The organism is Streptomyces sp. NPDC006655 (assembly GCF_040703965.1).
In the GTDB taxonomy this organism is placed as follows: Bacteria; Actinomycetota; Actinomycetes; order Streptomycetales; family Streptomycetaceae; genus Streptomyces.
The window spans coordinates 1-51,899 of sequence record NZ_JBEYJU010000064.1 but is presented as its reverse complement, the minus strand read 5'-3'; the positions used below and the strand labels follow the sequence as shown (position 1 = coordinate 51,899).

Below are 51,899 nucleotides of genomic sequence, written 5' to 3'. Positions count from 1 at the left end.
ACCGGCACCTGCACCACCTGCCACCGCCCCCTGCCCAGAACATCCACCACCAGCCCAAACCTGAGAGCCAGAGCAACCTAACGGAGTCCTACTAGGGCGAGGTGCGGATCAGTGGCTGCGGGGGGGGGCATACATGATCACGGCCATGCCGACGAGGCAGACCAGGGCGCCGATGACGTCCCACGGGTCGGGGCGGTAACGGTCGGCGACCATGCCCAGGCGATCGACCCGGCCACGAAGATCCCGCCGTAGGCGGCGAGGATGCGGCCGAAGCTGTCGTCGGACTGGAAGGTGGCCACCACCCCGTACAGGCCCAGCGCGATGACGCCGGTGCCGATCCAGATCCAGCCCTTGTGCTCGCGGATACCCTGCCAGACCAGCCAGGCGCCGCCGATCTCGAAGAGAGCGGCCACGACGAACAGGGCAACGGAACGAGCGACAGTCATCGCGTCGGACCCTAGCGGCGGCCCGCGCCCGTGATCTTCAGCGGGTTTCCGGACCCTTGGCAGCCGCACTCGTCTTCGCCAGGGGCCTTCGGCGCGCAGGAGCAGGCGCGGCGGCGCTGTCCGAGCCACCAGGTTCCGGCGGCGAGCACCGCCAGGATGACGGCGATGGCAGGCAGCCAGCTCACCACTACTCCGGCACCGGTGCCGACGACGCCCGCCGTGATGAGGACGGGCAGGGCGCAGCACGCCACACACGCCAGGGCAGCCAGGCCCCCGAGGGCCTTCGGGGTGCGGTGAGGGCGGGGGTCAACAGCAGGGGCCGGCATGGCGTTTCTCCTCGGCGAGGTCGGTGAAGGGGATGGGGCAGCACGCACTTCCGGCGCAGACGGTCAGGTCGTCGCACCCGGCTTCGACGGCCGCGGCCAGTGCGGTGCGGATGGTGGTCAGGTCGGCGATCTTCGCTTCGACCTCGGCGAGCTTGGCCGCGGCCCGCTCCTGGAGCCCTGCGACGGGACGGCCGTGCCGGTGGCGGCCGGCCTCCAGCAGCTCGGCAACCTCCTCCAGCGTGAACCCGAGCCGCTGGGCGGCCTTGATCACCCTCAGCGCGGTCACCGCGTCCTCGCCGTACAGGCGGTGGCCGCCGTTGCTGCGCTCCGGCTCGGCCAGCAGGCCCCGCCGCTCGTAGTAGCGCAGCGTCTGGACATTCACCCCGGCCGCCTCGGCGACCTGCCCGCTGCGCAGGCCCGCGCTCACCCCTGCACCCTGACGGTGCGTGCGGCGATGGCGTCCAGGACCGTCTCGTGCGCCGCCTCCACCGCGATGTCCAGGCCGATCAGGTCCTCGCCGGGGGTGGTGGTGAAGGTGAAGAACGAGCAGCAGGCCTGTTCACGGGCCTCACCCCGGCCCGGGCGGACGGCACCACCGGCGGCCCCGTCCTGGTCGACGCCAACGGCTGGAACGAGCCGGGGCTGGTCTTCGTGACCGCGCACTCCGACAGCCCGATCACCCACATCACGGCCCACTTCTATCCGCTGGACGCACCAGAGGGAGCCCAAGAGGCCGGATCGACCGAGAACTTCACCCAGTACTCCGGACAGGACGCCACATCCGGCACCTGGAGGGCGCCGGTCCACCTGGCGGACCTCGGCGACTACCGGGTCACCGTCGCCCTCCAGGACGCCTCCGGCGCAACCGTCACCGGCGCCCTCTCCCGCGACCCCCTGCAGTACCGGACCATCGTCATGGTCTCCGGTCTGACCGCCACCCCGAGTGTGCCCGACTACCTCCACCAACAGGTCTCCATCAGCGGCACCGCCCTCGCCCGGGATCCCCGCACCCCCGACGCCCCGGTTCCCGCCGCCGGCACCCCCGTCGACGTCGTCGCCGACACCGGACTCGGCCGGACGATCACGACCGCGACCGCCGGCCCCGACGGCCGGCCCCGACGGCCGCTTCACCGCCGCCTACGTCCCCACCGAGCAGTCCTTCCGGCTGTCCGCCGCACCTCAGGCCTCCAGCAGCTACCCGGGAGCGATCGACCTGTCGACATACCCCACCCAGTGGCTGCACACCACCCAGGCACCGGTCCGCTTCACGGCAAGCACCCACTCCCTGAACCTGAAACAGGGCGCCACCGGCACCGTCACCGGGCACGCGGAGATCCAGACCACCGCCGGCTGGCAACCGCTGCCGAACACCGCGATCACCCTTATGGACTCCTCGGTGGTGGCCGGGCAGACGACCACCGACAGCCGGGGCGACTACACCCTGCGTGTCTCCTCGGAGAGCCCCGCCCCGAACGCCGAACTCTTCGCCGGCACCGACTACATGCCCTTCCAGCAGGTCGCCACCCAACCCTTCAGCCTCCACGTCGCCTACACCACCCACATCGACGCGGGCGTGTCCCTGTACGACGACTCGGCCCTCCATGTGGACGACGGCTACGTCTACTACGAAGACGCACGCGCCCACTGGCCCGCCAAGCCCACTGTCACTCTGCAGTACTCGAAGGACGGCAAGAGCGGCTGGAAGAACGCCACCAGCATCCCCATCAAGATCCGCTACAACAAGCCCCTGTTCGAGGAGACGTTCGCCCACACCTTCACCGCACCGGACACCGACGCCTACTGGCGGGCCCGCTTCGACGGCAACCCCGACCTGGGCACCAGCACCACCAAGCCCGTCCACCTCTACCGCTACGCCACCCGCATCACCGGCTTCCACGCCTCTTCCGACCCGGTCCGCAAGGGACAGGCGTTCAGCTTCGGCGGCACCCTCCAGTACAAGAAGGGCAACACCTGGAAACCGCTCACCGACGACGCCTGGCCCACCCTCTACTTCAAACCCCGCGGCTCCAGCACCTACCACTACGTCTGCGAGCTGGACACCGACAAGAAGGGCCACCTCATCGGCATGGTGGCCGCCAAGCAGGACGGCACCTGGGCTCTCGCGGTCAACCGCCAGACCGGAGACCACTACCTCAGAAGCACCCGGGTCACCGACTACGTCGACGTCCGCTAGCCGTCGCCCGTGGCGACGACACCTGGACCCACCTCGTCGCCATCTTCCGGGCACCCGCCCCGGGAGGCTCCACCACCGGCAACAAGGCCCCTAGCAGGATGGCACCCTCATTCGGACCGCCACCAACCTCAGCCCCCAGTACGACTCCTCCATGCCCCTGACCATCGGCGGCTGCATCAACAGCGCCTCCGCCACCACCCCCTACCCGGCCTTCCCCGGCTCCGTCGCCGACGTCCACGTCTACCCCCGCACACTTTCGGCGACCGAAGTCAGCGCACTGCACTGACCCACCGCCGAAACAAGGCCCGCGCCGACTCCGACACGAGCGGCGCGGGCCCGCCCACGTCCGCGGCGGCGGCCGGCCACACCCAGCCGGCGAACGGACCGACACCGTCGAAGGTCCACCGAAGACCAGCTTGCGGGCCCACCCAAGAGATCACGCCCGCCAGCGCAACCTCCGAGCAAAGGCGCATTGCCGAAATCGAAGCGGCACACCACAGGCGCGTCCACCGGAAAGCCGCCGAGGAAGTGGCCCGCATCCAGTACGTCGGCTCAGCGCTCGCCCCATCCACCATCGCGCGAGCCATGCCGCCCAGCCAGACCGACGTAGACGTGGCCGTTGGTGGCGGTGTTGAGGGCATCGCCGGGGTGGAGTTTGCCAGCCGCGACCCAGGTGTGTGTCGTGTCGTCCCAGATTGGGTGGTTGGCGGTGGTGTGGAGGGTGGCGGTGTGGCCGTTCTTGGTGCGGATGGTGAGGTCGAGCAGGTCGCGGTCATGGTTGATCCATCGTCACGCTTGAGCCGTTCCCGATCGCCAACCTGCCCCACGTGGACCTGCCCGCAGCCGACGTTCCCTCCACGGTCGTCGGCGCCCAGGAGATCGAACGCCTGGTGACCTTGACCGACACCACGCCCAGCTCGCTGCTCCTCGAACGGGGGGGCCGGCCCCCTGCGCTCCACATGGGCGCTCGACGAGTGCCTCAAACGGGCACGAGGGCGACCGCAACGCGGTCCTCGACCAGGGATCGGCGGCCTACCCATGGGCGACGGCCCGGCTTCCTGCCGCCTCGGACGCGTTGCAGCCCTACGGCGCGAGTACACGTACTGAGTAGCGGACCGCGGGAACCGTCGTCTGCGAGGCGCACGGCACCCTGCCGTTACTCCGGTTCAACGACGCCCTCCGCGGGCAACGTCACCTGCGGCCCGGCCCCAACCATTCCTGCCCGCCGGATCGAGGGGCATTGAGGCGACGGCACACACGGAGCGCGCGGCGTCCAGCAGCTCCTGAATGCCGGCCACCATGCAGGCGAAGCCGATGCCCCGCCAACCGGCACACCCCGTCATTCCGAAGGAATACGGAACTCGAATTCGGGACGGTCCCACTGCACCGTCGGCGGGTTCGCGAACGCGGTCCCGATCCGCACCGCACCCACGCGGTGGTAGAAGTCCTCGGCAGGAGGATGCGACACGACCTTGACACGGTCGAGCCCGGCGGCACGGGCCTCGGACTGCATGTGCGCGACGAGCAGCCGTCCAATGCCCCGTCCTTGCGCTTCGTCGGCGACGAACAGCAGGTCGAGCTCCGGTGGAGCGAGGACGAGCGAATAGAACCCGAAGACCCGGCCTCCGTGCTCGTCGGCGCCGACGGCTACAAAGGCACGGTGGGTCTCGAGGTAATCGGGACCGACCCGGTAGCCCGCGACTGCGGCTGCGTACCTCCCCTCGTAGGCACCTGAACCACGCACGAGCCGCGTGAGCCGTTTGGCATCGCGCGCGACGGCCCTCCGTATCGTGATCGGCTGACTGATCGGGGAAGTGCGTGAACTCATCGGGAGAGTATTTCGCGCCCCGGCATCGAGGTCGCGCGCGGGGGTTGGCAGCCACCCCCGGCAGGTCGGGGTGGCACCGCACTCCACATGAGGAGTCATCGAAGACACGTCGTCGGAGGCGGAACGCATAAGTGAGTGAGCGGGGCCCGCCGCGTTGTCGTGGTCATCCGGGGAGGCAGCGGCGAATGCCAGCGCGGTCGGGGCCAGTGTGGACAGGGACGAGGTCCGCGCGTTGGTGGACGAGTAACAGACGATCCGGTCGCTCTCGGCCCGGATCCGCAGCCGCCCGAGCCAGTGCCGTGGACGACGCTGTTGATGGTCGGCTCCGCCACCGCGCTCAGGAGTCGAGGCCGAGTTCGGCCCAGACCGTCTTGCCGGGGTGACACGGGGTGACGCCCCAGCGTCGGGCGAGTCGTTCGAGGAGTTGCATGCCAAAACCGCCGGGCTCGGTGTTCGCGGTGGCGCGTTTACGGGGCCGGCGGTCGCTCGAATCGCTGACGGCTATGCGCAGCCACCGCCCGTTCCAGGTGAGCTGGATCAGGGGCGGCCCGGAGCCGTGGCGGATGGCATTGGTCATCAGTTCCGAGACGAGCAGTTCGGCGGTCTCGATCATCCGGTGCCGGCGCAGCGGGCCGCCGAAACCTTCCACGCAGTCGCGGGCCCAGTGCCGGGCGGCCGTGATGCTCGCCGTGACAGCCGGAAAGCGCGTCTCACACGATGGGATGGTCGATTCACCGTTCACGAGGTTCCTCCAGCGCAGGTGGCCCTGGTCCGCCGCCGGCCGGTGCTTGCGCAGCCGGTGGGAGCCCTCTGTCGGGTTACCCCTGCCTGCCCGGTGAACCATCTGTGTCTGCCGGGTGACCGGCAGATCTCGGGTCATCCGCCGGGAATCTGACAGTGTCGGCGCGTGCTGGGTGAGTGCGCTGCCGCCCCCTCGACGCCTTCGGCACCAGGATGGACGACAACACCGACGTCCTGGCCGCTCCCGCACTCCCCCATGAGGAAGCACAGCTGTGAGCGAGACGCCCGCCGACACGAGGCGCACTCCTTCTGGGCATCACCGTGCTCGTGACCGTCTGGCACCACATCGAGGCCGTCGGTTGTGCGATGCCCATGGCCCTGCTGTCTGTCCAGGGTCGGCGGGGTCTGATCCGCCGGCGCAGCCGGCCGGCAGGACGGCAGGACGGCAGGACGGCAGGCTGCGCCGTGTAAACGGATTGCCTGCTCGTGTCAGATCCGCGATTCCGTGAGCACGGTGGCTGAGGCGGCGTACGACGTCGGTGCAGCCCGGTGCGTTGACGCCTTCTGCGACCGCGGTGCCCTGTTCGCCGAGAGCCAGGTCCGAACCGGCACACACGCAGTGAAGGCCCGGTGCACACCGGGCCTTCACGTTCGAGTAGCGGGGACAGGATTTGAACCTGCGACCTCTGGGTTATGAGCCCAGCGAGCTACCGAGCTGCTCCACCCCGCGTCGGTACGGTGAACTGTACGGCACCGATCGGAATCGGCCCAATCGACTTTCGCCCGCGCTCGGAGCGGGCCCGATTGCCCCGACCCATGATCGACCGACATGGCCACTGCCCAGCCGGCCTGAATCCGGATTCTGAGCTCGGGTGCCGTTGGAGTACAGACCCACCTGGAGAAGTCTCCACGAGCTGGTCGGCGGTGCTGGTCCAGGCCGGGCAGGCGTGACGTCCATGCGCCCCGTGAAAAGCCCCCGTGGTCAACGGCCAGCAGGCTCACCGTGCCGGTCGAGGCGGCCGTTGGACGGAGCGCGCGCCGGCAGGTCATCAAGGGGATCCTCGTCCACATGCGGACCGGCATCCCTTGGGTACCCTCCGAGGAGGCGTAAGGGTCGCGACAGGCTCCGCACCAGGTGATACCCGGATTTGTGAAGGTCCGGGTGGACTCCTGCGTCTGTCGGACACGGTCGCGGTGACTCCCGGCCGGTTCGTAGTGGACTGGCATCCCCGGTCACGAAAGCCGCTTGTCCCTACGGACGGCTGTCGCCGCCATCGGTCGGCGGGCGTGGCGGGCGTGCACTGCGTAGATTGGACGGTGCCTGGGACGTGTTCATGAGGACCGGCGGGTGGGACGTGTGAGCGCCACAGAGATCGATTTTGCGGCGGTGTTCGCCGCCAGCCCGAGTCCCTACTTGCTACTGGACACGGACCTGGTGATCCGCTGCGTCAATGGAGCGTTCCTGCGGGTCACCGGATGGCCGGAAGGCGACCTGGTCGGGCGATATCTGTTCGACGCCTTTCCACCCAAACCCGAGGATTCCAACGACGACGGGATGCGCAGCGTAGAGGCATCGCTGCGGAAAGTGCTGGCGTCGGGGCAGCCGGACATGCTGGTGCTGCAGCGGTACGACATCCCCGCCCACGGACGCCCTGGGGAGTTCGAGGAGCGGTGGTGGTCCCCCGTCCACACCCCCGTCCTGGGGCCGGACGGCCAGGTCAAGTGGATCCTTCAGCGGGCCGAGGACGTCACAGCCTTCGCCGGCTCCGCCGTCCGCCGGCGCGGCACGCATCTGGGCGGGCCAGAGGAGACCGTAGCGGCAGAGGTGTATGCGCGGGCGCAAGAGCTGACGCGCTGGAACGACGAACTACGCCAGTCGCACAGCCTCGAACGGGAAGTCGCCGTCACTCTGCAAGAAGCCATGCTGCGCGCTCCTGATCTGGAGCGGCACAAGGACATCGCCGTGCGCTACCTCCCGGCCATCACGTCACTCAACGTGTGCGGCGACTGGTACGACGTGGTCGACCTGTCGAATGGCCGCTTCGCCGTCGCTGTCGGGGATGTCGTCGGCCACGGACTACAGGCCGCCGCCGTGATGGGCATGCTCCGCAGCGCCCTGAGTGCCGCCATCCGCGCTGTTCCCAACCCCGCTCAGGCCCTCGAGGTCCTCGGCCTGTACGCCCGGTCGTTCGAAGACGCCCTGGCCGCCACCGCGGTCCAGCTACTCGTCGATCCCCGCAGCCGCGCCATCGTCTACAGCAACGCCGGTCACCCACCACCGGTCCTGCTCCATCCCGACGGCAGCTCCGAGCTTTTGGACCAGGCCACCGACCCGCCGTTGGGCGCCCGCCCAGAACACCTCCCCCGCCCCCAGGCCATCCTCCCCTACACACGCGGCGACACCCTCGTGCTCTACACCGACGGGCTTATCGAACGCCGCAGCGAGGACATCGACGCCGGCCTGTCCCGCCTGACCGATGCCCTCGCCCAGCACGCCGCTCTCCTGCCCGACGGCCTGGCCGACGCGCTGCTGACCCGCCTCGGCGTCAGCACCGGCGGTCGCGACGACATCGCGCTGGTCGTCATCCGCCTGTGAACAAGCCGACTCGTCGGACGAGCGAGCACCCCCGGAAGCTCCCCGTCGAGACCGCACACCCACGGTCATGCACATGGCTGGCTCTCCCTGCAGTGCCGGAGGTGGACGCCATGCCCACTGCGGCGTCCGTGCGTCGGTTCCGCCCAGGGGGACTCGGTGGTGTCCGGGAGGAAGGCCGCCGCATCGCCGGCGAGATTTCAAGCAGGGGGGACGCCCAGGGGACGGCCCGCCCGTCGTGGATCCGCCCGCGGCAACGTGTGGGACGAGCGGCGCGAGCCCGAACCCGGCGCGGTCAGTAGGTGGCGAGGGAGATAGCGGCGTAGTGCGCGGTGAACGCCGCCACGGTCAGGGCATGGAAGACCTCGTGATAGCCGAACCAGCGGGGTGAGGGGTCGGGCCGCCGCAGGGCGTAGACGACCGCGCCCGCGCTGTACAGGAGACCGCCGACAACGATCAGGATGACTACTGCTGCTCCGCCGGTGTGCAGGAAGTCGGGAAGGTAGGTCACCGGCGCCCAGCCCAGGGCCAGGTAGCACGGGGTGTACAGCCAGCGCGGAGCTCCGACCCACAGGACCCGGAACGCGATGCCGGCCAACGCTCCCGTCCAGACGATCCACAGCAGCACGGACCGCTGGTGCGGCCGGAGGAGGAGCACGGCCAGGGGGGTGCAGGTGCCGGCGATGATCAGGAAGATGTTGGCGTGGTCCAGGCGTCGCAGAAGAGCCTCGCCGAGCGGTCCCCAGGTGCCACGGTGGTAGATGGCGCTCGTCGCGAACAGCAGCCAGGCGGTGATCGCGTACACGGCGCAGGCCAGGACCGCCTGCTGAGTACCGGCCAGGCAGATGAGTACGACGCCCGCGATCAGTGCGGCGGGGACCATTCCGGCATGGAGCCAGCCACGCAATTTCGGCTTGATCGGTTCGGCCAGGTCGGCCACCCGCTCCACCAGAGCAGTAACCGAGTGAGCCCCCTTCCCCGCCTGGTCGCCTGGTGATTCGTCGGGCAGCCCGTCTGCACGGCGCTCTCCACGCGCTGACACGACGTGATTACCTTCGACTTCAGCGGCGTCGCGGGACACACTTTCTCGGCCTCCCCCGGGCTCCTGGGCGTCACTGGCAACCATGCGGGTCATGCTAGGAAATCTCACCCGGTCACATGGCGGGAGGTCGGTCCAGAACCCCAGAGCCACGTCGCCGGGCCTGAGCCGGTTCGCCACCGTGGGAACTCCGACCCCGTTGGCCTACCGCCAATTGGGCCTGCCGAGCCGAGTAGAACGGCTGGTCCTGGGAACGATCAGTGCTTACGAAGGGGCATCTCCGCTCGCCTACGCGCGAGGATCGCCGATGCTCCTGAAGTCCGCCCCTACGTATCCACCGCGCTCGCAGACCAGTTGGAACACCCACTGGACCTGGCTCCGCATCTCGAGGCCGGCCGGCTCGATGTGGAGGGCGTCGCCGGCGTCGCAGTGGTCGCAGCCGCCCACTCCGATGGATATGCGGCCACCGGCCATCTCCTCGGGCTGCTGGCCGCGCTGCCTGCCCCCACCGCAGCAGGAGAGCACTTCTGGTCGGACCTGTGGAGGTCTTCGGGCACCGCGTACCTGCTGCCCGTCAACATCGAGGATTCGGTGCGGCGTTCGCTGGCAGGAGAGGGAGCCGCCCTGGCCCGGCAGATCCTCTCGGCCGTCGATGAGATGACCCCGCCCCAGCGCGTCGCGGCCGGGGAGGTGATCGGTCAGGCGCTCGTCGAGTCCGACCATCTGCCCGACCTCAAGACACAGGTCATCGGAGAACTGTGGCTCCGAGATCTCGAGCTGGCAGCGGCCCCGGGCCCACGGACCAGGGGGCCGCGCAGCCATTGCTGCGCGGCCCCCTGATCCTGCACCGGCCCGGCGCGACAGCAGGCAGGGCCTGCACGGGCGGCGGCCACCTGACGCGGCGTGCGCACCTCTCGGGCAGGTCTGCGAGGTCGAGGTCAGACCAGGTTGATGTTCTCGGCCTGCGGGCCCTTCTGGCCCTGGGTGACGTCGAACGTCACGGCCTGGCCCTCCTGGAGCTCACGAAAGCCGGTGGAGTTGATCGCGGAGTAGTGCGCGAAGACATCCGGGCCGCCGCCGTCCTGGGCGATGAAGCCGAAGCCCTTCTCCGCGTTGAACCACTTCACAGTTCCCGTTGCCATGTCTCATGCCTTCCAGTCGATGAACGCCTCCCACTCCATGTGGCAGACGGAGGTGATCGTCCTGGTTCCTGCGGCACAGCACAGCAAAACGCCCACACCAAAGGCGCGGGCAGGGAATTCCGAACCACGACAGCTGACGCAGACGCTACACGCCCACACACCGGGTCACCACAGGAATGATCACGCCACACACGAGATCGTGCGTGCGGTGCCCGCCGACGCTGACGGGCACACTCATCTCATGCTGCTGCCGTCGGGTTCGCTGATTCGGCGGCACGGCGATATTCGGTGTTGGTGCGCTGGGCTTCCTCGAGCTGGTCTTCGAGGATGACGATCCGGCAGGCGGCCTCGATGGGGGTGCCCCGATCGACGAGTTCCCGGGCACGGGCGGCGATGCGCAGTTGGTAGCGGGAGTAGCGGCGGTGGCCGCCTTCGGAGCGCAGGGGGGCGATCAGGCGGTGTTCGCCGAGGGCGCGGAGGAAGGCAGGGGTAGTGCCGAGCAACTCGGCGGCTCGGCCCTTGGTGTAGGCAGGGTAGTCGTCGTCATCGAGACGGCCGAACGTGTCGTCTGCTGTCATTGCACCTCTCTGTGGAACACGCGGAGGGGCCCTGGCGCCGTACTGGCACCAGGGCCCCGAAGGAACTACTACACCATCTGCCGGCCCTGATACTGCACCGGCCTTCTGTTTCCGCAGACCCGACCGAGACGCTGTCGGGGGCGCGGGGATCGCGGTTGCTTGACCGGAGACCACCTCACTATCGATGTCCTGCGGTACCCGGGCCAAGATTTCCGCCCGGGCGATCCTGATGGCGCTCGGCCCCTCCGTTCTTCCCTCTTGATCAACTACTCACTGACGGAAACTGCGAATTGCCGGTACCGCAAACTGCTGGTGGCCTCGAACAGCGCCACTCTTCGGCAGCCGGCCCCGTCGCCCGTCCTGCGTCTGCTCTGGGCTAGAACCCCACTGCCGAATCACCCGGTGCGCGCGCCCGCAGCCGGCGCCTTCACCGAGGTACTGCTCACTGACTTCACTGCTGGGTGCTGCGAACTTGCATTTACGGGTACTGCCTCTGCGGTACTGCTCATGGCGGCCCCTGATCACTGCGGGCCACCCGGTCCGGTCGTCAGTCCCGTCGCCGTCCTGCAACCGCTCTGGCTTCGGAACTCCACCACCGCACCGTCCTGCGAACTGCAACTGCTGCACTACTGACCGGCAGTTCATGTCTGCCGGGCCTCGCTCGATCTCGGCTACGAGAGAAACCTTAACCACACCGCAGCCCAATGTCTACTCTGACCGAGATAGATTTTCGCGCACTCTAAGACGAGGTAATCCGCCTCGACCGGTCCATGGCTGGTCCAAGCAGCTCCGAGGCTCAGTCCGGCGCTCCCAGTGACCCACCGCCGCGCAGCACGTCGGGCTGAGCGTGACGTCGCCGACTGCGCCGCAGCTACCGTCGGCGGGCGCCGGTCGGCACTGCGTCTGCGGAGAACGCCACCGATCGCGAGGGACGCTTCCAGCCGGGCGCCCCGCACATCGGCCGTTGACGAGCGCGGCACGAGGTCTGCGCCGCCCTCGGCGATCCCGGGATGATCGAGCAGCTCGCGGCAGTGTGCACTCGGATGCCGCGATCCGCGGGTCGACGCTCCTGCTGCCGCCTCAGCGCCGTGACCACACCCGACCCGATGCTCCGGGCGCCGACCCGCGCGGCGCGTCGACCGCGATTCTCAGCCCCACTCCGGCGAGCACGGTGGCTCGGGTGGGTTGGCCGGCGGGGCGCAGGGTCGGGTAGGCAAGGGCATGAACGATCCGCAGGCGAGGGCAACCCTGATGAACCCAATGTCCGTCAACGCCACAGCTGCCCGGTTCCACGCGGCCGTTGCCGACGCACGCGATACCGCACAAGCGCTCATCGAAGACCTGCGGCAGCCGAACGACAGCAAACCGAAGCACGCCCCTGGCTCGCAGCCGCCGCACATGCGCACCTCCGGCCTGTCGTGCGGCACCAGGGGAGCCGTATGCGCCCGTCTCGCCCGGTTGCGCCATCGTCCAAGCCGCCCGGGCGGGCCGGTTGCATAGAATCCGATCCCATGACGAAGCCTGACGAGCTGCTCGTTGCGATAGCCGCCCTTGTGGAGTCCGGGCAGAGTAATCAGATGTCCCTGACCGTGGTCACCAGTGGTGCTGTCATCACCGGTCGGCTGGCTCCGGAAGCCATGTGGCGGCAGAGGGTGTCCGAGGTGCTGACGGACTCCGCCGACCTGGGCGAGTTCTCCGCCGTCTTCGACAACCCCGCGAGGAAGGACGGACCGCCCACGCATCTGCATTTCCACGTCGCCCGGATCCTGCAGGGTACGGTGGGGATCCCGGAAACAGGCGGGATGTACCGCGTCGCGATCGATGACATCAGTGCCTGGACCGTGGGCGACTTCAGCTACTCGGACCACTGACTCACTGTCTGCCTGCTCCGTTGAAATCTCAGCTCGCGGGCACAGATATTGACCCGGTCGAAGCGCAACGTTTCGGGAAGCATTGGGGGCGCGCCCAGCGTAGGGGCTGCTCCCCCAAGGGATGGTGCGGGCGGGCGTGGAGATCAGAGTGGCTCCGGCAAGCGTCACGGCTCGTCTCCGGCGCACGCACGGGAGCGGCCATATCGAAGACCATCAAGGACCAGACCGTCGATCAGCTCGGTGGAAGCAGCAGCATCCTGGTGCGGCAACGCCGTGAGCACGAGGAAACGGCGGCTGACGGATCAGTACCTGACCCTCGACGACCTTCACCAGCGGGGACGCGTGCTGAAGCAGGTGGTGCAGCTGGTCTTCAGCCGTGCCTTCGTGGAAGAGACGGTGCTGTGGCCCGCCGTACGAGCCTCAGGCCCGGACGGCGAGGAACTGACGACAGCCGCAGTCGTTTTTCACGGCGGTACAGGGGCACGCAAGGCGCGCGGCACCGGCCGCGTACCCTCCGACAAGGCAGTGCTCTCATCCCGGAATTCCGGTTCGGCGGCGCCACCGACCCGAGCCAACCGCATCTGGGCCGTTCCCCCAGGCGAGTCCGCCGGCTACGCCCGCCGACGCGCGCACGGGCATGCGCACGTCGCGGGCCACTGGACGGGACGCTCGAGTGGACAGCGCGAGTGCCGGTGAAGCGGTTGGCTCGAGGGAGTCAGCGACTCAGCCGCCGCTCTTGCGCCTGAACGACCGCTGGCTCGCAGCCGGGCCGTGCGCCGAACGTACCTTCGATGCATCGGACTGGGCGGCAGTATCAGCGGCGTCCGCCTGCGCACCGCGCTTGCGCGCCAGGGCTTCGCGGAACTTGCGCTTGAGGTCGTAGTTGCCGTCGCTGTCCGGCTCCAGAGGGGACGTCTCCGGGGCAGCCGGCTCCGAACCTTCCGTAGATACGGGCTCTGCGGTCATGGTGACCTCCTGGGTTCGGGGATGGGCAAGCACAGCTTGTCATGCCGGGCGCAGTGCGAGGCGCCGACAACATCATTCTGCTCCGTTTCGACGGGTGTCCCTCTCGCGGCCGAAGGCGTTGACTCCGTAGGTGAGGCGCACATGGCTTCGGGCCGGGCCGAGGGTTGCCGATCCCGCGGCCAGGAGATTCGCCGCCAGGGCAACGGCTCTCAGCCGTTGCGACGCACGAGGGCGGCCTTGCGGGCCTCGCCGACCTTTCGGGACTTGCCGCCGGCGCCGCAGGAGGTGCCCTTGCCGGCGCCAAGACTCCCTCCGGGCCCGCTGTCGAGCGGGATCCCGGAGGGAGTCTTGGCGCCGGTAATCCGGCTCAGCTTCGCCTCGCCCGAGCGCACCTTGGTGACGGTCGGCTCGATGCCGGCCCGGCCATCATGCGGCTCGTCTCGCGGCGCTGGCCCGCCGGCACGAGCGTGACCACGCTGCCGGACTCACCGGCGCGGGCGGTGCGGCCCGCCCGGTGCACATGGTCCTGTCGCAGTTTCCGCGACCGTGAACAGCCTGCGGACGAGAAGCCCGTGCGCCCCTCGGCGGGGGCAGGCATCGCCTCAGACGCCTCCCGGACGCGCTCGACTTTGCAGGAGCGAAGTCTATGACTGTTGGTCGCCAAGGGCCCCGGCCGGATTTGCCGAGTACCCGACGCGAGGGCGCAGGGAGGAGAACCCGGGGGTAGCGGTGCCGACGCCGGAGCCGCAGCACACCCGCCCGGAAGCCCCCGCCGGCCGCGCCTGTAGGAGCTTGCCGTCAAAGAGAGATCTCACTCATGACTTTCCTTCGCGACGAGGTCCCGATGGCAGCGGTGTTCGGGTTGCCAGTTCGAGCAGGTGGTCGACCGACCACTGGTCGTAGGCGTGTTCGCCGTACGTGGCGGCCAGGATGCGGCCGTCGGGCGCGATCAGGAAGTCGGCGGGAAGGCCGAGCCGCCCGCCGGGCTGCCTGCGGGCCGGCGGACGCTCCTGCCCGCGGAGGATCCGCCACGCACTGCGCAGGACGGCCCGGGCGGTCGGTGCCCAGGCGCGTGGGCTCAGTAGCGCTCGTGGTGCCGACTCGACGCCGAACTCGGCGTACAGGCGCTTGGTGGGATCGGCTATGACGGCGAAGGGGAAGTCGGCCACGTAATGCCGCAGTTCCTCGGCGGGTGAGTGGAAGACCACGACCTCGCGGATTCCGACTTGAGCGATCTCCGCGTGCCGTCGCACCACCGACTGAAGGTGCAGGTTGCAGATCGGGCAGCCGGCGAACCGCCGGAACTGAAGATGTGTCAGCCGGTCACGGTCGGGCACGGCGACCTGGGCACCCGAGACGGCCGTGAGATCACGGGCGTCGACAACGGCACCGGGTCCTAAGGTCCCTGGCCGCATGGGCCTTCGAGGCGTGCGCATACTGCTCCCCCTTCTTTTAGGCGTGCGGCATACGCCTACCAGGGTAGGCGTATGCCGTACGCTGTCAACTGCCATGCCTCGCCCCCGTTCACTCACGCCGGATCAGCTCGCCTCGGCCGCCCTCACCGTCCTGGATCGCGACGGTCTCGCCGGTCTGTCGATGCGCACGGTCGCCGAGGAACTGCGCATGAGCACGATGGGGCTCTACCGCTACGTGGCCGACCGCGAGGAACTCGAACGGCTGGTGGTCGAGTTCGTGCTGGGAACCGTCGACACCGAGCCGCCGCCCCCAGACATGTCATGGCAGGAGCGGATCGAGACCCTGGTGCGGCGCCTGCGCGACGCCGTCAACGCCCATCCCGCCGTCGTGCCGCTGACGGTCACCCATCGGCATCGGTCCCACGGGGTGCTGTGCTGGTCGGAAGCGGTGCTCGCTGTTCTGGTCGAAGCCGGCTTCGACGGCACACCACGCGTCATCGCACTGCGGGCCCTGCTGGGCTACGTCATCGGAGCCATCCAGCTGGAGCATCTGGGGCCCTTGGCGGGCGAGGGCACGGTCGCCATCTCCGCACTGCCGCCGACCGAGTTCCCGCGCCTGGCCGAGACCGCGCACCACGCGCGGGACGTGACCGCCGACCAAGAGTTCTTCGGCGGCCTCGCCGCGCTGATGCGCGGCCTAAGCAGGTGACCGACACGACCTCGGTCGGCGATCACCGCGGTCTGCCGTCCGAGGACGCGTCCACGCAGTCCGCGATCTGCGCAGCCTCGCTGGAACAGGCAGTGCCGCAGACGCCTCCAAAGACGCTGAACTTTGCAGAAGCAAGGAGTGCGACCCGGTTGGCCGCAGAGAGTCCCCGCGTGAAGCGGATACGACCCAGCGATGCATGCCCAAGCCAGAGCCAGTGTTCGGTGCCGCGATGGGCGATGTGCGACCTGATCTGGAACAGGCGGACCCTGTCGCGGTAGACGTTGTGGTCGCAGCCGCGGTCGGCGTAGATGCCCCGGGGACGGTGTAACGGCCGGCCGCACTTGCCCCGGATCGGTGGGGTGGGTGCCACTGCACAGAGCGACACCGGGAACAGCACCACGACGGGTGAACGGGCACACGGGACGTCTCGTCACGTTGTCCCTTGTGCCGGACACAGGCCATCGCCAAGGAGAAAAGGACATTCGTAATTACGAACCTACGCTGAACACAGCGGGTGAGCCCGGGGCTTCGTCGCGCTGCCAGCTGTCACCGGCGGGTCACAAACCCCGTGGACACTCTCAGCACAGGATCCCGAAACTGGACATACATGCCCGCACAGGACCGGATGGACGCCCCTGGACGCCTTCTACGACATGTGCCAGGTGGTACCCAGGGAGGGACCCAGGATCAGGACGGGAGCCTCTTCTGGCCCGTCAAAGCGGTATTGCAGGGTGTTCGACGGTGTCTCACTCACGCCTCGACCCTCGCACGTATCACGACTGCCCCTATGACGGAGGTTGCGACTGCACAGGTCTGACCAGGTGGAAGACCTTTCGGGCCGCGTAGCGCCGGGTCTTGCCCTCCTCGCTGCGGCGCTCGTGGTAGTCCTGGGCGCAACCGGGTCTGCACGACCCGGTGCAGGCCGCGTTCGCCCGAGGAGCGCTCGACGGAGCTTGCCTCGCACAACGCCGCAAAGGACGCCTCACTGCCCAGGCGTGCCGGGTTGTCCCCGATCGTGATCAGCAAAGTCGGGCCGACCCTTCATGTGGTTCCTGGCCGGCGTGTCACCCTGAAACTGACCAACAAACTCGACACGGCGACCAATTTGCACTTCCACGGGATGCACCTGTCCCCGAAGGGAAGCGCGGACAACATCATGCTGTCCGCTCAGCCTGGTCAAACTCTGACCTACCATCTCGACATTCCCGCAACCCAGGCACCCGGCACGTACTGGTACCACGACCATGAAATGTGCTCCAGGGACGGCGAGCCGATGCCGGGGATGGAGATGACCTCTGCCCCGGCGGGTACTCGCTGCAATGGAACCGAGAGCCAGATAGGGGCGGGGCTGTCGGGAACGATCATTGTCGGGGACACTCGCGAATCGTTGCCGCCGGCCTACCGCGGGATCACCGCTCATACCTTGGCGCTCAAGGACGCCCAGATCAGCGGATCCAGCTCGATCGTCTACCCGGACGGGGTCCTCGAGCCCGCATCGCCGACGGTCCGCCTGGTCAACGGTCAGTTCCAGCCCACGCTGAACGTGAAAGCCGGCGAAACCCAGTTGTGGCGAATGGCCAATGAAGGCGCCATCTTCTACGATCTACAGCTCGACGGCGGCAGCCTCACCGTCATCAACCAGGACGGGATTCCCTCCGCGGCGCCCACCCGGGCGAACCCACCTTCTGGTTCCGCCCGGCAGACGCTTCGACGTCCTGGTGACCGCCGGAGCCCCCGGATCAACCTGGCCCAGAACCCTCGCCCACGTGACCGGGACGGAGGGCGACGGCGACTCCTACCCCGACACCACCCTCATGAAGGTCGATGTCCAACGGGGCAGCGGGAGCGCGGGGCCGGCTGCCACCGGGGGACCGTCGGGCATGGCCACCTCGCCCCAGATCGCCGGACCGCTTTCCGGATCCGAACCGATCTGTCCGGAGAACCCATCGCCCAATCGCGAAGCGTGGCCCTGAGTGACGACGGCGGCAAAAATTTCTGGATCAACGGCAAGCTGTTCGACATGAGGAAGCCGACTTTCAAGAAACCGGCCACACTCGGAACCGTCGAAGAATGGACGCTCACCAACACGAGTGGCCACGATCATCCGTTCCATCTCCACATCGCACCGTTCCAGGTCCTCAGTGTGAACGGCGTCGCCCAGCCTCCCGCCGACCACATGGACACCGTGAGCGTTCCCCACGCAGTTCCTGGAACGGCTGGCAAAGCGGTGATCCGGATCCGCTTTACGGACTTCACCGGACAATGGATGTTTCACTGCCACATCACTGGCCACGAGGACAACGGAATGATGGGCTACGTGAACGTCATTGCTGCCGGCAGCTCGGGATGAGCAGCACGTCTGCGTCGGTTGTTGCGGCGCGGTAGGCATGACATTCACCGAGGACGCCTCCGGTCAGCCGGGCAGGTAGCAGCGAATGGTGGTGCCGTCAGGGCCGGTGTGGACACGGACGAGGTCCGCGAGTTGGTGGACGAGGAGGAGTCCCCGGCCGCCGGGCTGGGTGGGATGGGGCGGGCGGCGGCCCGCCAAGGGATCGTTCAGCTGTCCGCCGTCGTGGACCTCGCAGACGATCCGGTCGCTCTCGGCCCAGATCCGCAGCGTGCCCGAGCCGGCGCCGTGGACGACGCTGTTGGTGGTCAGCTCCGCCACCGCGAGTTCCAGATCTGTCAAGTTCACGCCGGACACGCTCAGGGACCGCGCCTGGGACACGGCGAAGTCGCGGGCGTCGGGCAGTGTACGGGCGGCGAAAGGGCACGCCGCGGCGGAGAGCGGAGCGAGCAGGGGCTCGTTGTAGCGGGCGATGATCTGCTCGGGGCTGTAGGCGGTGGATGCCGTCTCGCCATCAGCGTCCCGGATGAGCGGATGGGTCGCCAGGGCGTCGCTGAGTGCCTGCTCCTCCAACTGCCCGGCGTCGTACGGGCACAGGATGGTTACCGCGCGCCCGGTGAAAGCAGCGTTGATCAGCGCTTCGTGCTGGACGCACGCCGGGTACTCGACGGCGGAACGACCCTGCCAGATCGGCTCACCGATGATGCGGACCCGGCGGGCGCTCGGCTGGGCGTCCGCGAACTTGCGCAACACGCTCGGGATGATACGGCCGGGGTTGCGGCCGGCCTGGGTCATGTCGATGAAGCGTACCTCCGCCGCTCGCTCTCCCAGTCCCTGGCGGATCAGCTCCAGGCGATCCGGCGGAGCAGCGACGGCTGCGGGCTCACCGGCGTCCAGCCCTTCCCTGAGGAAGGGAACCGTCCCCGCGATGTACTGGTCCGCGCCTCGGTAGAAGAGCGCCGGGTGAACGAACGGTTCGTCAGAGGTTGCCGTGCTCATGACGCGGCCACCTCGATCGCGGTGATCCCGGGCCAGAAAAGCTCAAGGATGCGCGGCAGCTGTGCCGGAGGACGGTACAGCACGATCCGCTGCCCCTCGGCGAGATGGTGTGCAGTCACCGCCAGGTCCGTCACACCCGCCACATCCACGAACTTCACGCGGGACAGATCCACATGCAGCACATCGGTGTGACGGTCGGCCAGGTGCTTCAGTGCCTGCTGCCAAACGGTTCGTGTGTTCATGCTGATCTCCCCGATCGCCTCCAGCCCGGAACGGTCAGGCAGCGGAATGATCTGAAGCACCGCGCCAAAGGGTGGCACGACGGGGGACCCGCCCACGCCAGGTGGGACATCCACGCCCTTCCCTCCCAGTTCCCCGGGCTCGGCCGCACGGCGGCTCATTTCGATCACCCTGCACGATACCCGGTTGAAGTCTTCCCATGATGGCGACGCTGGTGACCCACGCCTGGAAGGCGGGACGAGCTCAGGAATCGAGGCCGAGTCCGGTCCAGACCGTTAAGGATGTCGACCTGAGCGATCTTCGGAAAACCCGAGGTCAGATCCCCTTTCCTGGCACATCCGACAGTCCGCCCTTGCAGCCCGGTCGCTCCGGCCTTCGCCAACGCCCTGCTCGACGCGACCGTCGTCCTCCTCGGCCGGCTCCCGCTCAGTCGCGACCGGGTGCGGCTGGTCGCGCGAGACGTGAGCCTGACGGATCGGCAGGTGGGCGACTCGTGGTGGAACGCTCCCTGTCAGCCGACCTGCTGCACCTGGATCGCGTCGCTCACGCGAACCGTCCCGGCTGCAAGGGCGTCCAGGTAAACACCGAGCACGATGCCGGGATCCGCCGGGAGTCCGTGGACGGTCGAAGTACGCGTCAACTGGCCCGAAGACCGACCGCCAGCGTCAGTTCAAGGACCCGGTGCGGCGATGCGAGATCCGGAAACAGCTCCCGCAGCTGCGACATCCGGTACCGGACTGTCTGGGGATGGACGAACAACGCCGCCGCCACCTCCTCCCGCCTGCCCTGGTGCAGCAGCCACGCCCGCAACGTCTCCTCCAGCCGCCGTGCGGTCGCGACAGGCAAGGTGCGCAACGGTGCGAGGGCTCGGGCACACAGGTCTGCCAACGCGTCCACGTCGGCGCTCAGCACCAGCTCGGGCAGGTGGTCCTCGGTGTCGCGGATATCAGCGGAGAGAGAGCGCGCGCGTACGGCTCGTGCGTACGAGGCGGACGCCCGAGTCCATGGCCGGGCCGGGCCGACCACTGCGGTGCGGTCGGTCAACTGCCGCAGGAGATGTGATCGGTCGGCGTCGGGGACGAGCAGCACACCGGTGGCATCCGGCAGATCGTCGAGCACGAGGGCGCCCGGGTCGAGCGCGCGGTAGGCAGGCCGGGCCTGGGCGGCGGGCAGCAGCACCGCCGTCAGCGTGACCGGAGGCTGCCATCCGGCCCGTTGAGCAGAGGCCAGCAGCATGTCCGGGCTCGCGCCGGCGAGGAGGTCGCGGGCCAGGTGTTCCAGGTGGCGCTCGTGGACCCTGCCCCGGGCGGCCAGTTCGTCGGCGTGGCCCGCGGCGCTCGCGGCGGAGAGCTCGTCGATGTAGGCGAAGGTCAGCTCGGCGAACTTGGCGACCTCGGCGGCGGGCAGACCTGCGGACACGGCGCCCGCTGCCAGGCATCGCCAGGCCACGCGGGCGCCGACGCGGTAGGCGCTGAGCAGGGCGTCCATCGAACGGCCGTCGCGCACCTCGCCGCGGCCCAGCTCGTAGGCCGCGTCACCGCCGTCGCCGCCCGTGGCGTTCCCGCTCGCGAGGTCCAGGTAGTGCCCGAGGGCGGTGCGAACGGCCCGGCGGATCGTGGCGCCCATGTGGCCCGACAGGGCGTTGGCGTAGGGAGGGACCTCGTCGATGACCGCCTGGACGACCTCGTCGGCGGTGGTCTTCAGCGCGGCCCTCACTGCGGTGACCGTCGTCTCATCCAGGGCCAGTTCGCTGGCCCTCTGGGTTACACGACTCACGTTTTTATTCCCTGCGAACAATTCCACCCACCAGATTCACGTCCTACGGTCAGGACTCTACGCCCTGAGGCGCAGCAAGCTGGAGTCATGACGAGTGCAACCCTCCGCAGCAGGGCGTGGAAACTGCTGGAGATGGTCACGACGCCGCTGCTGCCGTCGGACTACCTCGACCTGGTCAGCCCCCTGCGTGCGGGCGCTGACCTGCGTGGGCGCATCGAGGCCGTGCACCCCGAGACGGGTGACGCCGCGACTGTCGTGATCAGGCCGGGACGAGGCTGGCGCGGCCACACAGCCGGTCAGTACGTGCGGATCGGGGTCGACGTCGACGGGGTGCGCCTGTGGCGTGCCTACTCCCTCACCTCGCCGACAGACCGCCAGGACGGCCGCGTCACGATCACCGTGAAGGCGATCCCGGACGGCAAGGTCAGCAACCACCTCGTCCGCAGGGCGAGACCGGGCACGTTGATCCAGCTCGACCAGGCGACCGGTGACTTCGTGCTGCCGCAGGCCAAGCCCGCCAAGGTGCTCTACCTGACGGCCGGCAGCGGCATCACGCCCGTGATGGGCATGCTGCGCGACATCGAGTTGGACGACGTCGTCATGGTCCACTGCGCGCCACGGCCGCAGGACGTGATCTTCCGCAACGAACTGCACGACCTGGTCGCGGACAAGAAGCTGCGGCTCATCGAGGTGCACACCGCCACAGACGGCATGCTCGACATCGCCCGTCTCGACGAACTCGTGCCCGACTGGGCCGAGCGCGAGACGTGGGCCTGCGGGCCCGCGGGCCTGCTCGACGCCGCCGAAGAGCACTGGAGCGGCCACGGCGTCCAAGAGCGCCTGCACACCGAACGCTTCCGCCCTGGCATCGTCGTCGCCGGCGACGGATGCGGCGGCGGCGCGGTCACGTTCAGCGCCAGCGGCAAGACCGTCGACGCGGACGGCGGCACGCCGTTGCTGGACATCGGCGAGGAGGCCGGCGTGCTCATGCCCTCCGGGTGCCGCATGGGCATCTGCTTCGGCTGCGTCACGCCGCTCAAGGCGGGCGCCGTCCGCGACCTGCGCACCGGCGAGATCACCGAGGCCGAGCCGGGCGTCCTCATCCAGACCTGTGTGTCCGCCGCGGCGGGCCCCTGCGACATCGAACGGTAGGAGCACCTTGACCGCCATCGACCCCACCGCCCACCTGACGGCGGAGCAGATCGAGGAGCTCGGCCACGAGCTGGACGCGATCCGCGACGAAGTGATCGCCGGACGCGGCGAGAAAGACGCCGCCTACATCCGCAAGGTCATCTCGGCGCAGCGCAAGCTCGAGCTGGTCAGCAGGGGCGTCCTGCTGTTCTCGATCTTCCCGCCCGCGTGGCTGCTCGGCACCGCCGGTCTGTCCGTGGCGAAGATCATGGACAACATGGAGATCGGCCACAACATCCTGCACGGCCAGTGGGACTGGATGCGGGACCCGAAGATCCACTCCACCACCTGGGAATGGGATCACGTCTCGCCGGCCGACCAGTGGAAGCACTCGCACAACGAGCTGCACCACACGTACACCAACGTGATCGGCAAGGACAACGACCTCGGCTACGGCATCATGCGCGTCGACGAGGACCAGAAGTGGCACCCGATCCACCTCGGCCAGCCGCTGTGGAACTTCATCAACGCCTGCTTCTTCGAGTACGGCATCGCAGCGTACGACCTGGAGCTCGGCAAGAACCTGAACAAGCGCCGCCGCAAGAACCCGGAGTTCCGCGCGCAGGCCAAGGCCGTGGGCCGCAAGATCCGCAAGCAGGTGCTCAAGGACTACGTGATCCACCCGCTGCTGTCGGGGCCGTCCTTCCTCCCCACGCTCGCCGCCACGTTCACCGCGAACCTGGTCCGCAACATCTGGTCCCACTCCGTGATCATGTGCGGGCACTTCCCCGAGGGCGTGCAGGTCTTCGAGCGCCGGTCGATCAAGGGCGAGACGCGCGGCCAGTGGTACCTGCGCCAGATGATGGGCTCGGCGAACATCAGCGGCAGCAGGGCCATGCACTTCATGACCGGCAACCTGTCACACCAGATCGAGCACCACCTGTTCCCGGACCTGCCGAGCAACCGGTACGCCGAGGTCGCGGTGAAGGTGCGCGCGCTGTTCGAGAAGTACGAGCTGGAGTACGTCACCGGACCGCTGCCCAAACAGGTGTTCTCCGCGTGGCGCAAGGTCTTCCGGCTCTCGCTGCCGAACAAGAAGCACGAGGTCAAGACGCCGGACCGTGAGCAGGAGCTCGTCGCCGCCTGATTGTCACAAGCGCCTGGCGCCCGAACCCGAGGTCGGGCGCCCTTGTCGCAGGCTCCAGAATCGCCACGCACTTCACGTGAGGGGTCACCGGAAACACGCGGGCGGCAGGTCAGCTGCTGGATGCCCGGCCCAGCGCTCGCCACCGGGCCGCCCAGCCGACCCGGTGGGCCGGTGGGCCGGTGGGCCGGTGGGCCGGTGGGCCGGTGGGCCGGTGATGAGGCTGGGCATCAGGACCGACTCGTCGCCGGGTTTCACCTCGTGCACATCGGCGTCCGCCCCCGCCCGCCTGCCCGGGTGTGGCTCAGGCGTCGATGATGACGGGGATGATGAGGGGCTTGCGGCGGTGGGTGCGGAACGCCCAGTTCGCCACGGCACGGGCGAGCAGTTGTTCGAGTTGGCGGGCGTCCCCGACACCTTCCTCGGCGGCGGTGGCCAGGGTCTTCTCGATGACGGGGATGACCGGCTCGAAGGTGGCGTCGTCGTGGACGAAGCCGCGGGCCAGGAAGTCGGGTGCTTCGGCGAGGGCGCCTGTGTCCGCGTCGACGATCGCCACCACCGTGACCACACCTTCGGAGGCGAGGGTGAGGCGGTCCTTGAGGGACGCTTCGGTGGCGCCGCCGACTTCCATGCCGTCGACGTAGACGTTGCCGGCGGGGACCTTGCCGGTGATGGACGCGCGTCCGTCGACCAGGTCGACGACGACGCCGTCCTCGGCGATGACGACCCGGTCGGGGTCGACACCGGTGCGGATGGCGAGGTCGGCGTTGGCCCGCAGGTGGCGCCATTCGCCGTGCACGGGCATGACGTTGCGGGGCTTGACGATGTTGTAGCAGTAGACGAGTTCGCCGGCGCTGGCGTGCCCGGAGACGTGCACCTTGGCGTTGCCCTTGTGGACCACGTGGGCGCCCCAGCGGGTGAGGCCGTTGATCACCCGGTAGATGGCGTTCTCGTTGCCGGGGATGAGGGAGCTGGCGAGCAGGACGGTGTCGCCCTCGCCGATGCGGATCACATGGTCGCGGTTGGCCATCCGTGACAGCGCGGCCATCGGTTCGCCCTGGGAGCCGGTGCACACCAGAGTGATCTTGTGGTCCGGGAGCTTCTCCAGCTCCTTCGTGCTCACGACCAGACCGGAGGGGACCTTCAGATAGCCCAGGTCACGGGCGATGCCCATGTTGCGTACCATCGACCGGCCGACGAAGGCGACCTTGCGGCCGTGCTGGTGGGCGGCGTCCAGCACCTGCTGGATGCGGTGCACGTGGCTGGCGAAGCTGGAGACGATGACCCGGCGCGGCGCGGTGCGCATCACCTGCTCGATCGCCGGGTTCAGCTCTCGCTCCGAGGTGGTGAAGCCGGGTACTTCGGCGTTGGTGGAGTCGGTGAGGAACAGGTCCACGCCTTCCTCACCGAGGCGGGCGAAGGCGCGCAGATCGGTGATGCGGTCATCGAGAGGGAACTGGTCCATCTTGAAGTCGCCGGTGTGCAGCACCATCCCGGCCCGGGTGCGGATCGCGACCGCGAGGCTGTCGGGGATGGAGTGGTTGACCGCCACGAACTCGCAGTCGAAGGGCCCGAAGCCACGCCGGTCGCCCTCCCGCACCCGCACCGTGCGCGGCCGGATGCCGTGTTCCTTGAGCTTGGCCTCCAGGAATGCCAGCGTCAGCTTGGAGCCGACGACGGGGATGTCGCGCCGTTCGCGCAGGAGGTACGGCACGCCGCCGATGTGGTCCTCGTGGCCATGGGTGAGGACGATGCCCACGACGTCGTCCAGCCGGTCACGGATCGAGGTGAAGTCCGGCAGGATCACGTCCACGCCGGGCTGGGTCTCCTCGGGGAACAGCACGCCGCAGTCGACGACGAGCAGCTTGCCGGCGTGCTCGAAGACGGTCATGTTGCGGCCGATCTCACCCAGGCCGCCGAGGGCGACGACCCGCAGCCCCCCTTCGGCGAGGGGCGGTGCGGCCTTCAGGTCGGGGTGCGGATGACTCATACCCTGACGGTACCCGGAGAGCGGACAGAGTGATCCATTGCCTCCTCCCGACAGGGTCGGGGCACCACGACGGGGGTCCGGCAGATTCGAAGTAGACCGTTTCCGCGGAGGAGTCCGAGTGGATCTCGCCGGCGCGGATCGTCTGGATGACCGCGGCTCGGATGACGCGCCGTCCAGTGCTCGCCCAGAGACTCGATGGCGACGAAGACGGCGTCCTGCTCCTTGGCCTGCCGGTACGCCGCTTCGAAGGCCGCCATGCCCGTCGCGTCGGGCATGAGGTCGGCGGGGTGGGGAGCCGGCAGCGGCTGGATGAGAACCATGCTGCCAGGCGCGCGGGACGGCACGGACGTCGACACGGCAGTCTTCGTGCCGGCGTCCGGTCAGGCTGAGGTCTTGGACTGCGGTTCGGGACTTTGTGTGCGTATTTGCTCGTTGATGCGCTGTGCTTCTTCGAGTTGGTCTTCGAGGACGATGATGCGGCAGGCAGCTTCGATGGGGGTGCCCTGGTCGACGAGTTCGCGGGCACGGGCGGCGATGCGCAGTTGGTAGCGGGAGTAGCGGCGGTGGCCGCCTTCGGAGCGCAAAGGTGTGATCAGGCGGTGTTCGCCGAGGGCGCGCAGGAAGGCGGGGGTGGTGCCGAGCATGTCGGCGGCCCGGCCCATGGTGTAGGCGGGGTAGTCGTCGTCATCGAGAGGGGTGACGGCGCGGGAACTGCCAGGGGGCATAGACCTCTTCTTCCGGGGGCGCGTCGGGGGGCCCGGGCGCCGTACTGGCACCCGGGCCCCGAGCTTTCAACACCATCTACCGGCGAACTGCGCCGGCCTTGTATGTCCGCAGGGTCCGCCTGGGAGGGCGGGACTGCGGGGATCGCGGATGCGTGACCGGGGACCACCTTCCAATCCGGGGCCTGCGGTACCCGGGCGGACTGCTTCCTCGCCCGGGCGATCCTGATGGCGTCTCGCTCCTTACCTTCGGTTACTGGTGATACTGCTGGATATCGCGGGTACTGCTCACGACCCCCTTGGGCCGTGTCCTGCTTGACCTGCCGGCACGGCAGTTCGTGTCTGCCGTGCCCACTTCGACTTCCTGAGTACGACAAAGACTGTATCCCTGCGACGGGCCAATGTCTACTGTCGTCACGACAGTTTTTCTCCACGGCCAGTGTCTGGAGCTCTTCCGTGGTTGCTCTCGGAAGAGTGCTGTCCCGGGTTGCGCATGACCGCCATGAAGACCGGCAGCCGTTGGCGCTGAGATCGATCGCGGCCCTGCGTGAGGGCTCCGCCGCCCCCGGGCCGTCGAGGTACGCGGCGAACGGGCCAGGAGATGATCTTGTCCCGTGAGTGATCGGCAGGGTTCCGGTGTGCGCGGAGGCCGGCTGACCCGCTTCCATGAACGACGGCGGGAGGCTCGCCGCAGCAGGGCGCCGCGGCGGCGGTCGTCGCAGGAGGCTGGTCCAGCGGGCAGGGCCGGACGCGCCAACGAACTCAACAGCCGCCCACGCAGAACGCTCGACTGGGAGACCCCAGCCGAGCGTCTGTCCGAACTGCTCGCCGCTTGATCAACTCACCGCAGTGTTGCCACGCCCCCTGGAATTTCGCCCACGCCGATGGGGCCTCGCTGCTCGGTTCGGCTCACACCAGTCCGTACGTCAGGTGGACAGGGAGCGCCGAGCGTTGCGGGCGCCGGCCCGTCCGGGCCGGCCAGAGGCGCGGGTGCGGCGGCGGGGCGGGTGCGGCAGGTGAAGCCGAGTTGGGTCATGGCCCTGAGGACTTCGCCGGTGCTGAAATCACGGCGGTCCTGGCGGGTGACGACCTGGCCGACCTGCTTGGCGGGGTAGTGGCGTCGTCCGATGACGACGAACTCAGCGGTGACCGGCTCGGGCCTCACGCCCTTCATCGATTCCACCACGCCGCTCTTGGTCAGGTCGAACGGGAAGCGAGCGATGACACAGCGCACGATGCCTCCAGGGAGAAGAGATGACGGGCCCGGACAGGGATGACGGCGGTTCAGCGACAGAGGACGCGGACGCCCAGGGCGTTACCGTGTTCGTCGGCCACGGGCGGGGCCCCGAGCCGGCGGCAGCCCATCGCACGCTCGGCTCCGGCCCTCGCGGTCGGCGGCGACGCGAATGGCCCGATGACGTCGGCGATGTCCCGCAGCCGGATCCGGTCCGTGTATCCGGAGCCGTCACGAACGGCCGTGAGCCGGTCCCGGGTGACCAGGCCGGTGCGCAGACCGTCCTCGTCGCAGACGACCAGATGACCTGTGCGGGCCGCGGTCATCACGCACAGTGCCACCTCCACGGTCATGTCCTCCCACACCTGCGGTCCGGCCGCGTCCGCGGGATCGGCGGCCGTCTGCACGGCGTTGGTACGTGTTGAGCGGAACTGCGTCTGGTCCAGCGTCAAAGGGTGCCTCCTGCGAAGTCGGGCGGGCTTCCTGACACGAAGGTTCTATGCCGCCGCACCGGTGGTGGACTGCCGTACGGCCGCGCTGCGGGCCGCCGAGACGGGGCGGCGCCGGCCGCGTGAGGTGGCGCCGCGCTTCTTGGGGCGTTCGACCACCGGTGCGGTGATGACGACCGGGGTGCCGGAGGGGGCCTGGGCGCCGGTGATGCGGTGCAGGGCCTCTTCGCCGACGCGGATCTGGGTGGTCTGCGGGACGATGCCGGCCGCTGCCATGAGGCGGGTCATGCCGCGGCGCTGGTTGGGGGTGACCAGGGTGACGACGCTGCCGGACTCTCCTGCACGGGCGGTACGGCCGCCGCGGTGGAGGTAGTCCTTGTGGTCGGTCGGCGGGTCGACATTGACGACGAGGTCGAGGTTGTCGACGTGGATGCCGCGCGCCGCGACGTTGGTCGCCACCAGCACGTTGACGTGTCCGTTCTTGAACTGTGCCAGCGTGCGGGTGCGCTGCGGCTGTGACTTCCCGCCGTGCAGGGCGGCGGCCCGTACCCCGCTGTTCAGGAGGTGTTCGGTGAGGCCGTCGACGGCGTGCTTGGTGTCGAGGAACATGATCACGCGGCCGTCGCGTGCGGCGATCTGGGTGGTGGCCGTGTGCTTGTCGGCAGCGTGAACGTGGAGCACGTGGTGCTCCATCGTCGTGACCGCTCCGGCCGAGGGGTCGACGGAGTGCACGACGGGGTCGCTGAGGTAGCGGCGCACGAGCAGATCGACGTTGCGGTCGAGAGTGGCGGAGAACAGCATGCGCTGGCCTTCGGGGCGGACCTGGTCGAGGAGGGCGGTGACCTGCGGCATGAAGCCCATGTCGGCCATCTGGTCGGCCTCGTCGAGGACGGTGATGGAAACCTGGTTCAGCCGGCAGTCGCCACGGTCGATGAGGTCTTTGAGGCGTCCTGGCGTGGCGACGACGATCTCGGCGCCGGCGCGCAGCGCGCTCGCCTGTCGGCCGATCGGCATTCCGCCCACCACCGTGGCCAGCCGCAGCCTCACGGAGCGGGCGTAAAGGGCGAGCGCGTCGGTGACCTGCTGTGCCAGTTCGCGCGTGGGTACGAGGATCAGCCCGAGCGGCTCCCTGGCTTCGGCGCGCTGCCCGGCGGTACGGGCCAGTAGCGCCAACCCGAAGGCGAGGGTCTTGCCGGAGCCGGTGCGGCCACGGCCCAGTACGTCCCGGCCGGCGAGGGAATTCGGCAGGGTCGCGGCCTGGATCGGGAAGGGTACGGTCACGCCTTCCGAACTGAGCGCGCCCAGCAGCGCCCCGGGCATGTCGAGATCGGCGAAGCACTCCACGGCGGGGAGCGCGGGAGTGATCGTCCTGGGCAGCGCGAACTCCCCCTGGACCGCCGCGGGCCGGCGGCCGTAACCACCGGAGCGGCTCGGGGCGCCGGAGCGGCTCCTGGCCGACGAGCCGAATCGGCTGCCGCCCTTTTGGGAGTCGGTACTGCCGTTACGGATGCGGCTGAAGCGGTCGTTCGTGCGTGTGCGGTTCATGCGGAACCTTCCTCGATGCGGCACATATCAAGGAATTCCCGCAGCGATCAGCAGCACAGAGAATTGCAAGAATGGACCGGTGGAATGCGACAGCGAATCTGACGGGCGCCCGCCGCGATGAAGCCATGAGGGGCGTGTACACCCCTGAAGGATGCTCCGTATGCGCTGAACCTACGGATTTCCTGGTTGTCGTCCGCAGGTGAAACCACTGCGGAAAACGCGAGTAGCTGGGGCCCGCACCCCGAAGGACGCGGGCCCCAGCTACAAGTACGCGACAGTCAGCGTCAGGCGAGAACGATGTTCTCGGCCGTCGGGCCCTTCTGGCCCTGCGCGATGTCGAAGGTCACCTTCTGGCCCTCGATCAGCTCACGGAAGCCCTGGGCGGCAATGTTCGAGTAGTGGGCGAACACGTCAGCGCCGCCACCGTCCTGCTCGATGAAGCCGAAGCCCTTTTCCGCGTTGAACCACTTGACAGTACCAGAAGCCATGTCATTTCTCCTTTGGGGCAGTGCATCGGGATCCGCACTGCACGGACCCCGTGTCGCCGCGATGATCACCCCGTCGGGAAAAAGACCGGATAACAAAAGTGCTCCGGTAGCACGGGCGCCACCGGAAGGACACTTGAAGTTTTGGGACCACAACTGCAACTGAGATCGACAGTAGCACGCCGAAGCGGCCCGTGTACGGTGAAGAATCCCACCCTGCTTAATGCGATAGAGAATCTGTCTGCCTGCCCCGTTGAAACCTCGGCTCGCGGGCACAGATTTTGCCCCAGCCGAAGCGCAACGTTTCGGGAAGTTTTGGGGGCGCGCCCAGCGTAAGGGCTGCTCCCCCAAGGGATGGTGCGGGTCACCCGCCCAGTCAAGCGCAAGCTCAAGATGTTGCAGTAGAGGCCGCAGGTGATTGACGGCTGCTTCGCAGAAACGGGACTGGGGTGCGGCGAAGCACCGCACCCCGTGCCGGACTCCCGCTAGTCACGGCTGCCGCCGGGGCCCCGACGAGTCCTTGACCTCACCATCACCGCCCTGTGGCCGGCCCGGCGGTGCTTGCGGGCGGTCGCGCGGTGAGGCACAACCCGCAGGACGTCGAGGAGCTTCCTCAATCGGCTTGCTTGCCGCGACACAGCACCGTCGGGGAGGCAATGAGCCTGATCCTGGCACGCCGATTCGCAGGGGCGGCGGGTCGGAGTGACGGGGAGGTAGGACCCCGGAGGGCACGGCAGCGAGCGGCGGGGGTCAGCCGGTGGCCGGGGCGGCGGCGTACTCCTCGTCGGTGACGGGGGTCAGCCAGTGCACGACGTCGTGGTCGGCGTCGCCCTCGTTGATGGCCAGGTGGACCATCAGCCGGTTCGGCGCCGCGCCGTGCCAGTGCTCCTCGTCGGCCTCGAACAGGACGCGGTCACCGGGCCGGATGACCTCGACCGGTCCGCCCCGGCGCTGGCACAGACCCACGCCCTCGGTGACGAACACGGTCTGGCCCAGGGGGTGACGGTGCCAGTGGGTGCGGGCGCCGGGCATGAAGTGGACCAGGTTCGCGGTGACCCGGGACGGGGCCGGGGCGGCGGCGACGGCGTCGATGTGGACATCGCCGGTGAACCAGTCGGCCGGGCCCCTCACGGTGTCGATCGAACTGCGGGTGATCTGCACGGTTACTCCTTCAGGCGCGGGACGGTGGGTCGGTCAGGGCTTGAGGAGCGCCTTGACGGCGCGGCGCTCGTCCATGGCCCGGTAGCCCTCGGCGACCTGCTCCAGGGGCAGGGTGAGGTCGAAGACCCGGCCGGGATCGATCGCTCCGGTCAGGACGCGGTCGATGAGGTCGGGCAGGTAGCGGCGCACCGGAGCGGGCCCGCCGCGCAGGCCGACGTGGGAGAAGAACAGTTCCTGCCCGTCGACGGCGACCTCGTGGGGAACCCCGACGAAGCCGACGTTGCCGCCGGGGCGCGCGGAGCGCAGGGCCTGTTCCATGGCCTGGGCGGTCCCGACGCACTCCAGCACGCTGTCGGCGCCGATTCCGCCGGTCATCTCCTTGATCCGTGCCACGCCCTCGTCGCCGCGCTCGGTGACGACGTCGGTGGCGCCGAACTCCCGGGCGAGCTTCTGCCGCGTCTCGTGCCGGCTCATGACGATGATGCGCTCCGCGCCCCTCTCCTTCGCCGCGATCACCCCGCACAGGCCGACCGCGCCGTCGCCGACGACCACGGCTGTGGAGCCTGGCTCGACCTCGGCGGCGTCGGCGGCCCACCAGCCGGTTCCCATCACGTCGGAGACGGCCAGCAGACCCGGCCAGAACCGCTCGTCGGGGATCTCGTCGGTGGCGACCAGGGTGCCCTGGGCGTTGGGGATGCGCACGTAGTCGGCCTGGCACGTGGACATGAACTCGCGGTGCAGGCAGTTCGACTGGAAGCCGTTCTTGCAGTTCGCGCAGGTGTTGTCCGAGGTGGCGAAGGAGCCGACGACGAACTGGCCCGGCCTGACCGAGGTGACATCCGAGCCGACCTCCTCGACGAAGCCGACGTACTCATGGCCCATGGGATGCGGGTCGCCGATCGGCTCCGCGCCCCGGTAGGGCCACAGGTCGGAGCCGCATACGCAGGTCACGGCCGTACGGATGACCGCATCGGCCGGTTGGAGGATCTTCGGGTCGTCCAGGGTCTCGAAACGGACGTCGCCGGGAGCATGGATCACTGCGCCGTGCATGAGAGGGATTCCTTTGCGTGCCGTGGTGTGCGGCCGCCGGAGTCCGGGGCCGCACCGAGTACAGGGGCCGGGTGCGCACTTCCCGCCCCGTCGGCCGAGGCGCTGTGACGGGGCGGGCGGAAAGCACCACACCATCCAGGTAACCCGCTCCCGGCGCGCGCAGCGAGGCACCGTCGAGAGGTGTACTGGCAGTACATCCCTATGGCAGCGGACGCGACGTACGGTCGAGAGCGTGGACAACCGAGCAGAGATCCGCGAGTTCCTCACCTCGCGGCGCGCGAAGATCACCCCCGAGCGGGCGGGCCTGCCCTCCGGCGCCCGCCGCCGGGTTCCCGGCCTGCGCCGCAGCGAGGTCGCCGCCCTGGCCGACGTGAGCGTGGAGTACTACGCCAAGCTGGAACGCGGCAACCTCGCCGGCGTCTCCCCGGCCGTCCTCGAAGCCGTCGCCCGCGCCCTCCGGCTCGACGACGCCGAGCGCTCCCACCTGCTGAACCTGGCCCAAGCCGCGGACGGCACCGACGCCCTGACCCGGCCACGCCGCCGCACCACGCGGGCCTGGTCACCGCACCGCAGCCTGCAGTGGGTGCTGGACGCCGTCACCGCCGGACCCGCGTTCGTACGCAACGGCCGCATGGACATCGTCGCCGTCAACCAGCTCACCCGCGCCTTCTACGACGACCTCTACGCCACACCTGGCAACCAGGCCAACCTGGCCCGCTTCCAGTTCCTCGACCCCGCCTCGCGCCGCTTCTACCCGGACTGGGAGCAGGCCGCCGACATGGCCGTCGCCATCCTGCGCACCGAAGCCGGCCGCAACCCCCACGACAAGGACCTCCACGACCTCGTCGGCGAGCTGTCCACCCGAAGCGACGACTTCCGCACCCGCTGGGGCGCCCACAACGTCCGTCACCACGGCACCGGCACCAAACGCTTCCACCACCACGCCGTCGGCGATCTCACCCTCGCCTTCGAGGGCCTGGAGATGACCGCCGAACCCGGCCTGAGCCTGACCGTCTACACCGCCGAACCCGGCTCACCCTCCGAAGAGGGACTGCGTCTGCTCGCCTCCTGGGCCGCCACTCAGGACGCCGGCTCTCCCACAGAGCAAGGAGCCGACTGACGTCGCCGGGTGAGGCCGGGGAGGGCGGGATCAGAGGGATCAGGACGGCGAGGCCCCCTGGCCGGCAAGGTCAGGCCGGGGGCGGGGGGGCGAAGAGGATGCGGGCGGTGATTCGTTTACCGGTCGGCTCCGGCACTACGGCAAGGTCGGCCGCAATGGCCTTCACGATCTCCAGGCCGTGCTGGCCCACCCTGTACGGGTCCGCCTGCCGCGCCGTCGGTATCTCGGGATGGCTGTCCCGGACCTCCACCTCCACCGCCTCGTCCGCCAGACGCAGCCGCAGCAGAACAGGGCCGGGCGCGTGCTTGCAGGCGTTGGTGACCAGCTCGCTGACCACGAGCTGCGTCACGGCCACGATGCGCCTCGACACCTTCGTACGACCGCCTGGACCGCGGGCTGCCGCCTTCCCGGTGAGGAACGCGGCAGCCAGGTCACGGGCCTCGGCGATGCAGGAGCCGTCTCCCGACAGCGTCAGGGTCTCCTCGACCGCGACTGGAATGGGTCCATGGCAACTCTGACGTTCCGGGTCCGCACCCATCCGACCTGTCACTCCCGCCCTGCTCGCGTACGTCGTCCGCCCGGACGGGTACCGCATCGGCGCGAGGTGTACCTGTGGCAGGGCCTTCCGAGAGCAATACCAGTACCATGGCCGAGCAGATCGTCGCCGAGGAAGTGCTGGGGTACGGCGTCACCGACACTTGCTGAGGGACCGTGACGGACAAGGACACACCGACAGCGGGCTCACGGCTGTCGATCCACCTGAGCCATCACCGCGGCGTCAGGGTGGTCACGGCGTGCGGCGAGATCGACTTCGACGGCGCTCCACAGCTGCTGGACGCCCTGACCGCTCATGACGCTGCCGCTCACGCGACGGTGCTGGATCTCAGCGACGTCACCTTCATGGACTCCAGCGGCGTCAACGCCCTCATCGCCGCTCATCACGCCGCGCAGCACCATGGCGGCCAGCTGCGGCTCGCGGCCCCCGGCCCCCACGTGTCGGAGATCTTCGGGATCGTCGGCCTCGCCGAGGTCATACCCTGCCACTCCACGCTGCGCGACGCCCTTGACGTCTGATCCGCATCAGAACGGCACCTCGGAATGGGTCAGCCGGTCGTGAGCATGCCCTCGCGCAGTCGGACCAGGCACCGGGACAGCAGACGGGAGACCTGCATCTGCGAGACTCCGAGGTGTTCGCCGATCTGAGCCTGGGTGAGTTCTTCGACGAAGCGCATGTGGATGAGCTTCCGGTCACGCTCGTCGAGTTCGGCGATCAACGGGGCGAGGGCGTGGAAGTCCTCCACGAGCTCCAGCGCCGCGTCCTCGGTACCGATGAAGTCCTGCAGGGCGCTTTCGCCGTCCTCGCTGCCGTTGATCGCGGCATCCAGGGACGAGGAGTTGTAGCCGTTCGAGGCGAGGCGGGCCTCGCGGACCTCGTCCTCGGGCAGGCTCATCAGCTCCGACAGCTCCTTGACCGTCGGATCACGGTCGAGACGGCTGCGCAGTTCCTCGGTCGCCTTGGCGAGCTGGACGCGGGCCTCCTGGAGACGCCGGGGCACGTGCACGGCCCAGGTGGTGTCCCGGAAGAACCGCTTGATCTCGCCCACGATGTACGGCACCGCGAAGGAGGTGAACTCCACCTCACGGGAGATCTCGAACCGGTCGATCGCCTTGATCAGGCCGATCATGCCGACCTGGACGATGTCCTCCATCTCCTCCGGGCCCCGGCTGCGGAACCGGCCGGCCGCATAGCGGACCAGGGACATGTTCATCTCGATCAGCGTGTTCCGGGCGTACTGGTAGTCGGCCGTGCCCTCCTCCATCACCGCCAACCGGTCGAAGAACAGCTTCGACAACTCGCGCGCGTCCTTGGGCGCCACCTGGGAGGGATCCGCGACCTCCGGCAAGTCGATCGTCCGAGTCCGCATCGCCGACGCGCTGCCTGCCATGCTGCTTCCCCTCCCACGGTTGGTCCCACCACTGCCGCCCACTGAAACGGCCGACGACGCTCCGCTTACCCCGTCATCCCGGGCTCACGCTCGTACTCTGGGTGAATCCAGGGGCGGGCTCGCCTGCTCCGGCTGCGCCGGTCAATTCCGTCGTCGCTCGTCGTCGTCAGGGCTGAGTCCGTGCACCGTGACCAGATCGGCGAGGCCTGAGAAGACGACGACGGGCTCCAGCAAGGACGTGACGACGAGTTCCAGCCGGTCGGCGTGGGCGAAGAGCACGCTCAGCCCGGCGCTGTCGAGGTATTCCACCGCGGTCAGGTCCAGGACGAGGGGTCCAGGCCTACCGGCCAGGGCGTCGGAGAGGGTGCCGGCGTTGCTCATGTCGATCTCGCCGCCGACCGTGAGGCTGGGCGTTCCGTCCGGTCGCCGGCCTGAGGTGAGCGTGAGCGGGGTGGTCATCGGGCGATCCTCATCTGCATGTCGACGGTGGTGCCGGTGGGGCCGGCGGTGACGGTCACGTGCTGCATCATGGCCCGCATCAGGATCATGCCCCTCCCGCGGTGGGTGTTGAGCTCGGGCTGGGGGACCTTCCACCGGCCGCTGTCGGCGACCGTGAGGCGCAGGTCGTCCACGAGAGCCTCGGCGCGCAGCCGGACGGCCTGCCCGGGGGCGTGCCGGTGGCCGTGCTCGATGGCGTTGGCGCACGCTTCCCCCGCGGCCACCAGGACGTTCTGCACGGTGTTCGGGGGCAGCTCGCACTGCGCGAGCCAGTTGCGCAACGCCTTGCGGACCGGCGCCAGCTGAGCGGACTCCGCGGGGAAGGACATCTCCAGCGGCGCCGGATGACGGTAGAGCAGCAGCGCCACGTCGTCGTCGTAACCGCCGGCCGGCGCGAGCCGCGCCATCACCTCCGTGGCGAGGTCGTCGACGGGCATGGCACGGCCGTGCTGCACGGCTTCGCCGGCCTGGTCGATCCCGGCGCTGAGCGGTCGGCGTCGTCGTTCCACGAGCCCGTCGGTGTACAGCAGCAGCGTGGACCGCGCGGGCAGGGTGCAGGCGGCCTCCGGGCGCTGCCCGCCCGGCCGCACCGCCAGGGGCAGGGAACGCCCCTCGTCCAGAAGCCGGTTGGTGCCGTCGGGGTACGCGAGGATACCCGGCGGATGTCCGGCGCTGGAGTACGTCAGCTCGCCCGTGCCCGGATCGAGGACACCGCAGAAGACGGTGGTGCACAAGGCTCCGGGGACGCTCGCGGCGAACTGGTCGAGGGCCATCAGCGTCCGGGACGGGCTGGAGTCCTGCAGCATCAGCGCGCGGCAGGCGCTGCGCAGCTGCCCCATGACGCTGGCCGCCTCCAGGCCCCGCCCGACGCAGTCGCCGACCACGATGCCGATCCGCCCGTCCGCCAGCGCCACGGTGTCGTACCAGTCGCCTCCCACCTCCAGCGGGCGGGTCGCGGGCTCGTAGCGCACGGCGAAGCCCTCGGGGAGCCGCGCCGGTCCCAGGATGGCGCGTTGCAGGGCGATCGCGGTCTCCCGCTGCTGGTCGATCTGGTGCGCCCGTACCAGGCCCTGGGTGAGGTGCCCGGCCAGCAGCGAGAGCAGGAACTGGTCCTCGGGGGTGAAGGGCCGTTGTTCCCCCAGGTCGATCCAGAGGGCCAGGGGGCCGTCGGGGTGCTCCAGCAGCACCCCGGCACCGCCACCGCTGTCCTCGGCGACCGGGGCCAGCGGTGCCTGGCGGCACAGTGCCACGAGCGCGTCCCGGCGCTCCACGGGGAGGTCCTCCCACTTCAGGTCCGCCTCCGGGGCCATGAGGGCCGGTACGTCGCCGCGCTCGAACAAGGCGGCCACCACGCTCCGTGCGCGCCACAGGCTCCTCAGCTCGGCGAGTGCACCCGACAGCGCCTCGGGCAGACTGGTCGCCCTGGACAGAGAGTTGCTCAGCGCGGCCAGTGCCGTCTCACGCTGGACGGCGTAGTGCTCCGCGGTGACGTCACGGAAGGTACCGACGGTGACCCGGCGTCCGGTCTCGGGGTCCTGGGCCTTGTTGTAGGTCACGGCCACCCACAGGCGATGGCCGTCACGATGGGTGACGGGAATCGTGTAGGAGCCCTGCGGGTTCTCCAGCAGGTCGGCGAAGGCGTCACCGACCTGACGGTGCGCCTCCGGGTCGGTGACGGCGTCCGGCCACCACGGCTGTAGCGGCGTGTACGGCAGCCCCTCGGTGCCGTAGCCGAGGATGTCGGTGAACGCGGTGTTGATCTCCACCACGGCCCCGGACTCGTCGCAGACGAAGAACGCCTCCTGCAGCGAGTCGATGAGCGCGGTCCGCCAACGGACGTGATGGCCGCGCAGCCGGGCCAGCTCGACGTTCGCGCGTACCCGGGCCAGAAGCTCGGCGGCGGCGAAGGGCTTGACCAGATAGTCGTCGGCGCCCGCCCGCAGCCCTTCGATCGACGCCTCCTCCCCCGCCCGGGCCGACAGCAGCACCACCGGCACCGAGGCGGTACGCGGGTCGCCGCGCAGCCTCGCCACCAGTTCGAGTCCGTTGAGCCGGGGCATCATCACGTCGCTGACCACGAGGTCCGGCAGGTGGCGGCGGACGGTGTGGAGAGCTTCCACACCGTCGGTGACGGTGGTGACCTCGTAGCCCGCCCCGGCCAGGACGCGCATGAGGTATTCGCGCATGTCGGCGTTGTCGTCCGCCACCAGCACCCGGGCGCCGGCGGCGGGTCCGGTGCCCGGCGTGATCGCGTCGGCCTCGGGCCGCACCTCCGAGCCCCCGTCCATCGGGCCGGTGCCGCTCTCCGGCAGCCAGCGCAGGGCCTCCTGGACGTAGGGGTCGGCACTCACGGAGGCCGTGGTGCCGCCTGCTTCAAGCACCACGGCCTCCGCGGGCAGATGGGCGGTCCCGAACGGCAACCGGACACTGAAGGTGGTGCCCTCCCCCTCCTGGCTGCTGGCCGTGATGGTCCCGCCGTGCAGACCGACGAGTTCCCGCACCAGAGCCAGCCCGATGCCGCTGCCCTCGTTCGAGCGGGAGCGGGCGTTCTCGATGCGGTGGAAACGCTCGAACAGCCGGGGCATCTCGGGCTCGGGGACACCGATGCCGGTGTCGGCGACGGTGACCTCGGCATGCCCGCCGATCCGGCGCACGCCGACCCGGACCGAGCCGTCGAAGGTGAACTTCAGCGCGTTGCTCAGCAGGTTGAGGATCACCTTCTCCCACATCCCGCGGTCCACGTACACCGGCTGGTCCAGGGAGGGGCAGTCCACGTCGAAGGCGAGCCCGGCCTTCTCCATCGCCGACCGGAAGACGCTGGCCAGCTCCGCGGTGACGACGGCCAGGTCCACCGGTTCGTAGCGGGCCTGCATGCGGCCGGCCTCGATCCGGGAGAAGTCCAGCAGCGTGTTGACCAGCTTGCCCATGCGCAGGCCGTTGCGGCGGACAACGTCGAGGTCCCGCCGTACGTGCTCCTCGGCGTCGGCGAGCCGGGTCCGCAGTTCCTCGACGGGCCCCATGATCAGGGTCAGCGGGGTCCGGAACTCGTGGCTGATGTTGGAGAAGAAGACGGTTTTGGCCCGGTCCAGTTCGGCCAGTTCCTCGGCCCGCCGCTGCTGCGCCTCGTAGCTGCGGGCGCTGCCGATGCCGGAGGCGATGTGCCCGGCGGTCAGCTCGACGAACCCGCGGTAGCCCTCGTCCAGCCGGCGGTAGCGGTTGAGGGCCGCCACCAGGAAGCCGTAGGGAGCGCTGCCCTGCTGCAGGAGCGGGACCACGAGCGCCTCGACGGGCGGTTCGGGCCAGTCCCCGGCCGGCAGGCCGGCGAAGGCCTCGGCCGGCAGCGGTACCAGGGCCGACTCCCCTCCGGCCGGCACCACGACGGGCCACGCGCTGTCCGGGTCGTCGGCCCGCATGACGGCCGGCGCGGCCGGATGGCCGGCGGCGATGCCGGTGGCACCGGCCAGCCGTGCGGTGGTTCCGTCGAACAGATAGGTCAGGGTGAAGGGCAGATCTCTTCGGTTGCGGTCCAGTTGCCGGTCGGCGAAGGCCAGCACCTCCTGCTCGGTGCGAATCACGCTCGGGTCCGATCCCAGGTCGCGCAGCGTGGCCATGCGCCGCTCGCCGATCACCCGGTCGGTGTCCTCGCTGACCACGCAGAGCATGCCCACGACGGCTCCGGCGTCGTCGCGCAGCGGGCTGTAGGAGAAGGTGTGGTAGGTCTCCTCGCTGTACCCGGAGCGTTCCAGGAACAGCAGGAGGCCCTCGTCCCAGGTGGCCTCGCCGGTGGTGAGCACGGCGTCGATGCGCGGGCCGATGTCGTCCCAGATCTCGGCCCACACCTCGTTCGCGGGCCGGCCCAGGGCCCATGGGTACTTCCGGCCGAGCGTGTCGCGCCGGTACGCGGCGTTGCAGAAGAAGGTCAGTTGCTCGCCCCAGGCCATCCACATGGGGAACCGGGAGGACAGCAGGATACTGACGGCCGTCTGCAGACTCTGCGGCCACTGCCGGGGTGGACCCAGGGGCGTGGCCGCCCAGTTCACCTTCGCGAGTTCCCCGCCCACCTCGCGGTCGGCGGCGAACACCTCGCCGTCGCTCGCCGCCGGGCGCGGCCTGTGTCCGGCCTGATCCGAACGCTCCACTCGGTACCCGTCCCCTCTTGCCTGCCCGCCGCCGGACCGCCCCGTCGCCCTGGCGCACGCGGACACCTCCCGGTCGTGCGCCTATCTCTCTGCCCCAAAAGCTTCACCCGACGCCGAAGGACGCGCTCCCCTCTGCCAGGTCTGATCCGGGCACATCAGGGCACTCGTGCTGCGGCGAGCTCACGCCCGCACACTCCGTCGAGAACCGAGGTGAACCATGACGCACGACCTGACCCCGAAGTACACGGTGCCCGGCATCGAGCGTGAGGCGGCCGGCCGGCTGATCGGTCTGCTCCGCCTCCGCCTGCACGCGCTCAACGACCTGCACCTGACGCTCAAGCACGTGCACTGGAACGTGGTCGGGCCGCACTTCATCGCCGTGCACGAGATGATCGACCCGCAGGTGGACCGGGTCCGGGACATGGCGGACGACGTGGCGGAGCGCATCGCCGCGCTCGGCGGCGTCGCACAGGGCACGCCGGGCGCACTCGTCGCCGACCGCACCTGGGACGACTACTCCATCGGCCGGGCCGACGCGATCGCCCATCTCGGCGCGCTCGACCTCGTCTACACCGGAGTGATCGAGGCGGTGCGCGCCGCGATCAAGGAGGCGGGCGACCTCGACACCGCCACCGAGGACCTGCTCATCGAGCAGCTGCGCGACCTGGAGCAGTTCCAGTGGTTCGTGCGGGCCCACCTGGAGAGCGCGGGCGGCACCCTCGCCACCGGTCAGGCCCGGACGGAGGAGGAAGCCGCGGCCAAGGGCGCCGAGCTGGGCTGAGAATCCTCGGGCCGATGTGCTTCGGCGGGCGGCTGTGGCTGCTGCCGCTCAAGGCGCGCGCCAGGCTCACCTCAGCCGGAACGTCCCGGGTCGGCCCGGTGCCGACCGCGCGCCGCGAGTCCGTTCGGTCGCCCTGCCCCGGGGGCGAGGAAGCCGGCGACGGTCAGGGCGGCCGCTCGTCCCACCGGCGGTTCGCGGCCAGCACGTCTTCCGCGTCGGTGAGGCGGTCCAGGCCCTGGACGGCACGGGAGGTGCGCTGGTTGGCGGCGAGCAGCGTGCGGTGGCGGTGGACGAAGGACCAGTAACCGGTGGTGTAGGGGCAGGCCCGCTCCCCGGTGCGGTCGCCGGGCCGGTAGGCGCAGCCGCCGCACAGGTCGCTCATGCGGTGGATGTACGCCCCGCCGGAGGTGTACGGCTTGGTGGTCATCCGGCCGCCGTCGGCGTACTGGGACATGCCGGTGACGTTGGGCAGCATCACCCAGTCGTATCCGTCGACGAAGCAGCGGTGGAACCAGTCGGTGACGGCCCGCGGGTCCCAGCCGCGCTGGAGGGCGAAGCTGCCGAGGACCATCAGCCTGGGGATGTGGTGCGTCCAGCCGGTGTCGCGGACCTGGGCGAGCACGGTGGCCATGCAGCGGGCGGTGACGGCGTCGGCGTCCAGGTCCAGGAACCATGCGGGCGGCTGGACGCGGTGATCCAGGGCGTTGTGGTGCCGGTACTCCTCGCCGAAGTACCAGTAGAGCTGCCAGACGTACTCGCGCCAGCCCGCGATCTGCCGGACGAAGCCCTCGACGCTGTTGACGGGCGCCCGGCCGGCGTGCCAGGCGTCCTCGGCGGCGGTGACCACCTCGAGCGGGTCGAGCAGCCCGAGGTTCAGGGACGAGGACAACAGGCTGTGGCTCATCACCGGGTCGGCGGCGAGCATGGCGTCCTCGTGCGCACCGAAGCCGGTCAGCCGGTGCTCGGTGAAGCGGCGCAGCGCGCGTCAGGGCTGGTGGCAGGCGCTTGCCCTGACGAACCGGAGCTCGTCCGATGGTCTCCTATTATCGTTCATCGGGTCGTCCGGAGACGAGATGGAGGCTGTGGAGGGTGTTCTCGGTGCAGGTCGGACCGACGGCGCCGGCGTCTGTGCTCACTCTGCGCGGCGAACTCGACCATGAAAGCGCCGTACAACTGCGGGAGGCCGCCGACCAGGTGCTGAGCGAGGCGCCCCGACCGCCACTGGTGGTGGTCGACTGCACCGGGCTCACGTTCTGCGACTCCTCGGGGATCAGCTGCCTCATCCGGATCCACCAGCGGCTTTCCGAGCAGGGCGGCGTGCTGCGACTGGCCGCCGTGCCATCCTCCGTCGCGCGTGTGTTCGCCCTGACAGGGCTGGGTCAGGTGATCGGGGTATACGGCACCCTGCACCATGCCGTGAGCGCCAGCTGCACGGTTCGAGAGCCTGGCGGCGAGGACAGTCCCTCGCTGCGTTCGGCGAATGGAAGGTAGCGGGCGATGACGCACGTTTCGGAACAACGGCCCGCACCTGGTCTCTCCCGGGACAACGACGCGCCCGACCCGGGGGACGCCGAGCGCGATCTACGGGTCCTGTTCGGCCAGTCCACGGCCGTGTTCGCCTCGCTGGCCGGTCCGGCGCACATGGTGGAAGCGGCCAACCCGGCCTTCTTCACGGCGATCGGCGGCGAGACGCGCGCCCGCACCGGGGTGCCGCTGGGGCAGCTGATGCCGGAACTGGCCGACCAGGGCTTCATCGGCCTGCTCGATCGCGTCTTCCGCACCGGTGAGCGGCACGTCGGCCGCAGCACCCGTGTCGTGCTGGGTACCGGCCCGGATGCGCGGGAGGCGTTCTTCGACTTCACCTACGAGCCCCGGCCGGACGCGGGCGGCAACGTCATCGGCGTACGCGTCATCGGTGTGGAGACCACGCAGCTGATGCACGCCCAGCGGCTGACGGCCGAGCACCGGGTGCTGCTGGAGCAGATCGCCCGCCAGGCCCCGCTGGAGCAGGTACTGGACGGCATGGCCCGCGCCATCGAGGACCTCACGCCCGAGGAGGTGCTCGTCTCCGTCCTGCTCGCCGACGCCGACGGCAGACACCTGCGCCACGGCGCCGCACCGAGCCTGCCGGACTTCTACAACCAGGCCATCGACGGCATCGCCACCGGCGAAGGGGTCGGCTCCTGCGGCACCGCCGCCCACCGCCGCGCGCCGGTCATCGTCACCGACATCTCCACCGACCCGTTCTGGGACGACTTCCGTGATCTCGCGGACCGGGCACGGCTGGCGGCCTGCTGGTCCACTCCCATCCTCGCCCGCGACGGCTCGCTGCTGGGCACGTTCGCCATGTACCACCGCACCCCGCGTGCGCCGCAGGAAGCCGATCTGGTTCTGGCGAGGGTGTTCGCGGACACCGCGGCTCTGGCCATCGAACGCCGCCAGGCCGAGGAGGCGCGGCGAGCCGCCGAGGCGAAGGAGAAGGCCGCCCGGGCGGACCTCGCCTTCCTGCTGGAGGCCAGCACACTCCTGACCGCCGACCTGGATCACACCCAGACCCTGCAACGTCTGGCCGCCTTGTGCGCGCCCAGACTCGCGCCGCTGTGCGCCGTCGACGTCATCGAGGCCGGCCGGGTGCGCCGCATCGCCACCGCGGCCCCCACGGCGGACGAGGACGCACTCCTCGCCTCCCACATCCCGGTCTACGACGCCGGCGACGACGCGGTCGCCCGCGTCCTGGCCTCCGGCCTGAGCGAGGTCGCCCGCCGCACCCCCACCGGCCCCGGCCCCTGGCACGACCTCAAGGTCACGGGCTACCTCTGCGTGCCCCTGCTCGACCGCGGCCGCGCCTTCGGCACTCTCACCCTGCTCACCACCAGCGGCGAGAACAGCTTCGACGGACACACCGTCGCACTCGCCGAGGAACTCGCCCGCCGCGCCGCCTCAGCCGCCCTCAACGCCCGCCAGTACACCCAACGCGTCGCTCTCGCCCGCGATCTCCAGGCCGGTCTCCTCCCGCCCGAGGTACCCGCCCTGCGCGACACCCGGATCGCGACCTACTACCACCCCGCGGGCGAGGGGCTGGAGATCGGCGGCGATTTCTACGACGTCTTTCCACTCGGCGACGGCAGCTGGGCGTTCATGCTCGGGGACGTCTGCGGGCGCGGCGCCACCGCCGCCACCACGACCGCCCTCGTCCGGCACACCGCCCGGGCCGTCGCCCCCTTGCTGCCCGGCCCCGAGGCCGTCGTCCAGGCGATCAACAAAGCCCTGCTCGACCGCCCCCACAGCCACGGCACCGGCTTCGTGACTCTCGTCTACGGCCATCTCGCGCCGGTCCCCGACGGCGGCCTCGACATCACCCTCGTCCGCGCCGGTCACACCCTCCCCCTCCACATCACCAGCGCTCACGCTCCTCACCCCGTCCCGTGCGAGGGCCCGCTGCTCGGCGTCACCCCGCACCTCGAACTCGTCCCGCACCGTCTGCACCTTCGCCCCACCGAGAGCCTGCTGCTCTACACGGACGGGATCACCGAAGCCCGAAACGATCACGGGGAGCAGTTCGGCGAGGACCGCCTAACTCAGGCTCTGGTCACGCAGCACCACACCAGCCCTGAAACGATCATCGATGCCGTCACCCGGGCGGTGCAGGCGTTCACGGGTTCCACGGGCATGGACGACGATCAAGCAGCTCTGGTCCTGACCGCCACACCGGTCGGCCCGTGAGTGGACACCACTCGGCCGCAATCAAGAACCATGGAACACCAGGGACCCACTCCCATGATCAGCATCCTCAGTGACCGGACACCGGACGATCAGCGCCCTACGCCAGGCTGGCGCTACCGCGCCGCCTGGGGCACCACCGGCCCGCCCATAGCCGATGCCCGCCTGGCCGTGCGTTCGCTTCTGGCGCGGGCGGGACACCATCCCCACGAGCGGACGAGCCAGGACGCCCAGCTCGTCGTCAGTGAACTCGTGACGAACGCCGTCCGTCACGCACCCGGCCCGGGTGAACTCCTGCTGGAGGTCATTCCGGCCGCGGCTCGACTGCGGATCTCCGTGCGGGACAGTTCCCCACACCCGCCGCGTCTCCGGGCGCCCGCCGCCGACCGCGTCGGCGGCCACGGCCTGCACCTCGTCACCCGGTTGTGCGACCAGGTGCAGACCATCACCCTGGACCCCGGAAAATGGGTCGTTGCCCACCTTCATCTGCACAAGCCTGAGAACTGACCAGCCGGGCCCCGGGCAGATGGCAGGCCTCACAGAGATTATTCGTCCAGGCAGTCGTGGCCGCAGGCGTATCCGTGCAACGGTGGGGGAGACAAAGAGACCGGTCGGCATCTCTCGGTGTCGGTCTTTGGGGAGTTCGGGCGTTGCCCCCATCCCGGGCACCCGGCCCCCCGCCATCGTCGTCCACCTCTCACAAGAGGTGTTTCGTCTTTGGGCTCACCAACCCCCGGAAGGGGGCCGCCCGCATGAACATCGCCACCACGATCGACGGCACCTCCGCACGTCTGTCGATCTGCGGAGAGATCGACTTCGACACCCTGCCCTCGCTGCGCGCCGTCGTCGACACACTGCCGCCGCAGGTGACCGACCTGTACTGGGACCTGACTCGCACGCCCTTCATGGACGTCGCCGGCCTCCACCTCCTCTTCACCCCCACCACGAGCAGCGGCCCGGAGCGCCGGGCGACCGTGACGGGGCTGGGCAAGCAGCCGCTGTCGCTGCTGCTCATGGCGGCCGACGTGAACCCCTCCCTCTTCGACCTCTCTCGTCTTCTGCCCGACGTACCCCCGACCGCCAGGTGATCAAGTTTTCCGAAGCCGACTGCGGCGACGGCGGTTGATTCGACGACGGAACTTCCGGTGTCCCGAGGAACGCTCGACTGTCAAGGCGTTGCGACGAGGACGCGGACGTCCCACGGGCCCAGGTCCACTTCCGCGCCGGCCGGTACGTCGTCGCCGTTCAGGACGTCGGACAGGTGCACCGGGGAGGGGACCCGGACGGGCTCCCAGCTCCAGTTGTGGACGACGTGGACGTGCCGCCCGTCCGGCGAGGTCCCGGTCGTGACGGTCACGGTCTCGGGGAGGTCCCGCCAGCCGCCGCGCGGGTCCGGCGCCACCCAGGCCGCCAGCGACCGGGCGAGGTCACGGCCGGGGACCGTGCCCACGCAGGTGACCCGGCCGGCGCCGTGTGCGCGGGTGGTGACGGCGGGCCAGCGCCCGAAGTGCGGGTGCTCGTAGGAGGCCAGCGCCTCGGCGTCGACGGGCGTGAGGCACTCGACCCAGTGCGTCGCCGTCGCTTCGGCGGTCACGTCGAGGGGGGCGCCGGGGACACCGCGGACCGGTACGGGCCCCGCCAGGTTGCTGAACTCGTCGTAGCGCACACCGGCGGCCTCGGCGAGACGGCCGGGTGCCGTTTCGTGCCGGGCGCGGGCCTCGTGGTCGGCGTATCCGGTGCGGGGGCCCAGCACGAGGTGGCCGCCGGCGTGCGCGTAGGAGGTGAGCCAGTCCAGGGCGGCGTCGGTGGCGATGTACAGGGCCGGGACGACCAGCACGGGGTGACGGCGGGCGGCCTCCTCCGGTGCCGTGTCCTCGGCCAGTTGCGCGACGTGCACGATGCGCACCTGGCGGCCCGCGTCGAAGGCGCCCCGGTAGAAGGGGTCGAAGATGCGGTGGTAGGCGGCGGGGTCCGGTTCGCCGCTGGGCTTGGCCAGTGGCGGGTACTTCTGCATCAGCCACTTGCTCGGCGTCGAGTAGACCATCGTGATGTCGGCGTCCGGCTCGATTCCCGCGACGAGCGGCCCGGCTTTCTCGAACTCGGCGCCCAGGCGGGCGATTTCGGCATAGGTGCGGCCGGGCCGCCCGCTGTGGGGCAGGACACCGCCCCAGTAGGTCTCGGCGCCGAAGCGCAGGGTCTGCCACTGCCAGTACTCGATCATCCGGGCGCCCCGGGCGACGTGCGCCCACGCCGTCTGGCGCCACTGGCCGTCGTAACCGGGACGGTTGTCCCAGCAGTAGCCGATGGAGTTCGCGTTGGTCTCGGTGACCAGGAAGGGCTCCTGGCGGGAGGAGTACATCCAGTCCGCGGTCTGGTACATCGACCAGACCCCGGTGGTCTTCCAAGCCTGTTCGTGCTCGTCGGGGGTGGGGTCGGGCAGCAGGAGGCCGTCCTGCATGTCGTAGTACGGATTGCCGGCGGCGATGTCGAGCCGGGCGGCCAGTTCGTCGTCCGCGACGCCCTGGCGGGTGTAGGAGATGCAGGTGGTGACGAAGTGCTCGGGGCTCGCGTACTCGCGGACGAGGTCGGCCTGCCAGCCGATGAACTCGGTGACCTGCCGGGCCTGGAACTTCCGCCAGGCGACGTCGTACTGGGGTTGTTCGTTGCCGTCCGGGGTCCACAGGTCGGACCAGTCGGACAGCCGGTGCGACCAGTAGACCAGGCCCCACTCGCGGTTGAGGGTCTCGACGTCGCCGTACGTGGCACGCAGGTGGTCGACGAAGCGCCGGAAGACACCGCGGTTGTGGAAGAGGTGCAGGCCGGGTTCGTTGTCGACCTGCCAGCCGATGACCGCCGGGTGGCCGGCGTACCGGGCGACGATCTTCCGGATGATCCGCTCCGCGTGGAAGCGGAACGCCGGGTGGGTGAAGTCCACCTCCTGGCGCGCGCCCCAGCCGATGCGCTCGCCGGTGCGCCGCTCCCCCGTGATCTCCGGGTACTGGCGGGCCAGCCACGGCGGCACCGCGTAGGTGGGGGTGCCGAGGATGACGGAGATGCCGCGCTCGTGGGCGCCGTCGAGGACCGGCTGGAGCCAGTCGAGGTCGAAGCGGCCGTTCTCGGGCTCCCAGGTGGACCAGACCGACTCGCCGACCCGGATCACGGTGAAGTGGGCCTCGGCCATCAGGTCCAGATCGGTCTTCAGCCGTTCGTCGGGCTGAAGTTGAGGGTCATAGGCGGGGGTGTACTCGTGGTAGTACGCGGCACCGAACAGGACGCGGGCGGGCAGATCCGCCATGGAGGAACCTCCGAGGAATGGTGGGGCCAGGCCCGGCGGCGTACCTCAGCGGACCCGCCACGTCCACGCTGCGCGCTGCACCGGAACTCCCGCCCCGTCCTGCGGCTCGCCTCATGGTGACTCCGGATGTCCGTGACCGGTACTGGGCCCGGGTGCGTCTGACTGCGCTGACATGTCTACGCAGTCAAAGTCCACCGGTCAAGCGCCCGAAACAGGTTCGCAACCTCGGCGGGATGGCCGCTTCCGCGAACACGCCCCCCCACGCAGTCGGCCGAAGCCGAACCCCCGCCCGGCCGGACGCCGCCCGCAATTCGTCAACCCACTAGACGAAATCCTGTGAGGGCCATTGACGATTGCCACGGGATTCCTATCATTCCAGAGTGTCCGAAACTCCGAGTGACGTTCACAATTTCGAACACGCCCGCGTTCCGCTCAGCGCACCCCGGTATACACCCACCCCCCCCGTCGCAAGGTCGCTGAATCCTTCCGGAGTTCACCATGCGCCCAGCTATGTCATGCCCATGCCCAGGATGGCGAAGGCTCGTCTGCGGACACGCCCGAAGGGGCCTCTTACGCGCGGCGACCAGGGCGGCTGCCTGCGTGGCAGCGCTGTCCGCCGCCTTGGTGGCCGCACTGGTCTCACCGGCCCCGGCCGCCGCCGTCGGCGCGGGCCCGTGTGACCTCTACGCCTCGGGCGGCACCCCGTGCATCGCCGCGCACAGCACCGTGCGCGCCCTGTACGGCGCGTACAGCGGCCCCCTCTACCAGGTCAGGCGCGCGTCCGACAGCGCCACCAGGAACATCGGCGTCACCGCCGCCGGCGGACCGGCCGACGCCGCGGCCCAGGACTCGTTCTGCGCGGGCACGACCTGCGTCGTCACCTGGGTCTACGACCAGTCGGGGCACGGCAACAACCTGGGCTATCAGGGACCGGGCGGCGTCGGCGGGTCCGACACGGCGGCGAAGGCCACCAGCGAGTCGCTGACCGTCGGCGGCGGCAGGGCCTACTCCCTGTACATCAACCCCGGCAACAGCTACTGGCGCGACGGCCACCTGACGGGCGTCCCCACCGGCAGCGCTCCGGAGGGGATGTACATGGTCACCAGCGGCACGCACGTCAACAGCGGCTGCTGCTTCGACTACGGCAACAGCGAGACCACCCGCAAGGCGGACGGCCCGGGTGCGATGGATGCCATCAACTTCAGCAAGTCGTGCTGGTTCGGCGGGTGTTCCGGATCCGGGCCATGGGTGCAGGCGGATCTCGAGTGGGGCCTGTTCCCGGGTGGCAGCACCTCCTGGAACGCCAACCAGCGTGCCTTCACCAGCAAGTTCGTCACCGCGATGCTGAAGAACAACGGCACCTCCCGGTTCGCGATCAAGGGCGGCAACGCGCAGTCCGGCGGTCTGAACACGCTGTACGCGGGTTCGCTGCCCAGTGGTTACAGCCCCATGAAGAAACAGGGCGCCATCATCCTCGGCAGCGGCGGGGACTGCTGCAACGGCAACACCAACCTCAGCGCCGGCACCTTCTACGAGGGCGCCATCACCGCCGGCTACCCCTCCGACGCGACGGACGACGCCGTACAGGCCGACATCACCGCGGCCGGATACCGCTGAGCCCCCGACGGTCGCCCGCCTTCCGCGAGTTGATCGAGCGACAGCGATGCGAAGGAGTGATGTGATGCAGAAAGCGAAGTTATGGCCCACCGTGGTCGCGACCCTGCTCGCCCTGGTCGCGACCACCGCGGCCACGGCCCCGGACCACGGCGGCGGGCAGCGTCCCACCCCGACGCCCGCCCGCGCCGCCGCGACGACAGCCGGGTGCGGCAAGGCCCCCGGGCTGGCAAGCGGCACCCACACCCTTCAGGTCAACGGCAAGAGCCGCAGCTACATCCTCAAGGTGCCGGACGCCTACGACCGCAACCACGCCTACCGGTTGATCTTCGGCTTCCACTGGCTCGGCGGCACCGCCACCGACGTGGCGACGGGCCGCACCGTGGAGAACGGCACCTGGGCGTACTACGGGCTGCAACGGCTGGCGAACAACACCGCCGTCTTCGTCGCACCCCAGGGCCTCAACAACGGCTGGGCCAACAACGGCGGTGAGGACGTCGCCCTCACCGACGCCGTGCTCGCCCAGATCGAGAACGCCCTGTGCGTCGACACCACCCGGCGCTTCTCCGTCGGCTTCAGCTACGGCGCCGCCATGACCTACGCGCTGGCCTGTGCGCGGCCCACGGTGTTCCGCGCGGTCGCGGTCCAGTCCGGTGGACAGCTCAGCGGCTGTGCCGGCGGCACCCAGCCCGTCGCCTACCTGGGCGTGCACGGCGTCCGCGACTCGGTCCTCGGCATCTCGGGCGGACGTGCCCTGCGCGACCGGTTCGTCAGGAACAACGGCTGCGCGGCGCAGAACCCGCCCGAGCCCGCCCAGGGCAGCCTGGCACACCGCGTCACCGCCTACACCGGCTGCTCGGCCGGGCACCCCGTCGAATGGGCCGCGTTCGACGAGGGCCACATCGCGGCGCCCCAGGACGGCGCGGGCGGCGACAGCGGCTCCAGGACCTGGGTGCCGAACGAGATCTGGAAGTTCTTCACCCAGTTCTGATCCCCCGTCCGGCGCCCGCCGGGCCACACCCCCCACCATCGAAGGAGTCCACCGATGTCCCTACGGCCACGGTCCCGCACCCTGCGGCACACGCTGTTCGCCACCGGAGCGGCCGCCGCGCTCAGCGTCGGCCTGCTCACCGGAACGGCCCCGGCCGCGCCGGCCGCTCCCGCCGCCACCTCCCTGCCGTGCGACCTGTACGCCGCCGGCGGCACCCCCTGCGTGGCGGCCCACAGCACCACTCGCGCGCTGTACGCCTCCTACAACGGGCCGCTCTACCAGGTACGGCGGGCATCCGACAACGCCACTCGCGACATCGGCGTCCTCAGCGCCGGAGGCGTCGCCAACGCCGCCGCCCAGGACTCCTTCTGCGCCGGCACCACCTGTCTCATCACCGTGATCTACGACCAGTCCGGCCGCAACAACCGCCTCACCCAGGCACCCCCCGGCGGTTTCTCCGGCCCCGCCGCGGGCGGCTACGACAACCTCGCCAACGCCACCGCGGCACCCACCACCCTCGCCGGCCACAAGGCCTACGGCGTCTACGTCGCACCCGGCACCGGGTACCGCAACAACAGCACCAACGGAGTCGCCAAGGGTGATCAGCCGGAGGGCATGTACGCCGTCCTGGACGGCACGCACTACAACGGCGGCTGCTGCTTCGACTACGGCAACGCCGAGACCAACAGCCGGGACAACGGCAACGGCACCATGGAGGCCATCTACTTCGGCAACATCAAGGTCTGGGGCTACGGCAGCGGCAACGGCCCCTGGATCATGGCCGACCTGGAGAACGGCCTGTTCTCCGGCGTCAACCAGCACTACAACGCGAACGACCCCTCCATCAGCAACCGCTACCTCACCGCCGTCATCAAGGGCGGCGCCAACAAGTGGGCCATCCGCGGCGGCAACGCCCAGTCCGGCTCCCTGTCCACCTTCTACAACGGGGTCCGCCCCAACGTCTCCGGCTACAACCCCATGAAGAAGGAGGGCGCCATCATCCTCGGCATCGGCGGCGACAACAGCCACGGCGCCGCGGGCACCTTCTACGAAGGCGTCATGACCTCCGGCTACCCGTCGGACGCCACCGAGAACGCCGTACAGTCCAACATCAACGCCGCGGGCTACGGCAGGTAGCCCCGATTGCTCCACTCGTGGGTACCGGGCCCCCGATCGGCCGTACGGAGGCCGATCGGGCGGCCCCTCTTCGGACCGCAGCCGCAAGGATGACCGGTGACTCGCCTCAAAGGCGCGGATGGCCCGCAGCGTCTGGAGAAGCAAACCCGTGACTGTTCTCAACGAACCGGAGCACCCGGCTCCCGACTACTACGAGAGTGAAGTGCCGCTCCGCGGGCGGCAGCCGGGAAACGTCGTCGTCAAGTGGCTGACCACCACCGACCACAAGACCATCGGCACGCTGTATCTGACCACGTCGTTCGCGTTCTTCCTGATCGGCGGTGTCATGGCGCTGCTCATGCGCGCCGAACTCGCCCGGCCGGGTCTGCAGATCCTCTCCAAGGAGCAGTACAACCAGGCGTTCACGATGCACGGCACGGTCATGCTGCTGATGTTCGCGACCCCGCTGTTCGCCGGCTTCACGAACTGGATCATGCCGCTCCAGATCGGCGCGCCGGACGTCGCCTTCCCGCGGCTGAACATGTTCGCCTACTGGCT

The 51,899-nt window shown here is 69.5% G+C and carries 43 protein-coding genes, 1 tRNA gene and 9 pseudogenes; 20 read left to right on the top strand and 33 right to left on the bottom strand.

What is annotated here, in order from left to right; genetic code table 11:
* Positions 1-108 precede the first annotated feature (108 nt).
* From AB0958_RS30415 to AB0958_RS30400, 4 genes and pseudogenes are all read right to left on the bottom strand, one after another.
* Positions 109-446 (bottom strand): annotated as a pseudogene (locus tag AB0958_RS30415) (YnfA family protein).
* Positions 447-457: 11 nt separating this feature from the next.
* Positions 458-772 carry a hypothetical protein gene (locus tag AB0958_RS30410; protein WP_366893675.1) on the bottom strand — a complete coding sequence of 105 codons (315 nt, stop codon included), beginning with the start codon at positions 770-772 and terminating at the stop codon, positions 458-460.
* Entirely contained in the window at positions 753-1,199 is a 447-nt protein-coding gene (locus AB0958_RS30405) for a MerR family transcriptional regulator (RefSeq protein WP_366893674.1), read from the bottom strand. Before AB0958_RS30405 ends, AB0958_RS30410 begins: the two co-directional genes overlap by 20 nt.
* The gene (locus tag AB0958_RS30400) at positions 1,196-1,435 is read right to left on the bottom strand and encodes a hypothetical protein (protein WP_366893673.1); all 240 of its coding nucleotides are present in this window, start codon (positions 1,433-1,435) and stop codon (positions 1,196-1,198) included. Before AB0958_RS30400 ends, AB0958_RS30405 begins: the two co-directional genes overlap by 4 nt.
* Before the next feature lie 280 nt (positions 1,436-1,715).
* Here AB0958_RS30400 and AB0958_RS30395 point away from each other — a divergent pair, with 280 nt between their 5' ends.
* Both AB0958_RS30395 and AB0958_RS30390 read left to right on the top strand, forming a co-directional pair.
* Positions 1,716-2,966: a hypothetical protein gene (locus tag AB0958_RS30395; RefSeq protein WP_366893672.1), complete on the top strand. Its 1,251-nt coding sequence runs from the start codon at positions 1,716-1,718 to the stop codon at positions 2,964-2,966.
* A gap of 151 nt (positions 2,967-3,117) precedes the next feature.
* Positions 3,118-3,252, top strand: a complete 135-nt coding sequence (locus tag AB0958_RS30390; RefSeq protein WP_366893671.1) for a hypothetical protein — start codon at positions 3,118-3,120, stop codon at positions 3,250-3,252.
* 1,053 nt (positions 3,253-4,305) lie between these two features.
* On the opposite strand, the gene AB0958_RS30385 is transcribed toward AB0958_RS30390, so the two are convergent.
* From AB0958_RS30385 to AB0958_RS30375, 3 genes are all read right to left on the bottom strand, one after another.
* A complete protein-coding gene (locus AB0958_RS30385) occupies positions 4,306-4,794 on the bottom strand; it encodes a GNAT family N-acetyltransferase (RefSeq protein WP_366893670.1) in 489 nt (162 codons plus the stop codon).
* Between the two features lie 337 nt (positions 4,795-5,131).
* The gene (locus tag AB0958_RS30380; RefSeq protein ID WP_366893669.1) at positions 5,132-5,536 is read right to left on the bottom strand and encodes an ATP-binding protein; all 405 of its coding nucleotides are present in this window, start codon (positions 5,534-5,536) and stop codon (positions 5,132-5,134) included.
* Positions 5,537-6,191: 655 nt separating this feature from the next.
* Positions 6,192-6,265: transfer RNA gene (locus tag AB0958_RS30375), tRNA-Met, on the bottom strand.
* 627 nt (positions 6,266-6,892) lie between these two features.
* Between AB0958_RS30375 and AB0958_RS30370 the strand changes: the two genes are divergently transcribed.
* Positions 6,893-8,131, top strand: a complete 1,239-nt coding sequence (locus AB0958_RS30370; protein ID WP_366893668.1) for a SpoIIE family protein phosphatase — start codon at positions 6,893-6,895, stop codon at positions 8,129-8,131.
* 292 nt (positions 8,132-8,423) lie between these two features.
* On the opposite strand, the gene AB0958_RS30365 is transcribed toward AB0958_RS30370, so the two are convergent.
* Positions 8,424-9,254, bottom strand: coding sequence for a hemolysin III family protein (locus tag AB0958_RS30365; protein ID WP_366893667.1), 831 nt, complete (start codon positions 9,252-9,254; stop codon positions 8,424-8,426).
* A gap of 267 nt (positions 9,255-9,521) precedes the next feature.
* On the opposite strand from AB0958_RS30365, the gene AB0958_RS30360 reads away from it, so the two are divergent.
* On the top strand, positions 9,522-10,007 hold the full coding sequence (locus AB0958_RS30360; RefSeq protein WP_366893666.1) for a hypothetical protein: 486 nt from the start codon (positions 9,522-9,524) through the stop codon (positions 10,005-10,007).
* Positions 10,008-10,105: 98 nt separating this feature from the next.
* Here the strand turns inward: AB0958_RS30360 and AB0958_RS30355 are convergent, their stop codons facing one another.
* Positions 10,106-10,309 carry a cold-shock protein gene (locus AB0958_RS30355; protein WP_055495910.1) on the bottom strand — a complete coding sequence of 68 codons (204 nt, stop codon included), beginning with the start codon at positions 10,307-10,309 and terminating at the stop codon, positions 10,106-10,108.
* 239 nt (positions 10,310-10,548) lie between these two features.
* Complete coding sequence (locus AB0958_RS30350; RefSeq protein WP_366893665.1) at positions 10,549-10,887, bottom strand: MerR family transcriptional regulator; 339 nt, start codon at positions 10,885-10,887, stop codon at positions 10,549-10,551.
* Positions 10,888-12,398: 1,511 nt separating this feature from the next.
* On the opposite strand from AB0958_RS30350, the gene AB0958_RS30345 reads away from it, so the two are divergent.
* Positions 12,399-12,758 carry a hypothetical protein gene (locus tag AB0958_RS30345; protein ID WP_366893664.1) on the top strand — a complete coding sequence of 120 codons (360 nt, stop codon included), beginning with the start codon at positions 12,399-12,401 and terminating at the stop codon, positions 12,756-12,758.
* Positions 12,759-13,481: 723 nt separating this feature from the next.
* On the opposite strand, the gene AB0958_RS30340 is transcribed toward AB0958_RS30345, so the two are convergent.
* The 3 genes and pseudogenes from AB0958_RS30340 to AB0958_RS30330 all read right to left on the bottom strand — a co-directional run bounded on the left by AB0958_RS30340 (position 13,482) and on the right by AB0958_RS30330 (position 15,061).
* The gene (locus tag AB0958_RS30340; RefSeq protein ID WP_366893663.1) at positions 13,482-13,724 is read right to left on the bottom strand and encodes a DUF5302 domain-containing protein; all 243 of its coding nucleotides are present in this window, start codon (positions 13,722-13,724) and stop codon (positions 13,482-13,484) included.
* Between the two features lie 209 nt (positions 13,725-13,933).
* Positions 13,934-14,250 (bottom strand): annotated as a pseudogene (locus tag AB0958_RS30335) (RNA helicase); the annotation flags it as partial.
* A gap of 289 nt (positions 14,251-14,539) precedes the next feature.
* Positions 14,540-15,061 (bottom strand): peroxiredoxin-like family protein, encoded by a 522-nt coding sequence (locus tag AB0958_RS30330; RefSeq protein ID WP_366893662.1) that lies wholly within the window; start codon positions 15,059-15,061, stop codon positions 14,540-14,542.
* Positions 15,062-15,233: 172 nt separating this feature from the next.
* Here AB0958_RS30330 and AB0958_RS30325 point away from each other — a divergent pair, with 172 nt between their 5' ends.
* The gene (locus tag AB0958_RS30325) at positions 15,234-15,848 is read left to right on the top strand and encodes a TetR/AcrR family transcriptional regulator (protein WP_366893661.1); all 615 of its coding nucleotides are present in this window, start codon (positions 15,234-15,236) and stop codon (positions 15,846-15,848) included.
* A 180-nt stretch (positions 15,849-16,028) separates the two neighbouring features.
* Here the strand turns inward: AB0958_RS30325 and AB0958_RS30320 are convergent.
* The 3 pseudogenes from AB0958_RS30320 to AB0958_RS30310 all read right to left on the bottom strand — a co-directional run.
* Positions 16,029-16,206: pseudogene (locus AB0958_RS30320) on the bottom strand (IS5/IS1182 family transposase); the annotation flags it as partial.
* A gap of 294 nt (positions 16,207-16,500) precedes the next feature.
* A pseudogene (locus AB0958_RS30315) lies at positions 16,501-16,602 on the bottom strand (3-oxoadipate enol-lactone hydrolase); the annotation flags it as partial.
* 31 nt (positions 16,603-16,633) lie between these two features.
* Positions 16,634-16,874 (bottom strand): annotated as a pseudogene (locus AB0958_RS30310) (IS110 family transposase); the annotation flags it as partial.
* Between AB0958_RS30310 and AB0958_RS30305 the strand changes: the two are divergent.
* The gene (locus tag AB0958_RS30305) at positions 16,864-18,198 is read left to right on the top strand and encodes a multicopper oxidase domain-containing protein (RefSeq protein ID WP_366893660.1); all 1,335 of its coding nucleotides are present in this window, start codon (positions 16,864-16,866) and stop codon (positions 18,196-18,198) included. The pseudogene AB0958_RS30310 and the gene AB0958_RS30305 overlap by 11 nt on opposite strands.
* Before the next feature lie 63 nt (positions 18,199-18,261).
* On the opposite strand, the gene AB0958_RS30300 is transcribed toward AB0958_RS30305, so the two are convergent.
* The 3 genes from AB0958_RS30300 to AB0958_RS30290 form a co-directional block, all read right to left on the bottom strand.
* Entirely contained in the window at positions 18,262-19,194 is a 933-nt protein-coding gene (locus AB0958_RS30300) for an anti-sigma factor RsbA family regulatory protein (RefSeq protein WP_366893659.1), read from the bottom strand.
* Positions 19,191-19,496, bottom strand: a complete 306-nt coding sequence (locus AB0958_RS30295) for an STAS domain-containing protein (protein ID WP_366893658.1) — start codon at positions 19,494-19,496, stop codon at positions 19,191-19,193. The genes AB0958_RS30300 and AB0958_RS30295 overlap by 4 nt, the downstream gene beginning before the upstream one ends.
* Before the next feature lie 574 nt (positions 19,497-20,070).
* Entirely contained in the window at positions 20,071-21,210 is a 1,140-nt protein-coding gene (locus tag AB0958_RS30290) for a CdaR family transcriptional regulator (protein WP_301648047.1), read from the bottom strand.
* Between the two features lie 87 nt (positions 21,211-21,297).
* Here AB0958_RS30290 and AB0958_RS30285 point away from each other — a divergent pair, with 87 nt between their 5' ends.
* Both AB0958_RS30285 and AB0958_RS30280 read left to right on the top strand, forming a co-directional pair.
* The gene (locus tag AB0958_RS30285) at positions 21,298-22,362 is read left to right on the top strand and encodes a ferredoxin reductase (RefSeq protein ID WP_366893657.1); all 1,065 of its coding nucleotides are present in this window, start codon (positions 21,298-21,300) and stop codon (positions 22,360-22,362) included.
* A 7-nt stretch (positions 22,363-22,369) separates the two neighbouring features.
* Entirely contained in the window at positions 22,370-23,488 is a 1,119-nt protein-coding gene (locus tag AB0958_RS30280) for an acyl-CoA desaturase (RefSeq protein ID WP_366893656.1), read from the top strand.
* A 301-nt stretch (positions 23,489-23,789) separates the two neighbouring features.
* Here the strand turns inward: AB0958_RS30280 and AB0958_RS30275 are convergent, their stop codons facing one another.
* The 8 genes and pseudogenes from AB0958_RS30275 to AB0958_RS30240 form a co-directional block, all read right to left on the bottom strand.
* Positions 23,790-25,475 carry a ribonuclease J gene (locus tag AB0958_RS30275; protein WP_366893655.1) on the bottom strand — a complete coding sequence of 562 codons (1,686 nt, stop codon included), beginning with the start codon at positions 25,473-25,475 and terminating at the stop codon, positions 23,790-23,792.
* A 380-nt stretch (positions 25,476-25,855) separates the two neighbouring features.
* Positions 25,856-26,200, bottom strand: a complete 345-nt coding sequence (locus AB0958_RS30270; RefSeq protein ID WP_366893654.1) for a MerR family transcriptional regulator — start codon at positions 26,198-26,200, stop codon at positions 25,856-25,858.
* Between the two features lie 982 nt (positions 26,201-27,182).
* A pseudogene (locus AB0958_RS30265) lies at positions 27,183-27,431 on the bottom strand (SCO5918 family protein); the annotation flags it as partial.
* A gap of 50 nt (positions 27,432-27,481) precedes the next feature.
* Positions 27,482-27,883: a CBS domain-containing protein gene (locus tag AB0958_RS30260; protein WP_366893653.1), complete on the bottom strand. Its 402-nt coding sequence runs from the start codon at positions 27,881-27,883 to the stop codon at positions 27,482-27,484.
* Between the two features lie 45 nt (positions 27,884-27,928).
* Positions 27,929-29,425: a DEAD/DEAH box helicase gene (locus AB0958_RS30255; protein ID WP_366893652.1), complete on the bottom strand. Its 1,497-nt coding sequence runs from the start codon at positions 29,423-29,425 to the stop codon at positions 27,929-27,931.
* 284 nt (positions 29,426-29,709) lie between these two features.
* Positions 29,710-29,913 (bottom strand): cold-shock protein, encoded by a 204-nt coding sequence (locus AB0958_RS30250; protein ID WP_043505040.1) that lies wholly within the window; start codon positions 29,911-29,913, stop codon positions 29,710-29,712.
* A gap of 747 nt (positions 29,914-30,660) precedes the next feature.
* Positions 30,661-31,071, bottom strand: a complete 411-nt coding sequence (locus AB0958_RS30245; RefSeq protein WP_366893651.1) for a cupin domain-containing protein — start codon at positions 31,069-31,071, stop codon at positions 30,661-30,663.
* A gap of 33 nt (positions 31,072-31,104) precedes the next feature.
* Entirely contained in the window at positions 31,105-32,121 is a 1,017-nt protein-coding gene (locus AB0958_RS30240) for a zinc-dependent alcohol dehydrogenase family protein (protein WP_366893650.1), read from the bottom strand.
* Between the two features lie 232 nt (positions 32,122-32,353).
* Here AB0958_RS30240 and AB0958_RS30235 point away from each other — a divergent pair, with 232 nt between their 5' ends.
* Positions 32,354-33,241 carry a helix-turn-helix transcriptional regulator gene (locus AB0958_RS30235; protein ID WP_366893649.1) on the top strand — a complete coding sequence of 296 codons (888 nt, stop codon included), beginning with the start codon at positions 32,354-32,356 and terminating at the stop codon, positions 33,239-33,241.
* 70 nt (positions 33,242-33,311) lie between these two features.
* Here AB0958_RS30235 and AB0958_RS30230 read toward each other — a convergent pair whose 3' ends face one another.
* On the bottom strand, positions 33,312-33,779 hold the full coding sequence (locus tag AB0958_RS30230; RefSeq protein WP_366893648.1) for an ATP-binding protein: 468 nt from the start codon (positions 33,777-33,779) through the stop codon (positions 33,312-33,314).
* A 173-nt stretch (positions 33,780-33,952) separates the two neighbouring features.
* Between AB0958_RS30230 and AB0958_RS30225 the strand changes: the two genes are divergently transcribed.
* Positions 33,953-34,315, top strand: coding sequence for an STAS domain-containing protein (locus AB0958_RS30225; protein WP_366893647.1), 363 nt, complete (start codon positions 33,953-33,955; stop codon positions 34,313-34,315).
* Positions 34,316-34,344: 29 nt separating this feature from the next.
* Here AB0958_RS30225 and AB0958_RS30220 read toward each other — a convergent pair whose 3' ends face one another.
* The 3 genes from AB0958_RS30220 to AB0958_RS30210 form a co-directional block, all read right to left on the bottom strand.
* The gene (locus tag AB0958_RS30220; protein ID WP_366893646.1) at positions 34,345-35,187 is read right to left on the bottom strand and encodes an RNA polymerase sigma factor SigF; all 843 of its coding nucleotides are present in this window, start codon (positions 35,185-35,187) and stop codon (positions 34,345-34,347) included.
* 141 nt (positions 35,188-35,328) lie between these two features.
* Positions 35,329-35,646 carry an STAS domain-containing protein gene (locus AB0958_RS30215; RefSeq protein WP_366893645.1) on the bottom strand — a complete coding sequence of 106 codons (318 nt, stop codon included), beginning with the start codon at positions 35,644-35,646 and terminating at the stop codon, positions 35,329-35,331.
* A complete protein-coding gene (locus AB0958_RS30210; RefSeq protein ID WP_366893644.1) occupies positions 35,643-39,824 on the bottom strand; it encodes a SpoIIE family protein phosphatase in 4,182 nt (1,393 codons plus the stop codon). Before AB0958_RS30210 ends, AB0958_RS30215 begins: the two co-directional genes overlap by 4 nt.
* Positions 39,825-40,041: 217 nt before the next feature.
* Here AB0958_RS30210 and dps point away from each other — a divergent pair, with 217 nt between their 5' ends.
* Positions 40,042-40,605 carry a DNA starvation/stationary phase protection protein Dps gene (gene dps, locus AB0958_RS30205; RefSeq protein ID WP_366893643.1) on the top strand — a complete coding sequence of 188 codons (564 nt, stop codon included), beginning with the start codon at positions 40,042-40,044 and terminating at the stop codon, positions 40,603-40,605.
* Positions 40,606-40,768: 163 nt separating this feature from the next.
* On the opposite strand, the pseudogene AB0958_RS30200 reads toward dps, so the two are convergent.
* Positions 40,769-41,587: pseudogene (locus AB0958_RS30200) on the bottom strand (cryptochrome/photolyase family protein); the annotation flags it as partial.
* A 107-nt stretch (positions 41,588-41,694) separates the two neighbouring features.
* Here AB0958_RS30200 and AB0958_RS30195 point away from each other — a divergent pair.
* From AB0958_RS30195 to AB0958_RS30180, 4 genes are all read left to right on the top strand, one after another.
* A complete protein-coding gene (locus AB0958_RS30195; protein WP_366893642.1) occupies positions 41,695-42,096 on the top strand; it encodes an STAS domain-containing protein in 402 nt (133 codons plus the stop codon).
* Positions 42,097-42,102: 6 nt separating this feature from the next.
* Entirely contained in the window at positions 42,103-44,328 is a 2,226-nt protein-coding gene (locus tag AB0958_RS30190) for a SpoIIE family protein phosphatase (protein ID WP_366893641.1), read from the top strand.
* Positions 44,329-44,382: 54 nt separating this feature from the next.
* A complete protein-coding gene (locus AB0958_RS30185; protein WP_366893640.1) occupies positions 44,383-44,832 on the top strand; it encodes an ATP-binding protein in 450 nt (149 codons plus the stop codon).
* Between the two features lie 245 nt (positions 44,833-45,077).
* Positions 45,078-45,413, top strand: coding sequence for a hypothetical protein (locus tag AB0958_RS30180; RefSeq protein WP_366893639.1), 336 nt, complete (start codon positions 45,078-45,080; stop codon positions 45,411-45,413).
* A gap of 80 nt (positions 45,414-45,493) precedes the next feature.
* On the opposite strand, the gene AB0958_RS30175 is transcribed toward AB0958_RS30180, so the two are convergent.
* Positions 45,494-47,620 carry a beta-galactosidase gene (locus AB0958_RS30175; protein WP_366893638.1) on the bottom strand — a complete coding sequence of 709 codons (2,127 nt, stop codon included), beginning with the start codon at positions 47,618-47,620 and terminating at the stop codon, positions 45,494-45,496.
* A gap of 663 nt (positions 47,621-48,283) precedes the next feature.
* Here AB0958_RS30175 and AB0958_RS30170 point away from each other — a divergent pair.
* The 4 genes and pseudogenes from AB0958_RS30170 to AB0958_RS30155 form a co-directional block, all read left to right on the top strand.
* A pseudogene (locus AB0958_RS30170) lies at positions 48,284-49,237 on the top strand (arabinofuranosidase catalytic domain-containing protein); the annotation flags it as partial.
* Between the two features lie 64 nt (positions 49,238-49,301).
* Complete coding sequence (locus AB0958_RS30165) at positions 49,302-50,225, top strand: hydrolase (RefSeq protein ID WP_366893637.1); 924 nt, start codon at positions 49,302-49,304, stop codon at positions 50,223-50,225.
* 54 nt (positions 50,226-50,279) lie between these two features.
* Positions 50,280-51,353 (top strand): annotated as a pseudogene (locus tag AB0958_RS30160) (arabinofuranosidase catalytic domain-containing protein); the annotation flags it as partial.
* Positions 51,354-51,510: 157 nt separating this feature from the next.
* Positions 51,511-51,899 (top strand): cbb3-type cytochrome c oxidase subunit I (locus tag AB0958_RS30155; protein WP_366893636.1); only part of this gene is annotated, 389 nt, incomplete at its 3' end.

Bases quoted from the DNA above. Each gene is read 5' to 3' on its own strand.
- AB0958_RS30410 (WP_366893675.1), bottom strand. From the start codon at position 772: ATGCCGGCCCCTGCTGTTGACCCCCGCCCTCACCGCACCCCGAAGGCC.
- AB0958_RS30390 (WP_366893671.1), top strand. From the start codon at position 3,118: ATGCCCCTGACCATCGGCGGCTGCATCAACAGCGCCTCCGCCACCACC.
- AB0958_RS30385 (WP_366893670.1), bottom strand. From the start codon at position 4,794: ATGAGTTCACGCACTTCCCCGATCAGTCAGCCGATCACGATACGGAGG.
- AB0958_RS30365 (WP_366893667.1), bottom strand. From the start codon at position 9,254: ATGGTTGCCAGTGACGCCCAGGAGCCCGGGGGAGGCCGAGAAAGTGTG.
- AB0958_RS30355 (WP_055495910.1), bottom strand. From the start codon at position 10,309: ATGGCAACGGGAACTGTGAAGTGGTTCAACGCGGAGAAGGGCTTCGGC.
- AB0958_RS30350 (WP_366893665.1), bottom strand. From the start codon at position 10,887: ATGACAGCAGACGACACGTTCGGCCGTCTCGATGACGACGACTACCCT.
- AB0958_RS30345 (WP_366893664.1), top strand. From the start codon at position 12,399: ATGACGAAGCCTGACGAGCTGCTCGTTGCGATAGCCGCCCTTGTGGAG.
- AB0958_RS30340 (WP_366893663.1), bottom strand. From the start codon at position 13,724: ATGACCGCAGAGCCCGTATCTACGGAAGGTTCGGAGCCGGCTGCCCCG.
- AB0958_RS30325 (WP_366893661.1), top strand. From the start codon at position 15,234: ATGCCTCGCCCCCGTTCACTCACGCCGGATCAGCTCGCCTCGGCCGCC.
- AB0958_RS30300 (WP_366893659.1), bottom strand. From the start codon at position 19,194: ATGAGCACGGCAACCTCTGACGAACCGTTCGTTCACCCGGCGCTCTTC.
- AB0958_RS30285 (WP_366893657.1), top strand. From the start codon at position 21,298: ATGACGAGTGCAACCCTCCGCAGCAGGGCGTGGAAACTGCTGGAGATG.
- AB0958_RS30275 (WP_366893655.1), bottom strand. From the start codon at position 25,475: ATGAGTCATCCGCACCCCGACCTGAAGGCCGCACCGCCCCTCGCCGAA.
- AB0958_RS30270 (WP_366893654.1), bottom strand. From the start codon at position 26,200: ATGCCCCCTGGCAGTTCCCGCGCCGTCACCCCTCTCGATGACGACGAC.
- AB0958_RS30255 (WP_366893652.1), bottom strand. From the start codon at position 29,425: ATGAACCGCACACGCACGAACGACCGCTTCAGCCGCATCCGTAACGGC.
- AB0958_RS30250 (WP_043505040.1), bottom strand. From the start codon at position 29,913: ATGGCTTCTGGTACTGTCAAGTGGTTCAACGCGGAAAAGGGCTTCGGC.
- AB0958_RS30240 (WP_366893650.1), bottom strand. From the start codon at position 32,121: ATGCACGGCGCAGTGATCCATGCTCCCGGCGACGTCCGTTTCGAGACC.
- AB0958_RS30230 (WP_366893648.1), bottom strand. From the start codon at position 33,779: ATGGGTGCGGACCCGGAACGTCAGAGTTGCCATGGACCCATTCCAGTC.
- AB0958_RS30220 (WP_366893646.1), bottom strand. From the start codon at position 35,187: ATGGCAGGCAGCGCGTCGGCGATGCGGACTCGGACGATCGACTTGCCG.
- AB0958_RS30215 (WP_366893645.1), bottom strand. From the start codon at position 35,646: ATGACCACCCCGCTCACGCTCACCTCAGGCCGGCGACCGGACGGAACG.
- dps (WP_366893643.1), top strand. From the start codon at position 40,042: ATGACGCACGACCTGACCCCGAAGTACACGGTGCCCGGCATCGAGCGT.
- AB0958_RS30190 (WP_366893641.1), top strand. From the start codon at position 42,103: ATGACGCACGTTTCGGAACAACGGCCCGCACCTGGTCTCTCCCGGGAC.
- AB0958_RS30185 (WP_366893640.1), top strand. From the start codon at position 44,383: ATGATCAGCATCCTCAGTGACCGGACACCGGACGATCAGCGCCCTACG.
- AB0958_RS30180 (WP_366893639.1), top strand. From the start codon at position 45,078: ATGAACATCGCCACCACGATCGACGGCACCTCCGCACGTCTGTCGATC.
- AB0958_RS30175 (WP_366893638.1), bottom strand. From the start codon at position 47,620: ATGGCGGATCTGCCCGCCCGCGTCCTGTTCGGTGCCGCGTACTACCAC.
- AB0958_RS30165 (WP_366893637.1), top strand. From the start codon at position 49,302: ATGCAGAAAGCGAAGTTATGGCCCACCGTGGTCGCGACCCTGCTCGCC.